The 57,671-nt window shown below is 47.0% G+C and carries 35 protein-coding genes (2 of these 35 running past the window's edge); 28 read left to right on the top strand and 7 right to left on the bottom strand.

The features are described from left to right. The 6 genes from N2K84_RS04000 to N2K84_RS03975 all read right to left on the bottom strand — a co-directional run. Positions 1 to 2, bottom strand: partial view of a pectate lyase gene (locus N2K84_RS04000; RefSeq protein WP_282590488.1) — a 2-nt sliver only. 1,615 nt of this gene lie to the left of the window's left edge; just 2 of its 1,617 coding nucleotides fall inside the window; its start codon straddles the left edge of the window (only 2 of its three bases are visible, at positions 1 to 2); the stop codon falls past the left edge of the window. A gap of 44 nt (positions 3 to 46) precedes the next feature. Next, positions 47 to 739, bottom strand: a complete 693-nt coding sequence (locus N2K84_RS03995) for a LamG domain-containing protein (protein WP_282590487.1) — start codon at positions 737 to 739, stop codon at positions 47 to 49. A gap of 170 nt (positions 740 to 909) precedes the next feature. Next, the gene (locus N2K84_RS03990; protein ID WP_282590486.1) at positions 910 to 2,973 is read right to left on the bottom strand and encodes a RagB/SusD family nutrient uptake outer membrane protein; all 2,064 of its coding nucleotides are present in this window, start codon (positions 2,971 to 2,973) and stop codon (positions 910 to 912) included. Between the two features lie 35 nt (positions 2,974 to 3,008). Then, the gene (locus tag N2K84_RS03985) at positions 3,009 to 6,593 is read right to left on the bottom strand and encodes a SusC/RagA family TonB-linked outer membrane protein (protein ID WP_282590485.1); all 3,585 of its coding nucleotides are present in this window, start codon (positions 6,591 to 6,593) and stop codon (positions 3,009 to 3,011) included. Between the two features lie 141 nt (positions 6,594 to 6,734). Then, positions 6,735 to 7,928 carry a FecR family protein gene (locus tag N2K84_RS03980; RefSeq protein ID WP_282590484.1) on the bottom strand — a complete coding sequence of 398 codons (1,194 nt, stop codon included), beginning with the start codon at positions 7,926 to 7,928 and terminating at the stop codon, positions 6,735 to 6,737. 51 nt (positions 7,929 to 7,979) lie between these two features. Continuing rightward, positions 7,980 to 8,594: an RNA polymerase sigma factor gene (locus tag N2K84_RS03975; RefSeq protein WP_282590483.1), complete on the bottom strand. Its 615-nt coding sequence runs from the start codon at positions 8,592 to 8,594 to the stop codon at positions 7,980 to 7,982. 153 nt (positions 8,595 to 8,747) lie between these two features. Between N2K84_RS03975 and N2K84_RS03970 the strand changes: the two genes are divergently transcribed. Then, the gene (locus tag N2K84_RS03970) at positions 8,748 to 9,167 is read left to right on the top strand and encodes a hypothetical protein (RefSeq protein ID WP_282590482.1); all 420 of its coding nucleotides are present in this window, start codon (positions 8,748 to 8,750) and stop codon (positions 9,165 to 9,167) included. On the opposite strand, the gene N2K84_RS03965 is transcribed toward N2K84_RS03970, so the two are convergent. Beyond that, a complete protein-coding gene (locus N2K84_RS03965) occupies positions 9,164 to 9,823 on the bottom strand; it encodes a YkgJ family cysteine cluster protein (protein ID WP_282590481.1) in 660 nt (219 codons plus the stop codon). The genes N2K84_RS03970 and N2K84_RS03965 overlap by 4 nt on opposite strands. Before the next feature lie 895 nt (positions 9,824 to 10,718). On the opposite strand from N2K84_RS03965, the gene N2K84_RS03960 reads away from it, so the two are divergent. The 27 genes from N2K84_RS03960 to N2K84_RS03830 all read left to right on the top strand — a co-directional run. Beyond that, positions 10,719 to 13,487: a glycoside hydrolase family 78 protein gene (locus N2K84_RS03960; protein WP_282590480.1), complete on the top strand. Its 2,769-nt coding sequence runs from the start codon at positions 10,719 to 10,721 to the stop codon at positions 13,485 to 13,487. A 62-nt stretch (positions 13,488 to 13,549) separates the two neighbouring features. Next, complete coding sequence (locus N2K84_RS03955) at positions 13,550 to 14,644, top strand: sialidase family protein (protein WP_282590479.1); 1,095 nt, start codon at positions 13,550 to 13,552, stop codon at positions 14,642 to 14,644. 45 nt (positions 14,645 to 14,689) lie between these two features. Further along, the gene (locus N2K84_RS03950; protein ID WP_282590478.1) at positions 14,690 to 15,616 is read left to right on the top strand and encodes a dihydrodipicolinate synthase family protein; all 927 of its coding nucleotides are present in this window, start codon (positions 14,690 to 14,692) and stop codon (positions 15,614 to 15,616) included. Positions 15,617 to 15,673: 57 nt separating this feature from the next. Continuing rightward, positions 15,674 to 17,152 (top strand): sodium:solute symporter family protein, encoded by a 1,479-nt coding sequence (locus N2K84_RS03945; RefSeq protein WP_282590477.1) that lies wholly within the window; start codon positions 15,674 to 15,676, stop codon positions 17,150 to 17,152. Between the two features lie 68 nt (positions 17,153 to 17,220). Then, positions 17,221 to 17,802 carry an RNA polymerase sigma factor gene (locus N2K84_RS03940; RefSeq protein WP_282590476.1) on the top strand — a complete coding sequence of 194 codons (582 nt, stop codon included), beginning with the start codon at positions 17,221 to 17,223 and terminating at the stop codon, positions 17,800 to 17,802. 65 nt (positions 17,803 to 17,867) lie between these two features. Continuing rightward, positions 17,868 to 18,878: a FecR family protein gene (locus N2K84_RS03935; protein WP_282590475.1), complete on the top strand. Its 1,011-nt coding sequence runs from the start codon at positions 17,868 to 17,870 to the stop codon at positions 18,876 to 18,878. Between the two features lie 162 nt (positions 18,879 to 19,040). Then, the gene (locus tag N2K84_RS03930) at positions 19,041 to 22,463 is read left to right on the top strand and encodes a TonB-dependent receptor (protein WP_282590474.1); all 3,423 of its coding nucleotides are present in this window, start codon (positions 19,041 to 19,043) and stop codon (positions 22,461 to 22,463) included. A 34-nt stretch (positions 22,464 to 22,497) separates the two neighbouring features. Continuing rightward, positions 22,498 to 23,907: a RagB/SusD family nutrient uptake outer membrane protein gene (locus N2K84_RS03925; RefSeq protein ID WP_282590473.1), complete on the top strand. Its 1,410-nt coding sequence runs from the start codon at positions 22,498 to 22,500 to the stop codon at positions 23,905 to 23,907. A gap of 213 nt (positions 23,908 to 24,120) precedes the next feature. After that, positions 24,121 to 25,503 (top strand): MGH1-like glycoside hydrolase domain-containing protein, encoded by a 1,383-nt coding sequence (locus N2K84_RS03920; protein WP_282590472.1) that lies wholly within the window; start codon positions 24,121 to 24,123, stop codon positions 25,501 to 25,503. A 21-nt stretch (positions 25,504 to 25,524) separates the two neighbouring features. Beyond that, on the top strand, positions 25,525 to 26,076 hold the full coding sequence (locus N2K84_RS03915) for an RNA polymerase sigma-70 factor (RefSeq protein ID WP_282590471.1): 552 nt from the start codon (positions 25,525 to 25,527) through the stop codon (positions 26,074 to 26,076). Positions 26,077 to 26,181: 105 nt separating this feature from the next. After that, entirely contained in the window at positions 26,182 to 27,168 is a 987-nt protein-coding gene (locus N2K84_RS03910) for a FecR family protein (protein ID WP_282590470.1), read from the top strand. A gap of 100 nt (positions 27,169 to 27,268) precedes the next feature. Further along, complete coding sequence (locus N2K84_RS03905; protein WP_282590469.1) at positions 27,269 to 30,667, top strand: TonB-dependent receptor; 3,399 nt, start codon at positions 27,269 to 27,271, stop codon at positions 30,665 to 30,667. A gap of 12 nt (positions 30,668 to 30,679) precedes the next feature. Further along, positions 30,680 to 32,236: a RagB/SusD family nutrient uptake outer membrane protein gene (locus tag N2K84_RS03900; protein WP_282590468.1), complete on the top strand. Its 1,557-nt coding sequence runs from the start codon at positions 30,680 to 30,682 to the stop codon at positions 32,234 to 32,236. A gap of 103 nt (positions 32,237 to 32,339) precedes the next feature. Further along, positions 32,340 to 33,308, top strand: a complete 969-nt coding sequence (locus N2K84_RS03895) for an alpha-L-fucosidase (RefSeq protein ID WP_282590467.1) — start codon at positions 32,340 to 32,342, stop codon at positions 33,306 to 33,308. 135 nt (positions 33,309 to 33,443) lie between these two features. Beyond that, positions 33,444 to 34,229: a GDSL-type esterase/lipase family protein gene (locus tag N2K84_RS03890; protein WP_282590466.1), complete on the top strand. Its 786-nt coding sequence runs from the start codon at positions 33,444 to 33,446 to the stop codon at positions 34,227 to 34,229. Between the two features lie 330 nt (positions 34,230 to 34,559). Continuing rightward, a complete protein-coding gene (locus N2K84_RS03885; protein ID WP_282590465.1) occupies positions 34,560 to 37,346 on the top strand; it encodes an alpha-L-rhamnosidase in 2,787 nt (928 codons plus the stop codon). Positions 37,347 to 37,376: 30 nt separating this feature from the next. Further along, positions 37,377 to 38,501 (top strand): glycoside hydrolase family protein, encoded by a 1,125-nt coding sequence (locus N2K84_RS03880; protein ID WP_282590464.1) that lies wholly within the window; start codon positions 37,377 to 37,379, stop codon positions 38,499 to 38,501. A 104-nt stretch (positions 38,502 to 38,605) separates the two neighbouring features. Continuing rightward, positions 38,606 to 41,026 carry a beta-galactosidase GalB gene (gene galB / locus N2K84_RS03875; RefSeq protein ID WP_282590463.1) on the top strand — a complete coding sequence of 807 codons (2,421 nt, stop codon included), beginning with the start codon at positions 38,606 to 38,608 and terminating at the stop codon, positions 41,024 to 41,026. 87 nt (positions 41,027 to 41,113) lie between these two features. Beyond that, a complete protein-coding gene (locus tag N2K84_RS03870) occupies positions 41,114 to 42,187 on the top strand; it encodes a mandelate racemase/muconate lactonizing enzyme family protein (RefSeq protein ID WP_282590462.1) in 1,074 nt (357 codons plus the stop codon). Between the two features lie 98 nt (positions 42,188 to 42,285). Further along, the gene (locus tag N2K84_RS03865) at positions 42,286 to 45,576 is read left to right on the top strand and encodes a glycoside hydrolase family 2 TIM barrel-domain containing protein (RefSeq protein WP_282590461.1); all 3,291 of its coding nucleotides are present in this window, start codon (positions 42,286 to 42,288) and stop codon (positions 45,574 to 45,576) included. 78 nt (positions 45,577 to 45,654) lie between these two features. Then, positions 45,655 to 49,110 (top strand): glycosyl hydrolase, encoded by a 3,456-nt coding sequence (locus tag N2K84_RS03860; protein WP_282590460.1) that lies wholly within the window; start codon positions 45,655 to 45,657, stop codon positions 49,108 to 49,110. Positions 49,111 to 49,638: 528 nt separating this feature from the next. Next, the gene (locus tag N2K84_RS03855) at positions 49,639 to 51,081 is read left to right on the top strand and encodes a sialate O-acetylesterase (RefSeq protein ID WP_282590459.1); all 1,443 of its coding nucleotides are present in this window, start codon (positions 49,639 to 49,641) and stop codon (positions 51,079 to 51,081) included. A 272-nt stretch (positions 51,082 to 51,353) separates the two neighbouring features. Beyond that, on the top strand, positions 51,354 to 53,675 hold the full coding sequence (locus tag N2K84_RS03850; RefSeq protein ID WP_282590458.1) for a DUF5703 domain-containing protein: 2,322 nt from the start codon (positions 51,354 to 51,356) through the stop codon (positions 53,673 to 53,675). Positions 53,676 to 53,716: 41 nt separating this feature from the next. Further along, a complete protein-coding gene (locus N2K84_RS03845) occupies positions 53,717 to 54,763 on the top strand; it encodes a uroporphyrinogen decarboxylase family protein (protein ID WP_282590457.1) in 1,047 nt (348 codons plus the stop codon). Then, a complete protein-coding gene (locus N2K84_RS03840; RefSeq protein WP_282590456.1) occupies positions 54,760 to 55,086 on the top strand; it encodes an L-rhamnose mutarotase in 327 nt (108 codons plus the stop codon). Before N2K84_RS03845 ends, N2K84_RS03840 begins: the two co-directional genes overlap by 4 nt. Before the next feature lie 108 nt (positions 55,087 to 55,194). Further along, entirely contained in the window at positions 55,195 to 56,250 is a 1,056-nt protein-coding gene (locus N2K84_RS03835) for an L-rhamnose/proton symporter RhaT (protein ID WP_282590455.1), read from the top strand. A 217-nt stretch (positions 56,251 to 56,467) separates the two neighbouring features. Then, positions 56,468 to 57,671: the 5' portion of a purine-cytosine permease family protein gene (locus N2K84_RS03830; protein WP_282590454.1), read on the top strand. 308 nt of this gene lie beyond the right edge of the window; 1,204 of the gene's 1,512 nt are visible here — the first part of the coding sequence; its start codon is at positions 56,468 to 56,470; the stop codon falls past the right edge of the window.

Below are 57,671 nucleotides of genomic sequence, written 5' to 3'. Positions count from 1 at the left end.
ATCTTGGTTTGTTTGATTGGTTTGTTCTCGGGTAGAAAGGTTTGTTTTACAGGTTCATGAAATCTTCGGGTTTTAGTGCCTGTGGACTAATTTTTACCTGATAAATGGCGCCTTTAAACCAGGACCGTTTATCCAGCCGGACCCCGAAAGAGGTTTGTCCGGTGTTGATCGGACTGCTATTGACCGAGCCTTCCAGTTCTTTTTCCTTGTTGATGTAGGTTCTCAGGCGGCCGTTATCCACCACAAAGGCGGCATGGTACCATTGGTCGAGCGGGTGGAGTAGGGTGGAGTCGATCAGCGCCACCTTTTCGGTCCCGCTTTGCAGGTAGGCATCAAAGTACCAATGGGTAGCCGTGCTGCGTGTTTCCAGCAGGACGCGGTCGGCATTTGCCTCGCCGCAGTGAAAAAAGCGTTGTTCGAAATTGCCGTGGCTTTCCGGTCGGAAAATGACTTCGATGGTAAATTGAGTCAGCCCTTTCAACGGCATTTCATCCAGAAAAATACCGTCATCCTGGCCATCGAAAGCAATGGCGGGGCCATATGGACTTTCCACTACCAGAGGGACGCCGCTCACGGAAACTTTCTCGGTTGTCGATCCCATCAGGTCGATGAGGTTCCACGATACAGCCTCGGGGCTGCCGGACTCGGTACTCGCTTTCTTGTTGATGTTACTGCAGGAATAAAAACTGATTAGGGCGATAACCATTAAGGGCAAGAATAGCTTCATAGTGGTTTTCATACGTAGGTTTTTTAGTATAAAATAGTAGGCATTTCTGAACCGGTTTGTTTGAATAGCAAAGAAAAGGCCATCCAGGTGGACGGCCTCTTTTTAATCTTTAAAACTGTAACTAATTTTTGAAAATTTTCAAGCTGTTTATACAGCTATATGTCAATAATCAAAAAATGTTTTTACTGATTCGGCAATCCGTAGCCATTCTTCACCTTACCCTTCGATTGGTCAATTACTGTCAGGGGCATCGCGTGAAAGTAACGAGGCGCGCTCGTTTCACGTCCGACTACACCGTCCAGAATGGCAGCATCCAACATCGCTTTCGCATTTGGGTCACTCCATACCCTGATACCCCAATTTACTTTTGTATATCCATCAGCTTCAAGGGCAGCAGCTTCTGCTCCGTTAGGATCAATGTAATTGTACAAGCCTTGAATAGCCAGGTTTTTGGCTGGGTATGCCGCATGAGCTTCTGCTCCCCATTCGTAAATGCCGCGCCAACCCGGGTATAATGCCGGATCATTTTCGTCGGGACTTTGTGTCACTACAGCGGTGCTACTTCCACTTACTTGAACGTATTTGGTCCAAACATAATTGGAAATGGTTCTGCCGCTTGGGAATGTGTAGTACCCGTTAGCTTCAAGGCCTGAAATCATAGCTGCCATTTCCTGGCGAACCGCAATGGCTCTCTCGTTGAACTTGCCTGAACGGATCATGTCCCAACGAATATCTCCTTCGCCCAATAATTCCAATTTGCGTTCATTGTAAATGGCATCCAATAATGCCTCGCCTGTGAGACCAGCAATGTTATGGCTTGCATCTCCAAAAGCCCGTTCGCGAATATCGTTTACCAATGCAACCGCACCGGCATCATCTGTTCCCAGGATTGCTTTGGCCTCAGCAAGCATCAGCATCGCATCAGCCATTCTCAACAATACGTAGTTGATGCCTGTAGCACGGAATGAAACATTCGGGTAGTCTGGTTCATCTCCTCTGTTTTTGTCCCATTTGTTAGTGGCCGGGCCGCCACCGCCGATACGGGTACCTACACCGAGCGGAACCAACGCTTCCCTTCCGGTTGCCGCGTCGCTTCCGGTTACCACCATACTTGCATCACGACGTTTGTCGCCGGGTTCGTAAGCATTGTAGAAAAAAGAAGGAATAATACGGATAGCCGCAAAGGTATTCAGGTAAGCCAAATTATTATGTCTGGCGCCTGCACGTCCCTGACTATATCCCATTTCAGCATTTCCCGTTCCGGGAACAGTACCAATTTCAAAAATCGATTCGGGACTGATGCGTCTGGAGTTGATTTCTTGCCAAACCTTTTGGAATGGATTGTTGGCTGCTCGGCTGTCTGATGTAACCAACGTTGCTGTTCCTTTGTGGGTATTCACAGCTGCGTTCAGATATTGTTCAGCTGTCCGGATATAATCCAAATAATCCGAACGTCGGGCATAAACGCAAGTCCCGTCGTTGGAACCCTTTTCCTCAAATTGCACAGCGCCGTACAAACCGGATTCATCGGTACGAATGGTTTGCCATGAACCTGCGTGAAGTGCAATTTCTCCAATTAGGGCATTGGCATACGTGCGGCTAATTCGTTCAGACGTAAGGCCACCTTCCCCTAATACATACATTTTGCTTTCAACGGCCTTGAGTTCGTTAATTATGGTATCCATAATCGCGAACCGTGATGTCAACTCATATTCTTCCACAATCTTGTTATCATAGCCAAAAGGGACATCGCCGAAGTGGCGCACCAGTTCCCAGGCACAATGTGCCCATAAAGTTTTAGCTTCTCCGTAAACTTGTGTCCAGGCGGTAGGCGCGTTACCTTCTGCGTCGGCCTGATATCCTGCCTGTTGTGATATTAAGTCGGCAATACGGGCCGTGCGTGCCACAACAACGTTCAAACTATTATACAGTCCCGCTGCGTTGTTAATAGCAGTTGCACCGGGTTGTAACCGGGCAATCACATTGTTTGCCGTTGGAAATTCGCTCATATATTCTGCATCCGATCCCAGAGGATCTTGCCAGTTGTAGTTTCCGCCGTGTACCGCATTTTGGCGATATTCAGCATAAGCCCACGATAGGGTTTTGAAGGCTTCATCAGGACTTGACATCACAAAGTCATCGTCGGATTGTCCTGCATTCGATACATCCAAATAGTCACTACTGCACCCCGTAAACATGAACGGCAATAGCGCTAAGCATATATATAGAACTATATTTTTCATCATCGTTATTCTTTAAAATTATTATCCAATTACACAATTTAGAAAGTTACATTTAATCCCAATACAAACTGACGGGCGCGGGGATAGGTTCCCCAGTCGAGTCCGGGAGTCGGATATCGGGCGTTGTTCATGTTGTCATTCGTATTTACCTCAGGGTCAAGTCCTGAATAACCGGACAGGGTAAATACATTGTAGATAGAGCCATATATACGGAGGTTATTTGCTTTAATTTTACTTTGCAATTGTTTGGGTAGCGTATAGCCTAAGGTCAGCGTATTGAGACGAAGGTATGAACCATCTTCAATACCGATGTCGGAAACATAGCCCTGTTGCAGATAGGTGGACGGCAAGCTTGCATTAGCGTTGGCCGCATTCAGTTGTTCAGGAGTTGTAAATTCTACAAGATTCCCATTCTGAATACCAAATAATGTATAAGAGTCATTCACGATATCCAATTTATTGCCATACAGACCACCACCTTTGTTACCGTTATAAAGCGATGCCAATTTATTGGCATTATAGATGTCGTTGCCATAGCTCCAGTTAAAGTTCATCCCAAGGTCGAATTGCTTATAAGTAACGTTGATGTTGAAACCACCCGTATGCGTAGGTGCCATGTTGCCGATTTCCACATAGTCTTTCACATCGATCACACCGTCTTCGAATGCATCGACAAATTTAGGCAAGCCCGGATAGGCCTGTTGACCTGCCGGGACCAAGCCTCCCTGGTAGGCGACAAATGCACTTGACAGGTCGGCAATACCATCTTTTAACGTGTACATTCCGGTTGCAGTGTCGAAGTTGAAATCGTCCGGAGTATAAAATCCTTTACCATCCATTTGGTAGCCCATAACGATACCAACGGGTTTACCTTTCTGCAGCGCATAGTCGGAATTCGGAATTCCCGATTGCAGGAATTGCGTTCCGTAAGCACTTTGAAGTCCTTCTGCAAGCTCGTCGATATTATTTTTGTTAAAGTTGATGTTAGCGCCTCCGGAAATATTCCAGTCCTGGTTTTTAAATAGCACGCCGTTAACAGAGATTTCAACACCCTTATTGCTGGTTTGTCCAATATTGGCGTAGCTGGTTGTAAATCCGGTGATCGAGGGGATGTCGGTCAGCATCAACAAATCTTTTGTCGTATTCTTGTAAACTTCAATAGAACCCCACAAACGATTGTTATAGAGCGTAAAGTCAAGACCGATATTACGTGTAATGGTGGTTTCCCATTTTAAATCGCGGTTTGCAAATTGACTGGAAGCCAGGTCATAAGAAGGCTGATGCAAATTATCTAAGCCCATTTGCCAGCGTGGCTCGGTTTCGGCTGCCCACAATTGCGACCATTGATCGGCACTGATGGCATCATTACCGACCTCACCGTAGGATACGCGAAGTTTCAGGTCATCGAGCCAGCTTCTCGTGTTTTCCATAAACGATTCCTGAGAAACCCGCCATGCAATAGAACCAGCAGGGAAGTACCCCCAACGATGCTCGGGAGAGAAGTTCGAAGAACCATCAGCACGGAAGGTGGCAGTAACCATGTATTTGTCTCGGAGCGAGTAGTTTGCCCGACCGAAATAAGATTGAATACGGCTTGGCGTAGAAACTCCCGAAGTAATTACGAGGTCTGACCCGTATTGCGAGATGCTGGCAAAAGCATTATCCCGGGTAAAATTGTTTGGAAACTTTCTGCCGGAGATACGCATGTTCTCGCCGCCCGAATCTGTTATTTCCTGACCGACCAACGCATTGATCCGGTGAATCTGGTTCAGCGTTATTTCATAACCCAGTGTATTGGTCCAGCGTACGCTCCAGCTGTCCTGTTTCCTGTAATCTGCATCGCCTGCATAGATGAAGGTTCCATCAGCATTCAGATAGCTTTCTTCGTTACCGCTGGCAGGTGTCGGACCTCTCCAGTTTTTAGTTGTTGTATAATCCCGCACCAGGGTCAATTCTGTGCGAGCATTCAATCCTTTTATAATTTCCCAGTTCAATCCGGCTGTACTACGAAGTGACTGCCTTAAGGTCAGGTTTTCCCGGTCTTTGATCACGTTGACAGGATTGTACATGTCGTCCATGACAAAATTCTCTTCGCCCAAAGAGGAATCATCAAAAATAGCCAGATCGCCTTTTATATCTTCCATCGCGATCGGACGGAAACGGTAGGATCCGGAGAGAGCTGAACCGTAACCGCTGGTTGTACCTTCATTACCCATGGTTTCCCGGTCGGTATAGCGCAAGTCCAGATTAAATTTCAGTTTTTCACCTATTTTTTGATCCAGTTTGAGCGATGCCGTAGCTCTTTTAGCATAAGAGTTCAACTTCATACCATCTTCGTCCAGGTAGTTAACGGTGAAAATAACCTTTGTCTTGTTTGTACCGCCCGTAACGGTCAGGTCGTGATTGTGTGAGAATGAGCTGTTGTACACATCCTTTTGCAGATTGTACCGCGACACATTTTTGTAGGCATCAATACCGGCAGAATTACTGCCCGTGTGGGCTCCAATTCCCCATAATTGTTGAAACGGAGTGGTATAAGTTTGTCCGAAATAGACATCAAGAAGTCCCCATTTCTGTTCTAAGTAATCGTATGGGGAAAGAGCGTCAAGATAGCCGGTTGGGGTATTGAACTTGGCATAACCGCTATAACTCACCGTAACGTCGCCTTCTTTACCCCGCTTGGTGGTAACAAGGATAACGCCGTTTGCTCCACGCGCACCGAAAATAGCAGTAGAGGAAGCATCTTTCAGTACGTCAATGTTTTCGACCATATCGGCAGGAATGTCGCTGATGTTGCCTGGTATTCCGTCAATTAAAATAAGCGGGTCGTTGCTTTGCGAGATGGAACCCCCGCCGCGTACGCGAATTGAAATCTCGGCATCAGGACGTCCGTCCTGAGAAGTTACATTCACCCCGGGAAGGCGTCCCTGGATTGCCTGTGCCACGTTGGAAACAGGGACGGCAGCGAGTTGCTCGCCGGAAACAGAAGCAACTGATCCGGTTACATCTTTTTTTCTCATGGTACCATAACCAATTGCGACTACTTCTTCCAGCCCAATGGTTTCTTCTTGCAGGGTAGCGTTGATTTGTGTACGTCCGCTAACCGGAATTTCCACCAGTTTCATCCCAACAAATGAGAATTGCAGGGTGGCATCGGCAGGTACGTTACCCAGGCTGTATTTCCCGTCGAAGTCGGTGATGGTTCCGTTGCTGGTGCCTTTCACCACCACAGTGGCCCCGGGAATCGGTTCGCCGTTTTCCCCACTTACCACACCCGTTACGGTAACGTTTTGCTGCATGGTTATTACCGTCCGGCTGCTATTGGCGTTGCCTTTTAAAATAATCTGCCGGTCTGTCACTTCATACGTAATACCCGCCTGTTCTGCGAATTGGTTCAAAATGTAATCCAACGATCCGCCTTCCGATTGAATCGTTACTTTTTGTCCTTTCTGAAATACTTCATCCTGATACAAAAAGAAAAAATCAGTTTCATCTTCAATGAATTGAATGAAGTCGCGAACCGGAACATCTTTGAGCTTCACATTCAGCGAAGTCATTTGGGAGTAGGAATTACCCCAGCTGGTTACGAAAACCAGGAACGAAAATAAAAACGTCAATTTCATTTTTCTTAGATTTAATCCATAATCCCTCCAAGCGGAAGGATCACCCATTCGTGATTTTTTCATAAGTTTGTCATGTTTTAATTATTATACAAGTAATTAACTGTGTTTGGCTGGTGGGTGCTCGCAACACCGGCCAGCCTTTTATTTAATGATATAGTTGTTTTCCTCTGTTTTTTGTATTTGTACGGTTGTGGTCGATGCTAATACGCGTAAAACGTCATCCTGGTTTTGCCGCAGGGCCAGCTTACCGGTAATTTTTTTCATTTCGAGCGATGGATTAGTGTAACTCACCTGAATGTCATAATAGCGTTCGAGCTTCTCCATCACCTTATGCAGCTCCACACTTTCGAAATTTAAAAAGCCATCGTGCCACGAGGTATAGTTTTCCACTTTCACTTGTTTCAAGTCGATATCAGCATTCTCTTTGTCGAAGCACAGAATATCATTGGGGTGCATGGTTTGCTTGTTTTTCAGTAGTTTAAACGAGTTTTCCGCCACATGGACTTTCCCCTCCACCAATACGACTTCGATTTTAGTATCCGAAGGATAAGCTGAAACGTTGAAGGTGGTGCCCACTGCTTCCACATGGATATCCGATGTTTTTACCAGAAAGGGGCGTTTGGGGTTGTGCCTGACTTCGAAGTAGCCTTCACCCACCAGGAATACTTCGCGGTTTTTCCCTTCAAACGCTTGCGGGAAAAGCAGGCGCGAGCCGGCGTTGATATAAGCTACTGTGCCGTCGGGCAAGGTAAGCGACGAGTTTTTGCCGTAAGGAACAATTAGTTGGTTGAGTCCGGCCTTGCTCAAATGGGACGGAACAGAAATCGTATCGGTGTGATTGATGATGATGGTCCCGTTTTCGCGGTATTGAATATTCGACTGTTTGTCGCGCAAAACAATGCTGTTCCCGTCTGACAGGATCAAGCGGGCATGGCGTCCGTTAAACACAGATACGTTGGCCATCTGGGCGCTTAGCTCGCGGAGGGTATCCTGGTATTTAACTTCCATGAAGCCAATGCCTGTAGCGAAAAACAGAACAGCGACAGCTGCATATTTTAGGGTATTTAAGGCGATCCGGCGCAGCTTGGGGGCTCTTCGCCCTTGGTTGATTTTGGTGTAAATGCCAGGTAACAGGGTGTTTAGTTCTTCTTGCTCAACCGGTTTGCCGCTTGACTTGAGTTGGGAAAGGACCAGCCTGGCAGCCTCAATCGCTTGACGCTCTTCAGGATGAGTTTTTAGGTAGTCGTCCCAATATTGTTGGGATTGTTCATCGGGTTCCCAAACCCAATGCACAAAACTTTTATTTTCGAAGTAGTTTAAATAGTTATCCATCATGAAGACCGTTACATAGCTATGGTCTCATTTTGGGAAAAGTATGGACAGTTTTTATTGACTTTTTTTAAGAAAAATTAACAGGAGGTTTGTAAGTGTCTTTTTGTCAATGATTTCGCGAAGTGTTTTTAATGCCCGGTATAGTTGTTTCCGGGCCGACTCCATGCTGATTCCCAATATGCGGGCAACCTCCGGGTAATCGAGCTCTTCTTCAAATTTCAGGTAAATAATTTCCTTTTGTCTGGGTGAAAGTCCGGCAATGGCTCGTTTGATCTTTTCCTGGATTTCTGCCGAAACCTCTTGTTCAACCAGCTGATCCTGGATGCTGTATTCGGTGGCAAATTCCAGTTCAGCCCCTTTGTCTTCCAGTAATTGAAACTGCCATTTTTTATTGCTGGCAATCTTTTTTAGCAGGTTGTTTTTTAAGGCGATAAACAGATACGCTTTAGGGTTTTTAATATTGATGCCCAGGCGGTCGCGTTTCAGATACAGATCCACGAAAACATCCTGAAGCGCATCGCCAACCAGTTCCCGGTCGATATTGAATTTCGATCCGTAAGCCATCATATTGCCGGCAACCTGCTGGTAAAGATTTGTAAACGAGCGGTCGTCGCCAGCTACAAAGGATTGCCAGTAGAAATCAATATGATATGAGCTTGCATGATCCATAAAACGAAAGATACATTTTTGTGCAAATATAGCAATCGGATTAATTCATGACGGGTTAGAAAAGGCGATTCTTGGTTTTTTTAGCTTTCTGTCGGGAAAACAGATTGGCAGATTGAGGGCTTTTTAATACATTTAAACACCAATAAAATTGTGATGGAACAGCGCGACTACCTTTTAAGACAGATCCAGGAAATGGGGTTATTTTTGGCCAAACTCATGCAACGGCTGCATAAGCGGGTGGAGCAGGACGAAGAAGACCAGCTGCTGGCCGAAGCGCGCGATGCTTTCTGTGTGCAATATGGTTGGGATTTGGAAGAGTTGCTGTTTCTGGACGATCGTAGCTTTATCGGGCTGATGGATGAAAGCTTGCTGGCCGACGAGCATTACGAAACGATGGCTTCGGTGTTTGAGTTGCTGGGCGATCATGCGCTGGAACACCAAACACTGCTCCGGAAAGAACTTTACCTGCATAAAGCCTTATTGCTGCTAACCTATGTGGAACGCAAAAGCCAAACCTTTTCGCTGTCCCGGCGCGACCGGATTGCCCGCTTGAATGTCAGGCTAAACGGTTAAAGATTGCTTCCCTGGGTCAGGATGGTCTCAAGGCCTTCTTCCAACCGGAATTCCGTAACCAAAATACCCGCTTCTTTTAAGGCCGCGATAAACCCTTCGTTAATCATTTTACCTGCTTGCAACGGAAAGTCAAACAACGCCGGAAAGTTATCCGGATGATCGGGGTGCTCGTAAAACTCGCGGCAGGTGGCCACATTCATCGATAAATAAATGCGGCAGGCCATAGGCCGGGCCTGGTAGGCCGAGCAGGCTCCGTCGATCAGCAGCGGGCACGGACTTTTATAGCTCAGTACTTCCTGCTCACTCATCGCTTTTGTGCGCCGGTTCTTCCCGCTTGCCCGTCGAATAATTTCCTCTTGTTCCGTGAGGCTGAAGTTTTTTTTCAGATAGTTGCCCAGGTAATGCACTTCGTAGGAGTTGGCGAAAACGGCCTGATGACAGCACCAGGCGCATCCTTTGTGGCAATCAACCGGTACCTGTTGCCTTTTGGCCATGGTCAGCAGCGAATCAATCAACGCATCAATGGCCTGGTACATGATGCCGATCTGCTCCAGAAAGACGGTTTCATGGTGGACTTCCTTCGCGGCTTTTTTGCCGAGTTGGTATCCGTCATGGTAAAACGCTTGCAATTGTTCGGGTAATTCGGTCGGGTTCATAGGGATTGATGTGAATTTCGTGGGCGCTAAGGTGTTGGTAGTGTTTGAAAAACAAGCTTTTGGTTGTCACTCGGGTTGTTGTATGCCGGTACACATTTAAATAACCCCGGATCTTTTATCGGGCCTAAATTTAACGGAATTTTTCATCCGTCCGATACTTGTTGCAACGATTGTATATCCGGTTCTCCCTCCGGACATGCCCCTACCTGAACCGTATATTACAGGAGTATGCCATGTATATGCAAGTTATATACTACGTTAATAAACGCAGAATATATACAGAATATATACAGAAGAAACGCAGAAGATTAGGAGTTGGTATAACGGAAAGACGAACTTGTTCGGAAAAAGCGGTTCGTTTACGGAGATTTGTTTCGGGTTTTATCGTGAGCGTAGGCAGAGGTATGCCGTGGCCGGGAGGAAGGTAACAACCCTGAAAGGGCAGTATCACATCCTTAATGAGAAAGAATGGCTTCCAGGTTTTTAACGGTGATTTCCCCGATATCCCAATCGACTGAATGTGCTTGTTGGCGAACGAAGCGTTGTGGTTTTTCAATTTTGGGAGAGTAAGGGATGAACGAAAGTTGGAAAAACAAGCGTCGGTTATTGGGATTATGTGGTGGGCTAAAAGCTAGTCGAAAAAACATTATTGGGAGCGATGAAAGAAAAATATATGAAAACGTTTTCATAATTCTGATCTTCTTTTTACCTTGGTCCCTGATTTTAGATGAATAGATTTGCATGCTGCTTATTTAGTTGATATGCAAAATAATGGTTGGTTATTTGATGTTTGATTACTAGATTGTATGTGAAAAAGTACTTATTCCAATTTATTGGATAAGTACTTTTTGTCTGTCAGAGATGTAAACATTTTCATAAATCCTAATTTAAAACCATGAGACTACGGAGTACCTTTACGCGGTTAATTTTTTCCGGAATTTTTTTGTTTACAGTTTTATTGGGACAAGCCCAGATTGTTCCGCACGGCCTTACCTGCGAGAAGCAGACCGAACCGGTGGGTATCGATGTAACGCAGCCTCGTTTCAGTTGGCTGTTGCAAAGTCAGCAACGGGGAGTTGTGCAATCGGCCTATCGTATTGTGGTGGCTTCGAGCCCGGAAAAGCTGGCTGCCAACGAGGGCGATTGGTGGGATTCCGGTAAAGTTTTGTCCGGCCAATCGGCCAACATCGTTTATGATGGGAAGCACTTGAAAAGCCGGGAGAATGCTTATTGGAAAGTGAAAGTCTGGCAAGGCGATCAGGAAAGCGAATGGAGCGAACCCGCCCGTTTCAGCATGGGACTGCTGTATTATAAAGACTGGTCGGGACGCTGGATTGGATTTGACCGGGCATTTGAGTGGGACAGGGAAGATAAATTTGCACGTCTGTCGGCACGCTATTTCCGCAAAGAGTTTCAGGTAAGCAAGGAGGTGCAGTCGGCAAACGTATATCTATTTGGATTGGGTTTATATGAGCTGTATTTCAACGGACAAAAAATCGGCGACCAGGTGCTGGCGCCAACACCTACGGATTACACCAAAAACGTAAAATACAATGTATTTGATGTTACGGATTACCTGAAGCCAGGTGATAACGCGGTGGGTACCATACTGGGCAATGGCCGTTACTATGCCATGCGCCAGAACGAGAAACCCTATAAGATCAAAACGTTCGGTTATCCCAAAATGCTGCTTCAGCTCGAAATTACGTACACCGACGGCACAAAAGACATCCTCAAAACAGACAACAGCTGGAAGGGGACGGCCGATGGCCCGATCCGCACCAACAATGAATACGATGGCGAAGAGTACGATGCCCGCAAGGAAATGCCGGGTTGGAACATGCCCGGTTTCGACGACAGCGCTTGGATACAGGCCGAGTACGTTCAGGAACCCCGCGGGGAGTTTGAGGCCCAGTTGAACCCGAACATGAAGGTGATGCACACCCTGAAGCCGGTTTCGCTGAAGGAAATCCGTCCCGGTGTGTTTGTGCTGGATCTGGGGCAGAACATGGTGGGCTGGTTACGCATGAAGGTACGCGGGGCGGAAGGCGACCAGGTGACTCTGCGTTTTGCGGAGATCCTGGATGAGCAGGGCGAACTGGCCCGTGCCAACCTGCGCGACGCCCAGGCTACTGATGTTTATACGCTGAAAGGTGAAGGCGAAGAAGTGTGGGAACCGTCCTTCGTGTATCACGGATTTCAGTACGTGGAAATTACCGGCTATCCCGGCAAGCCTTCGCTTGAAGATTTTGAGGGGCGGGTGGTGTACGACGATATGGCTACGATCGGAACGTTTGAAACATCGAATGCCCTGATCAATCAAATCTATAAAAATGCCTGGTGGGGCATCAACGGCAACTACAAAGGCATGCCGGTTGACTGTCCGCAGCGCAACGAGCGCCAACCCTGGCTGGGCGACCGCTCCACGGGGGCTTACGGCGAAAGCTTTGTGTTCGACAATGCCCTGCACTACGCCAAGTGGCTCGACGATATTCGCAATGCCCAACGGGCCGATGGTTCCATCCCCGATGTGGCGCCGGCTTTCTGGCGTTACTACAGCAACAACATGACCTGGGCGGGAACCTACCTGATGGTGGCCGATATGCTTCACCGACAGTTTGGCGATGTCGCCTCTGTTGCGAAGCACTATCCCAACATGAAGCGCTGGCTGAAATTTATGGAAGATCGTTACATGACCGACGATTTCATCATGACCAAAGACAGTTACGGCGACTGGTGTGTGCCGCCCGCCACCATTGAGGAAGGTCGCGGAAAGAATGCCAACGTAAAATACCCCAGCCAGTTGATTTCGACCGCTTATCATTATTATTACCTGCAACTGATGCAGAAATTTGCAACGCTTACAGGGAATGAAAGCGATATTCCCGTGTTTGCTGAAATGGCCGGACAGGTGAAAGCAGCGTTTAACCGCGAGTTTTACGATGCTGAAAAGGCGTCGTACGGTACCCACGTGTTGACCGATAACCTGCTGGCATATGCTTTCGGATTGGTTCCCGAGGCCGATAAGGACAGGCTGTTTAAAACCATTACTGATATTATTGAGGTGGACAACAAAGGTCATCTGAGTACCGGTTTGATCGGTACGCAATGGCTGATGCGCACGCTTACCGAAAATGGACGTGCCGACCTGGCCTATAGACTGGCAACCAACAAAACGTACCCCAGCTGGGGCTATATGGTCGAAAACGGGGCCACTACTATCTGGGAACTGTGGAACGGAAACACCGCAGCTCCCAATATGAATTCGTACAACCACGTGATGATGCTCGGCGACCTGATCATCTGGTTCTACGAAAACCTGGCCGGGATCAAAAGCAGTGAAGAAGCGCCGGGCTTCAAAAAAATTATCATGAAACCCGAACCGGTATCCGGTCTCGACTTTGTGAAAGCCTCTTATGAAACCATACACGGGCCGATTAAAAGTCACTGGCAGAAGAAGGGAAAAACGTTCAACTGGACTATTGCAGTTCCGGCCAATACCACCGCAACGGTTTACCTTCCGGCTTCCGCCGAAAAAGATATCAAGGAAAGCGGCAAGGCGCTGGCGGCTGCTCCGGGTTTACGCTTCGTAAAAATGGAAGGCGATCGCGCCGTGCTGGAAGTTGGCTCGGGTGAGTATCATTTTAGCTCAAAACTTTTTTAACGTTCGTTTGGCGCCGGATATTTATTCTGAGAAAATATGCCCCTCTTTAAACCAATAATATTATGATGCGATTAGCGAATGTATTCCTGTTGATTTTTGTTGCCGGCTGGCAATTGTTTCTTCAGTCTTGTACGGCTGAAAGGAACTGGAAAGAAGGGATTGTCTCTTCGGAATTTATATACGAGGAAGCGCCTTTCCCCTCGTGCCATGCCGCTACGATTGCCGAAACAACCGATGGTACTTTGGTTGCTTCCTGGTTTGGAGGCACGCACGAGCGTCATCCGGATGTGTGTATTTACGTCAGCCGGCTGGTTGACGGACAGTGGTCGGAACCGGTAAATGCAGCCGATGGAGTGCAGGACGACGGAAGCCGAATGCCCACCTGGAATCCCGTGCTTTATCAGGTTCCGGATGGCGAACTTCAGTTGTATTACAAAATCGGGCCAAACCCAAGAGAATGGCAAGGATGGATGAAAACATCGCCTGACGGTGGAAAAAGCTGGTCGGAAGCCATCATGCTGCCGGAAGGTTACATGGGGCCGGTTAAAAATAAGCCGGAATTGATTGGCGAAACCTTAATTTGTCCAACCAGTACGGAGCATGAAGGCTGGAAAGTACACTTTGAGATGACCCATGATTTTGGAAAGACTTGGGAGCGCACCGGCCCGATCAACGATGGTGTTGACATTCATGCCATCCAGCCCAGCATTTTGAAACATGGCGACGGCCGGTTACAGGTGCTTTGCCGGAGTAAAAACCGTGCTGTGTTGTCGTCGTGGTCGGATGACGATGGGAAAACCTGGTCGGAAATGGAAAAAACCTCGTTGCCCAATAATAACTCGGGAACCGATGCGGTGAGCCTGACTGATGGTACCCACCTGCTGGTGTACAACCATGTACTGCCTCCCGGCGATGCCTACAAAGGAGTGCGCACACCGCTCAATGTGGCTTTAACCAAAGACGGCACAAATTGGCTGGCCGCCCTGGTATTGGAAGATGCCCCGGATTCGGAGTTTTCCTATCCGGCTATCATTCAAACAAAAGATGGACTAATACACATAGTTTATACCTGGAACCGCACAAAAATAAAACATGTGGTGGTTGATCCGGAAAAGCTGAAATTGATAAAAATGGAGAATGGAGAATGGCCGCTTTAGGCAATTTCAATTCTTTACCAATAATGGATTTTAAAATAGTAAAATATGCAACCTAATTTTTCGATGCCCCTGAGGGGAATTGTTCCGCCGTTAGTGACCCCGTTGATCGATAACGAGACGTTGGATGTGGCCGGCCTGGAACGTTTGATTGAACATGTGATAGCGGGTGGGGTCCACGGAATTTTCTTACTGGGTACCACCGGCGAGTTTGCCAGTTTAAGCTATAAGCTTCGCGAAGAGCTGATCCGCCTGAGTTGCGGTTTTGTAAAAGGACGTGTGCCCGTGATGGTGGGCATTTCGGATTCGGCTTTCGCCGAAAGTTTGAACCTGGCCAGGAAAGCTGCCCAGTATGGCGCCGATGCAGTGGTAATTACGCCGCCGTATTATTTCGAGTCGGGCCAGCCGGAACTGCTGGAATACCTGAACCGGATTATGAAAGACATGCCGCTGCCGCTTTTCATTTACAACATGCCGGTGCACACCAAGGTGATGTTTGCCCCGGAAACGGTGCGTGCTGCTGCCGAAATTCCCGGCATCATCGGGATGAAGGACAGCTCGGCCAACCTGGCCTATTTCAATCAGGTGCGCTACTTGTTGCGCGAGCGCCCCGACTTCACCTTTATGGTCGGGCCCGAAGAAATTACCGCCGAGTTTGTGTTGATGGGCGGACATGGCGGCGTGAACGGCGGGGCCAACATGTTCCCCAAACTGTATGTCGATTTGTACAAGGCCGCTGCCGCCCGCGATTTCGACACCCTGTTGCCGCTACAGCAAAAAGTGATGCAGATCAGCACTGGCATTTACAAGGTGGGCAAATTCGGGTCCAGCTACCTGAAAGGACTGAAATGCGCCTTATCGGTGATGGGAATTTGCAGCGACTTTATGGCCGAGCCGTTCCATCGCTTCAACGATCCCGAGCGCAAACGGATTGAACAGGTGCTGGAGGAGTTGAACTACCAAGAACTGCTATAGAAAACCTGACCTGCAAACCAAACCAATTATAAGCAAAATCGACTAAACGAAATAGGAATGAGTACTGTTGACAGCGTAATTTTTATCGGATATCTCCTGGGAATTGTCTTGTTTGGAAGTTCATTTTACCGGAAAAACAAATCGGCGGAAGCGTTTACCCTGGGCAACCAGCAAATACCTTCCTGGGTGATATCCCTTTCCATTTTTGCCACCTTTGTCAGCAGTATCAGTTACCTGGCGTTGCCGGGACAGGCGTATCTGACCAACTGGAATGCCTTTGCTTTCAGCTTGTCCATCCCGTTTGCCACGTTGATGGCCGTTAAGTTTTTCGTACCTCTCTACCGGTCGGTGAACAGTCCGTCGGCCTACACCTATCTGGAAAAGAGGTTTGGCCCGTGGGCCAAGGTGTATGTGTCGGTGATGTACCTGCTTACCCAGCTTATGCGGGCCGGCACTATCCTGTTTTTGCTGGCCATCATGCTCAACGCGCTGCTCGATTGGGACATTGTCACCATCATCGTGGTAACGGGCTTCAGTGTGATGCTGTATTCGTTGCTGGGCGGTATCCAGGCGGTGGTGTGGACCGATGCCATCCAAGCCATCATCCTGATTGGCGGGGCGCTGGTTTGCATGGTCACCCTGTTGGTGGATATGCCCGAGGGGCCGGGACAGCTTTTTCAGATCGCGGCTGAAAACCAGAAGTTCAGCTTGGGCGACTTTGGTACCAGTCTTACCGGATCAACCTTCTGGGTAGTGCTGATATACGGTATTTTCATCAACCTGCAAAACTATGGTATCGACCAAAACTACATTCAACGGTACATGACTTCTTCTTCTGAAAAAGAAGCCAAAAAGTCTGCCTTGTTTGGAGGCTTGCTGTATGTGCCCGTTTCGGCCATGTTCCTGTTTATCGGTACGGCGCTCTTCAGCTATTACACGGCCAATCCCGGTTTGCTTCCGGCAGGTACTCCGGCCGACAAGGTTTTCCCGGAGTTTATCGTTCACCGCCTGCCCGTTGGTCTGACCGGCTTTTTGATTGCCTCGGTTTTTGCGGCCGGCATGAGTACTATTTCTACCAGTATCAACAGTTCGGCGACGGTTATCCTGACCGACTATTTTAAACTGTCGCCCGATAATCCGGGTAGCAACCGTAAGTCGATGCGCATCCTGTACCTGGCTTCGTTCCTGATCAGCGTGTTCAGCATGGGCATCGCTATTGCCATGATTAACGTGCAAAGTGCGCTGGATGCCTGGTGGAAACTGGCGTCTATCTTCAGTGGTGGTATGCTGGGCTTGTTTTTGCTGGGATTCCTCTCGAAGATGGTGAACAATGCGGCTGCTATCGTTGGGGTGGTTGCCGGGGTGCTTGTCATTGGCTGGATGAGCCTGTCTCCAATCTTTTTCCCGGGCACGGCGCTGGAACCTTATACCAGTCCGTTTCACAGCTACTTATCCATTGTGTTTGGCACAATCGCTATTTTTATCGTTGGATTTTTCCTGAGCAGCCTGGCTTATAAAACGATAAAAAAGGGCTAGGGGAATCGATCTCTTTTTATCGTGTCTAATTTGGCTATCTTTGAACAGCACGTTAACGGCCTGACTAGTTGACTAATTTAAAGCTCCATAGCGAACCTGAACTGATCAGAAGATTGCAGCAAGGTGATCAGTTTGCCTTTGAGGTCTTGTTTTACAAGTATAAAAACAAGCTCAAGGGTTTTGTTGCCAAATTGGCTCCGCCGCAGGTTGATCCGGAAGAAATTGTGCAAAAGGTATTCATCAAAATCTGGTTGCAGAAAGAGAAACTTGATCCGGAAAAGTCGTTTTCCTCCTTCCTGTACACCATTGCCAAAAATGAGCTGATTGATCAGCTGCGTTCCTCCATCAATAAAAAAACCTATCTGATGGGAGGCGAACTTCTGGCGGATCTGAACATCAGCGATCCTGCCGGGGTGTCGTTTCAGGAAGAAATGGAGCAGACCGTCACCATGCTAATCGGTAAATTACCGGAGCGCCGCCGACAAATCTTTGAACTTAGCCGCTATCAGGGTCTCAGCTATAAACAAATAGCCAGCGAGTTGGGAATATCGGAGAATACGGTGGATACCCAAATCCGGTTGGCACTCAATTTTATCCGTCAAGAAGTCCGCAAAGTCCGGTCGATCCTGTTATTTTTTATCTCCAGGTAAATTTTTTCATTTTCCCTTCACGGAAAAGCCATTTCTTCCCGTAATTAAAGCAAAACATCAAATTTATGGTTGTCCCGGCTTTTGCATTATTGAAAAAATTTATTGCTGGTGAACATCTGACAGCTCAGGAATTGAAGCAATTGCGGGACTGGATGGTGCGCCCTGAAAATATGGTTCGTTTGGATGAATGGATGCAGGAACTCTGGATGCAGGCGCCTGAATTGGAATCTGAAGTACATTTCGAAGAGATCATCGCACAGGTTAACAGCCAATATCAGTCACGCCGCGAGGAAAAAGGTTTCTGGGAATTACCTGTGGTTAAGCACTTTCAGCGGGCAGCAGCCATCCTCATCCTGCCTGTTATCCTGGTATCGGCCTATTACTTCCTGCATGTGACGGATACTACCGATCAGTACACCGAAGCCATCGTGCCGAACGGACAGAAGTCGGAAATAGTGTTGCCCGACGGCACGCATATCTGGCTCAACTCCGGCACCCGCTTGCGTTATCCCTCCAAATACGGAAGCGGAAACCGGGATGTTTTCCTGGAAGGAGAGGCCTACTTCGAGGTGACACCGAATAAACATGCCCCGTTTGTTGTAAACACCTCCAATGTTGCGGTGAACGTTTTAGGCACCAAATTTAACGTGAAAGCCTATCCCGATGAAACAGATGTTGAAACCGCCTTGCTTTCCGGGAAGATTAATTTGTTGCTCAAGCCCGGTTCCGGCAAAAACCAGTTGATTGAAATGAAACCGGGAGAAAAAGTAAACTACAATCTGCAGCAAAAAATTACCGCTACAAATGGCTTCGAGACCGACGAAATTGTGGGCTGGAAAAATAACCGCCTGGTGTTTCGCGACGACACCTTCGACAAGCTGGTGAAGAAAATTGAGCGTTGGTACGATGTGGAAGTTCTTTACGACGAAATGCTGCTCGACAGCCAGCGCCTGACCGTTGAACTAAACGAAGGCGAAAGCATTGACCGGCTGATGGAGATTATCGATAAAGTAATGCATGTTGAATCACAGATAGTTAACCGTAAAGTAATGATCAAACCAAAAATGAAAAGTTAATAATAGAAAAAAAGAAAAACGGGTAGTTCTGCGCCAACATACACTACCCGCCATCTTACGTGTAAACAAAAGTTTAACGAAAAACTAAGCAAATTTATGAAAAAAAGTAAAATCCACCGGGATTGGGATCGATATCTCCAATTCCAAAAGTTCGCAAGAGTTATGAAACTACTTATGATCCTGGTTTTTTCGGGACTGATGACCTTCGCGTCCCAGTCTTATTCGCAGATGACAAAAGTATCTGTGGACTTGAAGCAAGCTACTATTATGGATGTATTCAGTGCGATTGAAGATCAAACTGATTATCAAATTGCTTATAACAGCAATATCCTGGATGTTTCGAAGAAAATCGACTTGAGGGTCGAAAACAAGTCAATTTCGGAAGTGTTGGACCTGGTGTTGAAAAACTCCGCTGCTCAATATGAGTTTGTAGGTCGGTACGTGGTCATTTCCGATTCTAAAGGCAGTGACTTTGATGCGCGGACCAGTCAACAAACAAGGACGATAACGGGGAGGGTGACCAATAACGAAGGCATGCCCATTCCCGGTGCAACCATTGTTGTGAAAGGAACGACGATGGGAACAATTACCGATGTTAACGGAAATTTTGAGATCAATGATGTTCGGGCAGGGGCTGTCCTGTTGGTTTCGTTTGTTGGCATGAAAACCCAGGAGATTCCTACTGACGGGCAAAATGTGGTAAACGTATCCTTGCTGGAAGAAACCATCGGACTGGATGAAGTGGTGGCTATCGGTTACGGTACGGTTCGGAAAAGTGACTTGACGGGATCGGTAGTTTCGGTTGGCGCCGACAAACTGAAAGACCGGCCCTATACCAATGCTATGCAAACGCTGGCAGGACAAGTCTCCGGTGTGCAGATCACGCAAACACAGGGAGCACCGGGATTGGCCCCTACCGTAAAAGTACGAGGCGCTTCATCCATTAATGCCGGTACAACACCTTTGTATGTTATTGATGGTATTCCGTTGGAAGATAACACCACGAACTCAACGTCAACCGGCATCAGTTCGGGCAGCAACATGGATTTTAACCGAAATCCGCTGAACTTTATCAACCCGAATGATATCGAATCAATTGAAATATTAAAGGATGCCTCTTCGGCAGCTATTTACGGTTCCCGTGGCGCCAATGGTGTCGTCATTATTACTACCAAGCAGGGAAAAGCCGGAAAAACCAAGATTGAAGCCAATTATGAGTTTGGCCTTTCGAAAGTTTTGCGGGAAACGGAGATGATGAACGCTCAGGAATGGATGGAGTTCCAAACGGCAGCCAGAAATAACTCCTGGGCTACCATTGTTGCCGCCAATCCTTCGGCTACCAGAGGGCTGAATGTTACTGTACCGGTTGAGTTTTCAGATCCGGCATGGATTGCCCGTATCGGCAATGGCACCGACTGGCAGGATGTTTTATTGAGGACAGCCTTGTCGCACAATGTGCAGGTATCAGCATCCGGTGGTAATGAAAAAACACAGTTCATGGTGTCGGCCGGTTATCTGGACTCCGAGGGTGTTGTGGATCAAAATACCTACGACCGGATTAACCTTCGTTCGAACATCCGACATAAGTTTAGCGACAGGTTCCGCCTGGGCTTAAATATGGGTTTCAGTCGCGCACAGGAAGCTCCTCACGGTACATCGGGTAAATCGGATGTGGTGAGTTTGGCTTTGCAGAGCGACCCTATTTTCCCGCTTTATGTTGAAACAGGGAGCCTTGGCTTTAAAGATCCAACTTCCATCTGGAACACATTTGTGAAATACGGCCTTCAGTTATGGCATCCCTATTCGCTAACCCGGGAAGCCGAAAAAAAGAAAGTCATGAATGTGATGACGGCCAACTCTTACCTGGAGTGGGATGTTCTGAAAGATTTGACTTTCAAGACTGCTTTGAATTCAAATATCGAAAATACCTTTTACAATTTCTATTGGAATGAAGGTCAGAACTGGGGATATTCAGGCTGGGTTCCGGCAACGGCCGATTTCATCACGCTGCAATCCTATAACTGGGTTTGGGAAAATACGCTCAACTATAACAAAACGTTTAACGACATTCACGATTTGAGTGTGCTGGCTGGTTATACCGTACAGGAGCAACGTACGGATTACAGCAACATGCGGTCGGGTAGTTTCCCCAACGATTTGGTTCATACCCTCAATGCAGGGAAAGTAAGCAGTGGTAGTACTTCAGCGCAGGATTGGTCACTGATTTCTTACCTTGCCCGTGCCAACTATTCGCTTAAGAATAAATATTTGGTCACGGCAGCTATTCGTGCTGACGGATCTTCCCGTTTTGGCGCCAACAATCGCTGGGGGTACTTCCCGTCAGGGTCTGTTGCCTGGCGTATGTCTGAAGAGGCTTTCTTGCAAGATGTTGACTGGCTGGATAATTTGAAAGTGCGCTTGAGCTATGGTGAAACCGGGAACAACCAAATTCCCAACTATGGTGCAATCGGGATATTAGGATATACACCTTACGTGAATGGCGGCACTGTAGAGCAAGGTATTTATACGAATACCTTTGCCGACAAAAACCTAAAATGGGAAAAGACCGGACAAACAAACTTTGGGGTCGATTTTAGCATTCTGGATCAACGCGTGAATTTCTCTGGCGACATTTATTATTCAAAAACAAAAGATTTGTTGCTGAATGTTCCGATCCCCATCATCACCGGGTTTGGTTCTACGCTAACAAACATTGGTGAACTGCAAAACAAAGGGTTTGAAATCAACGTGAGTACGCGCAATATCGACCGGAAGTTAAAGTGGGTGACTGATTTAAATATTTTTGCCAACCGGAACAAGGTGTTGAAACTGGGAGAAAATGATGCCCCGATCGATATTAATGAATCCAGTATGACATCGCGTACAGCCGTAGGAAAACCTATCGGGATGTATTATGGCTATGTAATCGATGGGGTGATTATGTCGCAGGCCGAATTGGACAACAATGCGTATCCGGTATGGGCAGGCAGTGAGCCGGGTGACCCACGGGTGCGTGACGTAAACAAAGACGGTAAAATTAATTCAGACGACCGGACCTATATTGGTAATTACCAGCCCGATTTTCAATGGGGGATGACCAATACGTTATCCTATGCAGGAATTGAATTGTCGGTGATGTTACGCGGATCGCACGGCGCTGAAATTCTTAACCATAACGCCCGATTCCTGAAATCAGGTGTAGGTGGCGGTAACCGGAACATGTATTCGGAGGTATCCAATTTTTGGAGGTCTGAAGCTAATCCCGGCAACGGGATGATTCCCAAACCTCGTATGCTTCCAACCACTGTGCGTGACTTTGGATCTACCTATTGGGTTGAAGACGGTTCATTTGTTCGCATCCAAAATATTCGTATTGGCTACAATTTGCCGCAAAACCTGGTTAATAAGATGAATGTAGCTGGTGTGAAGCTCTACCTGAATATGGAAAATGTGTATGTTTTCTCTGACTATTTGGGATACGATCCGGAGGGCAGTACCTATCAAACCGGTGTATTGGTGGGCTTCGACTATGGTGCCTATCCAAATCCTTTTACCGCGACAGCAGGGGTAAACATTACTTTCTAAGAATTCTAATATAACCATTAAAAAACGTAGGAATATGAAAAAAATTAAATATATCCTGATTTTATTCAGTGCAATCTATTTTGGTTGTAGTGAAGATTTTTTGGACCGGTCACCCATTTCAAATCCCAATGAAGCGGATTTCTACCAAAGTAAAGATGATTTCGAGACGGCTATTTTGGCCGCCTACAATTCATTGTACAACCTTTATGGGCCCGAAAGTTTGCCATCCTTCTTTGGCGAATTAATGTCGGATAATGCCTATAGCGACAATGCTGCCGGTAGGATACAGGACTATGAGGGATTTGAAAATCATACCATGAGTGATGACAATGAACTGGTGCTGGGCTATTGGAACAGCTATTACAGGACATTGTATATCATCAATAACATCATAACACGTGCAGAAAATATTGATTTTGACACACAAACTGCCTTGATTGGAGAAGCAAAGTTTTTAAGAGCTTTGTATTATTTCGATATGGTTCGTGCATGGGGCGATATTCCACTGGTCACCAAACCACTCAGCATTGGTGAAGCGTATGCGCAAGGGCGTACCCCTAAGGCAGATGTCTATAATCAAATTGTCGAGGATTTGAAATTTGCTGCTGCTAATTTACCCGCCAAAGCCAATGAGCGGTTTGTTGGTGCGGCTAACAGCGATGCGGCCAACGCTCTCCTTGGAAAAGTTTATCTTACCATGGGCGACAAAACCAAAGCCTCTGAAACGCTGCTGAAGGTTTACGGTAAATTCTCTTTGGTATCTTACGCCGATTTATGGGATAAAACCAAGAAGAACGGCGCCGAATCAATCTTTGAAATCCAGTATAAAGGTGGAAAATCAAATCCTTACAGCCGGTACTGGGCCATGTTCTCTCCCCTTGATAACCGGGTGGTTACCGCTTGGGGAGCCGGGATGAACCAAGTCACACCGGATTTGTGGAATGCCTATGAAGCTGGTGATCCACGTCGCGATATTTCAATTCAGGATGGTTACACAACTGCTGCCGGAGCACCTGTTGATGTGAAATATCCGATTAAGTGGAAAGATGAAGAGGCTGAAGTCGATGGCTTGCGTGAAGCTTCCGACAACAATTTCATCATTCTTCGTTATGCGGATGTGTTGTTGATGCTTACCGAAGCGACCGGTGATGCCAAGTACCTGAACGAGGTGAGGAATCGTGTCGGATTACCCAGTTATGGCGCTGCCGGATATCCATCACAGTACAATACGGTTGCTTTGGCTGTCGAACACGAACGTCAGGTGGAGTTTGCCCTTGAATTCCATCGTTGGTTCGATTTGATCCGAACTGGTCGGGCTATTACTGTTATTAAAAACAGTAGCAAGAACATTACCTTGAGCGAAAACCAACTTGTGTTGCCAATACCCTTACAGGTTATCACCCAAAATTCGGGTGTGATTACGCAAAATGAAGCCTACAAATAGGAGTTGCATGGAAATTATTGTCCTTGTGTTGCTTGCTAAGTGCCTGATTTAAAGAGCAAATTCTTGAATATTGAACAGACTGCCGGTCCGGTATTTCCCGGGTTGGCAGTCTTTCTGTTTTGCATCGCGCCGGATTTAAAAATTATTATTTCAGGCGCGATTAATGGTGTGAGTATCGTAATTTTAAAACTGAATAAACTAATGCCCCGGGCTATGAAGAAAAATAGTGCACTTCGCCATTCTGGTTCTACTGCCATTCTTTTTTTGCTGTTTGTTTTGCAGTTATTCGGACAATCTGCTTCAAAATCAGCAAGTGAGTATGCATCGTTGATTAAATCCAATGTTTACAGAGATTTTAAACAAATGTACCGTCCGCCAAGCGGATCGTTGGTATTTCCGTTCCTGACGCCCGGTAGTAACCAGTATGCCAATGTGCTGTGGGACTGGGATTCGTGGTGGAGTAATATTGCACTTCGGCAAATTCTTTCCGATGTGGGGTCGGAAGCCGATTCGAAAGAGGCCATCAAATATGAACAAGGCTGTGTGCTCAATTTTCTGCACTACGGCGATTGGGACGGTTACCTGCCTGTTGTGATCTGGGAAGACTCGAACCCTCGGCAGCTCAACGGGCGTGATATTTATAAATCGAATATGCACAAGCCGGTATTGGCACAACATGCGGCGTTTTTGGTGAAACAACAAAACGGAGATGCCGAATGGCTACGTGAAAAGTTTTACCACTTGCAAGCATTTGTGAATAATTATAAAAATCATCATCGCGATAAAAATACTGGCTTGTATTACTGGCAGACCGATGTGGCCATCGGGGTGGACAATGATCCCTGTACTTTTTTTCGGCCCAACGGAAGTTCGGCCTCTATTTACCTCAATTGTTTGATGTATCGCGAACTGCTGGCCATGGTTTATCTGGCCGATTGCTTAAAAATACCCGAAGTAGGCAAAGAATTTGAGTTGGATGCCGCCATTTTGAAAGCCGCAGTGCAGGAGCATTGCTGGGACGAGCGCGATGGTTTCTTTTACAGTGTCGATTTGAATCTTCGTCCGGTGACCAACGCAACTGACAACTCGCTGGGCAAGGAATTTGTCATTCATGCCGGCTATCCGCGCGACTATGACTGTCTGATTCAGCGCATCGAAGTGTGGTCGGGCTTTTTGCCTTTGTGGGCCGGTATCGCCACATCCGAACAGGCCGAACGGGTGGTTCGCGAGCACTACGCTAACCCGAAGACTTTCAACTCTGCTTCGGGTGTCCGCACCTTATCGAAAATGGAAAAGATGTACAGTGTGAGGGCAAGTGCCAACCCTTCCAACTGGCGCGGTCCGATTTGGGGAATTTCCAACTACATGGTTTTTAGTGGTCTGGTGAGATATGGTTATGACAACGAAGCCCGCGAACTGGCCAACAAAACCGTCGCCCTGTTCGGTCGCGATTTTGCGCAAAACGGCGCCCTGCATGAATATTATGAACCGGAAACCGGTGAACCATTGCTGAATAAAGGCTTTCAGAACTGGAACTATTTGGTTGTTAACATGCTTGCCTGGTTGGAAGGACGCCCGGTAGTGGAAGAGTTTTAGGATCTACTTTATTGGTAATCGATGAAATTCAGGCAAAAGAAAACAGTCTTCAAAGATGATTTAAAACCGGAAGAAAAGTTTGAACTAATCTTCCGGAGATATTTTTTTCGCCTGTGTTGTTTTGCGAATCGATACACTAAAAATGTTGAGGAATCGAAAGAGATTGTTCAGGACGTTTTCTTGCAGGTTTGGAACAAGAGGAGCCAATTGTCTTTCGACGATGAAATCCAGTTTTACCTGTTTCGATCGGTTAAAAATTCATGTTTGAATTTACTCGAACATTGCCGGGTAGAGAATGACTATCATGCATCTTTGTATTTGCTGTATTCCGGGCATGATCCGGTAGGAGATCATTTCATGACGTTGGAATTGAAAGAATTAAATGAGCATATAGAACAAGCAATTGGATCATTGCCCGATGAATGCAGGCGGATTTTTCTCCTAAGCCGCGAAAAAGGCCTCAAATATGCTGAAATATCAAAAGAATTAAATATTTCAGTGAAAACAGTCGAAACTCAAATGGGCCGGGCCTTATCACGGCTTAGGGCACACTTGAAAAGCTATTTGTCTTGATTTTTAAATAATAAGGGTTGAGGTGTAAAATTTTTAAAAAAATTATTGCACCGTGTCAGGGTAAAACCATTTCCAGCTGTATTGCTTTTTGTAATTAAACTGGAAATGAATTCAACAATCAATAAAGAGCAACTTGTTCGTTTCATTAATCGTGAAACCTCACTTTCTGAAGACCACCAAATATTCAGATGGATAGCCGAAAGCGAGGGTAACCGGGAAGAGCTTCGGCAACTGTATGAAACAGATAGGCTTAGTCGGCAAAAAAATCTATCGGCACAAATTAATGTAGAAGATTCGTGGTCGGAATTCTCAGCCAAACGGCTGAATGTCTCAAGAAAAACCAGTAAGCCTCTGTTGAACTACTGGACAAGAATTGCTGCCTCCGTTTTGATTCTGGTTTCTGTCAGTGTGGGAAGCATAGAAGGATACAGACTTTTCACCGATTCAAACAACACGAAAACCTTGGTGCAACTTCATGTTCCTTCCGGTGAAAAGTCGATTATGATTTTGGCTGATGGAACAAAGGTTTGGTTAAATTCAGAGTCGAGTATAACCTATAATCCCCTTGAACCTCGATCTGTGAATTTGACAGGAGAGGCCTATTTCGAGGTTTCCGAAGATAAATCCCATCCGTTTATTGTACATACAGAATTGGGCCTAAACGTGCGCGTTTTGGGTACTGAGTTCAATTTACGGTGTTATCCGGATGAGGCAATTGTTGAAACCACATTGGATAAAGGCCGGATTGAATTATTTGGTAAAAATATTGAAAGACCAGTGGAAATACTTCCTGGACAACAAGCCGTGTTGTCTGAAAATTCTTTGAATATCAAAAATGTAAATGCTCAACTTTTTAGTGTTTGGCGCAATAATGAGCTGAAAATCCAGGATAGCAGTTTTGGTGAATTGGTTCCGCTGATTGAACGATGGTATGGTGTTAGTATTCATTTGGATGCAAGGCTTCGTGACCAAGGGCAATTTACGATGACGATAAAAACGGAAAGCATCCGGGAATTATTTATGATGATGCAATTAACTTCAAATTTTCAATATGAAATAAACGGTAGTGAAATTAGACTAAAGGCAAAATAAAAAAAGGAAAGTGTTGGAGCACTTCCCTTTTAAAAGTTACGGGTGCAACCGTAACCATTTATTTACTAATAAACAACACAAATTTATGAAAAAAAATCGTATGAAATTTCAGGTATGGCATCAACCACACCTGAAGCAAACTTTTCGCATTATGAAACTAACGAGCTTAATTCTTTTTCTGGCATTTTTCCAGGTTTCTGCGGGTGTTTTTTCACAAAACAATGCAAAAGTACAGATAAAGGCTTCCAATAAGTCTTTGGTTGATGTGCTAAAATTCATTGAGGATGAAACAGATTATTCATTTTTGTTTAACCGTGCCAATGTGGATGTGGATCAGAAAGTTAATGTGGATCTTGAATTTTCTGACATTGAGGAAGGATTGAAAGTACTCCTGGAAGGTACCAATATTCTGTACCGATCCTTCAATAATAACTTTGTGCTGTACACCAATGAAAGTGATCACATCAACCCGATCAGGCAACAGTCCGAACCTGTGAAGGGTAAGGTGTCGAGTTCGTCGGGAGAGCCAATTCCCGGGGCAACTGTCGTATTAAAAGGCAGTTCAATTGGGACCGTTACCGATGTAAATGGTAATTATACCTTGTCGAATGTTCCTGCCGATGCTACTTTGGTTTTCACATTCGTGGGGATGAGGACACAGGAGATATTTGTTGACAACCGCCAGATTGTTGATATTCAGCTGCAAGAAGACATGGTGGGAATCGACGAGGTTGTGGTTGTAGGCTATGGAATCCAAAAAAAGGCAAACTTAACAGGTTCGGTTGGAACCGTAGCTGGTAATATTCTCACGGAAAGGCCTGCAACAAACTCAGGGAACCTGCTACAAGGACGAATTTCAGGCTTACAGGTTATTCAGCCCAGTGCGGAACCGGGGCGAGATAATCCGTCGTTTCTGATTCGCGGACGTGGTTCATTTGGTGGCAGCAATGATCCGCTTATTTTGATTGATGGTGTTACCGGTTCATTAAACAACCTGTCACCGGACGACATTGAAAACATAACCCTGTTGAAAGATGCCGCATCAGCTTCGATTTATGGAGCCAGGGCTGCAAATGGTGTCATATTGGTGACCACGAAGAAAGGGGAAAAAGGTAAGACTGTTGTCAGCTACCGTGGAAATATTGCTGTCAACTCACCCACAAAACTTCCCGATTTTATTACCAACTCTGCTGAATACATGGAAATGTACAATAAAGCGGCTGCCCGCTCAGGTATCGCTTTCCGTTATGCAGAAGACGAAATTGCTAAGTATCGAAATGCAACTGACCGGGAACAGTATCCGAACTTTGATGCCGTTGACTATTGGTTTAAAAATGCGATAGTCACCAATCATAGTATCTCCCTGTCCGGGGGATCGGAAAAGAGTGCCTATAATGCATCTTTCAGTTATCTGGATCAGGAAGCGATGCTGCCGGGGTATAAATTCAAACGTTATAATGCGTTGCTGAGCTATACGAATGAAATCAGTAAGATACTTGATTTTGGAACCAAAATGATTCTGACCTATAAGGATCGTCAGGAACCACCGTTCACAAGTGCAAACATGGCATTATCAATTTATGCTACCGGTCCAACCTACGGGCCTTACTTGCCTGATGGCAGTGGCCGGATTGCGTCCAGGGCTTATCTGAACGAAGGTCGAAACCGAAACCCCAGCGAGTATTATGCAATGGGGAATCAGAAAACTAAAGATTACAACCTGAATGCACAGGCTTATATTGATTTAAAGCCGTTTAAAGGGTTTGTATGGACCACAAAAGTGGCCATAAATTATGATGATTCTTTTTATAAAATGCATCAGGTGCCTTACAAAGGCTATGTTCTTCAGGAGAAAGATACTAATACCGGAGATAACCTGGAATTTGCTTATGGCCCGGATATCCTGGGGGTAACAGATCAGTATTCAAAAGCCATCACACCAACAGTGTATTCGGTGATGTCGTATAATACCACGATCAACAATGATCATGATATTTCAGCTTTATTGGGATATGAACAAATAAGTTATAAGTACCAAACGTTACGGGCTCGCAGAATTAATTCGGTTTCTCCAATTCTGGATGAGTTAACGGGTTATTCCTCAGATAACCAATCCCTGTTTTTTACCCATCCACGTTTGCCGTCGTTGGCTGGTCCATCCGAGTGGGCGATGCAATCCATATTTGGACGAGCAAATTATTCATTTAAAGGAAAATATCTTGTTGAGGCAAACTTACGCTACGATGGTACATCAAAAGTATCTCCTGACTACCGATGGGGTCTGTTTCCATCGGCTTCAGCTGGCTGGCTTATGTCTGAAGAAAGCTTCATTAAAGACCAGGTTAGTTGGATCAATTATTTGAAATTGAGGGCATCCTATGGCGTTCTTGGGAACCAGGATGTTGGTACTTATCTGTATCAAAATAACTTAGTGATCAATAATGTCTATTACCCGTTTGAAGAGTCACTTTCTCAGGGGGCTGTCGTGAATGTATTTAAAGATCAAAGTTTAAAATGGGAATCGACCAGTATTCTTGACTTTGGATTTGACGTAAATATTTTCTCGGGCTTGTTGGGTGTAACTTTCGACTGGTTCAACAAAACGACTTATGATATTTTAGCAGCTCAGCCGGTTCCTGCCAGCTTGGGCCTTTCGTCTCCGACGTTGAATGACGGAAAAATGCGGAACAAGGGGATTGAACTGGAATTGAGCCATCAGAATAAAATTGGCGAGGTAAATTATGGCGCTAATTTCCAAATTTCGACAGCTAAAAATGAATTGGTACATATTCGTGTCCCCAGCAAAGGTACGACCATTAATGAAGTTGGGTTGCCGTATGGTTCGCATTTTCTGTATATCTGGGATGGAATTTTCCAGGAAGATGATATCGACAATCCGCTTACGCCAAAACATGTGCTAAATCCAAATCCACGGCCAGGTGATTTGAAAATGAAGGATATGGATGGTGATGGTGATGTGGATACCGATGACCGCAGGGTGGTAGGTGGCGCCTATGCTGATTTTCTGTATTCATTTGGTCTGAATATTGGCTATAAGAATTTCACACTTAGTGCTTTCTTCCAAGGAGTTGAAGGACGTAAAGCACGTGTCAACAACTGGGGGATTGATCCATTCATGCAAGGAACACCACCAACCACAAAATGGCGCGATGCCTGGACGCCTGAGAACCAAAGCAATACGCTGCCGGCAATTTATGTCGCTGGTTACTCGGGGGTGGCCAATTTCGGTGGATCAACTTATTATTTGCAGGATGCATCTTACTTGAGGTTGAAGAATGTTATGCTTTCGTATGATCTTCCAAAATCCTTAATCAGCAAAATCAGGGCGAAAGATTTAAGTGTTTATGTATCAGCAGATAACTTGCTCACATTCACGAAATATGAAGGTTCTGACCCGGAAAGGGCCAGTGTAACCGGGAACTACGCTGAATATCCTCAGGCTCGTATTTTCAATTTTGGATTGAATGTTAAATTCTAAAACGTAATTAAAATGAGAACAAAATTTCTATCATACCGATATTTATTAATAATTATCATGGCACTGTTCTTAACGGCGTGCAATGAAGATTTTTTAGATAAAAATCCCTTGAACAGTGTATCCGGTGAAATCTTCTGGGCAAATGAGGCAGATGCGACCACAGCACTTAATGGAGTCTATTCCAGGTTGCAACAAAACTTTCTTGGTTATGAGCGGGTTTATCTGGATGGCCTTTCTGACAATGCCTATCTTGATCCGGGTAACGGTAACCAACCAAATATGACGAACATGACAACGGGTAGCATTTCACCAGGACTTTCAGGTGCTATGGCAAATATGTACAGCAGTCCATATCGGGCAATCACCAGTTGTAATTATTTTCTGGACAACATTGGTAAGGTTCCGGATATGGCTGAATCGACAAAAGAAAAATACACGGCTGAGGTTCGTTTTATCAGGGCTCTATGTTATTTCGATTTGGTTCAAAGCTTTGGCGGGGTTATCATTTACAGAAATTTTCCAAAAACGTTGGAAGATGCTAAAATAGCTAAAAGTACCCAGGAGGAAGTTTATGCTTTTATCGAAGAAGACTTGAATTTTGCCATCTCCAGGTTACCCGACGAGAAATATACAGGGCATGCAGTAAAAGGTAGTGCGCAAGGTTTACTAGGACGGGTTTTGATTACTCAACAAAAATGGGCTGAAGCTGCCACTGTTTTGAAACAGATTATGGATTCCGGAAAATTTGGGTTGTCGAATAGCTATCAGGACATATTTCTTACCACCGGGCAGAAAAATTCGAATGTGAATAAGGAGATTATGTTCTCGACAAAATACCTGGCCCCAACAAATGTGCATCGTACAAGTCCAGGTTCCGCAGGGATGAATATCGAACTGGGATGGTGGTCATTAATGCAGCCTTATCCGGATTTAACGACAGCGTATCAAATGACTGACGGTTTGCCAACAAACGAATCTCCGTTGTTTGATCCAGAAAATCCTTATCTAAACAGGGATCCACGGATGGACATGACTATTAAAACACCCGGAGAAACCTGGTATAATTCAGTGGGTGCACCGTGGACAGGTAGCTATGAGTCTTATACTGGTTTTCTGGTCGAAAAGTATGTTGACCTCTCTCTTGCTCCGTTTTCTGCATCTACCGCTACATTGACTGATCAGGACTATGTACATTTGCGCTATGCTGATGTATTGCTGATGTATGCCGAAGCAACTAACGAAGCCACCGGCCCGGCAACTGCCGTGTACGATGCAATTGATGAAGTGAGAGGGCGTGACGGTGTTAATATGCCACGCGTAGATCGCACCCGGTATAATACTAAGGAAAGTCTCCGGGATTTTATTCGTAATGAAAGACGAGTTGAATTGGCCCTTGAAGGTCAACGTTACAATGATTTAAAGAGATGGCGTATTGCTCATGTTAAATTACCAACGTTGGAAACGCCTGCCGGAGATCCTCTTGTGTTTGAAGAAAAGAACTATATCTTACCCTTCCAGACATCAGAATTGGATAATAATCCGAATCTGATTCAAAACTCGGGTTATTAAAACATGAAAAAAGAGCCCCATGTTTCCGGGGGCTCTATTTTTCTCTGATTGATAGATCGGCTCACACATGTTTTTCCAGAACCTAACTTAAACATGATCTTGTATGACAACGTTATTGGATCGACGTAACTTTTTGAAAAAATCAACTATTCTTTCTGCGGTTGCCGGGATGGGCCTTAACAGCTGGGCCGACGGTAATTATCCTCTTTTGCGTGATAATTGTGATCAGAAAACCGGTACCCAGCGGTTGCCTGTTAATCTATTGACACAATGGAAGGAATTGGAGTATGGCATGTTTGTCCATTTTGGGATGAGTACGTTTTCTGGCGAAGAATTGGGTTCGGGAAAAGATTCCGGCTCGCTTTACAATCCCACTGGGCTGGACGTTGACCAATGGGTGCGGGTTGCCCGGGATGCGGGTATGAGGTACATTGTACTTACGGCCAAACATGTTTCCGGACATTGTCTTTGGCCCAGCAAATATACGGATTACCATGTTGGAAATTCCGGTAACCAAACCGATGTTATGGCAGCCTTTGTTGCAGCTTGCCATAAATATGGTATTTTGCCCGGATTCTATTATTGTTCCTGGGATAATCACCATTTGTTCGGATCTGCTACACCCTCCAATGTGCCATGGGAAAACAAGTTTACCACATCAGAATACTGCGAGTTTCAATTCAACCAAGTTGAGGAATTAATGACCCAATACGGTCCCTTTGTTGAAGTTTGGATTGATATTCCCGGAATGCTAAGTTATGAGAACCGGGTAAAACAATATCAGGCGATTTCACAATTGCAGCCTGACACCCTGGTGATGATGAATGGAGGTGTAGATAGGGATCATCAAATAAAAACCGATTATTCCTGGCCTACTGATTTGGTGTCGATGGAACGGGGATTACCGCCTTCTCGCGATGGATACAATCCTTGGTACGCCGTGAAAAATTACCTCGGGGAAGATGAAGATTATTTCATCCCGGGAGAAGTTTGTGATACCATTTGTTATACTTGTTTTGGAAAGGTGAAAATCAGATTCGGAGCGCCAACGAAATTACGGGTATGCGACTGATTTCTAAAGAAAGAGGGGCCAATTTCTTGCTCAATGTTCCCCCTGATCAAACTGGGCAGATTCCTCAAAAAATGGTTGATGTATTATTCGAGAGCAGGACGAAGTATGATTTGATACATTCAAAATAATTACGCTGTGGACAAATATCGATTCTCAAGAAGGAAATTCTTAAAAACTGCCGGAGTTGCGGGTGCGATGACCAGTCTATCTCCCATTGATACTTTGGCAAACGACGAGGTTCAAGTTCCTGATCAGTTTAAAGGTTTTACTTTTCTGTTTCAAGGAGATTCAATAACCGACGGTAAGTGGGGAAGAAATAATGATCCGAATCACATTCTCGGCCATGGTTATGTCTTTTCAGTTGCCAGTCGTATTGGGGCAGATTTTCCCCAGTCCGGTTTTTCATTTTATAACCGAGGGATTAGTGGAAATAAAGTCTCCGATCTGGACAAACGTTGGTCAACCGACACGCTTGCTTTGAAGCCGGATGTGCTTAGTCTCCTTATTGGTATCAATGATGTTGGTGCTTTGGTAGCGAATCAACCTGATGCCGGGGATTTGGAGGCATTTGGACGGGTTTATCGTAAGTTGTTGAAAACGTCCCTGGAAATAAATCCTGACCTCCTGCTCGTTCTGGGAATTCCTTTTGTGTTCCCGGTTGGCGCCCGAAAAGAAAAATGGGAATTGTGGCATGAGGCAACGCTCGCAAGGGCCCAGATTATAAGAATGATTGCTGAAGAGTTTGATGCTATACTGATCGATTTTGCCAGCCTGTTTGAACAAGCACAAAAATCTACACCGATTGACTATTGGATTTGGGATGGCGTTCATCCAACGGTTTTTGGACATGAATTAATGGCCAGAGAGTGGATCAAGCAGGTTGGTTCAAGATTGGCGTTCTTAAAGAGTTATCATTATTGATGAGGAATACACTATTTTGATTATATAAATTGAATTTGCAGGGTCAAGTTCATACAATCGAACTAATACGTTGCAGAAATTAGTTTTTTTTCAATAAACGTTTTCAAATTAAACCTGATTTTATTAATATTAAAACCCATAAATTCAGTCTAATACAAAATGTAAACGTTAACATTAATTTTCTAAAAATTAGAAACTTAATGTTGGATTGTGTTTTTAGGGCGCTTTGTTTTTTGTCGGTTGAAGGTGAAAAATAAGCGTTTGTCAGGCTGAAAAAACCAGGAACCGGGCCGCAGCCAGGTTCAAAAACCAATAAAATGAACGAATCTCATGAAGATAATTTGTCACCTGCTCTTTATCGCCTTGTTTGTCTTTTCCTGTTCATCACCCAAAATAAATATTCAGGTGAGCGAAAGCTCGGTAAATGGTTTTTCAACCGAAGTGCCGTTGCTGGACGCCAATCAGCTTCGTTTTAGCTGGAAATTGACATCCGATTTTGGCGGAACAAGCCAGTCAGCCTGGCAAATTGTTGTTGGTGACAGTTCCGAAGGCGCCCAAAACGGAAACGTGTGGAACTCCGGTAAGGTGGAGTCGGCACAATCGCTGCTGGTTTCGTATGCCGGACCAGAACTGAAAAGCGCCACCCGCTATTATTGGCGTGTGAAAGTTTGGGACGAACAGGGCAACGAGTCAGAGTGGAGCAAGTTGTCCGCTTTTCAAACCGGCTTGCGCGACTCGGCTGACTGGGCCGGAGCACAGTGGATTGGCTACGAGCAGCTGCCCTCCGATAAGCGACTGGTATGCGGCGTGACCGGCTACGGAGACCTTTCTCTTGACAAAGTGGAGCAGCGAGCAGTGGTTCCGATGTTTCGCAAAGCTTTTCAAACCAAATCGAAACTGACTTCGGCCACCCTTTACATTAGCGGGTTGGGGCAGTACGAAGCTTCGCTGAACGGCCAAAAAATTGGCAACGATTTTCTGACTCCGGGCTGGACAGAATACGATAAAACCGTTTTCTACAATGCTTACGATGTGACCAAATTGGTAACCACCGGCGACAATGCGCTGGGTGTGCTGGTTGGTAATGGTTTTCACTACAATAACCGCGAGCGCTACCGCAAGCTGATTATCGCCTATGGTTTTCCGCGAATGATTTGCCGCCTGCAGCTGAATTATGCCGATGGCACCTCGGAGTCGCTGGTGTCGGACGAAAGCTGGAGAACAACTCCCTCAGCCATTACCTATTCGGGTATTTTTGGCGGCGAGGATTATGATGCTCAACTGGAACAACCCGGTTGGAATACCGCCGCTTTTGATGATTCGGCCTGGAAACAAGCAGTGAACGTTGAGGCTCCAGCAGGCCAATTGAAAGCCGATATGAACTACCCGGTTCGCGTGATGGAACAGTTTGATCCGGTTTCGGTAAAGCAGCTCAATGACAGTTCGTTCGTTTACGATTTCGGGCAAAATGTCTCCGGAATTGTCGCTGTAAAATTGAAGGGCGAAAAAGGGAAGAGGGTGAAACTGATTCCCGGCGAAGCTTTGAGGGAAGACGGTTCGGTGAGCCAGCGCGGCTCGGGCGGCCCGTATTATTTTAGTTATACCTTGAAGGGCGACGGCGGAGAAAGCTGGCAACCACAGTTTTCGTACGTGGGCTTTCGCTACGTGCAGGTTGAAAATGCACGGCCCGACTCGGTTCAATCTGCTTTGCCGGTTTTGCTGAGCATTCGCTCGCTGCATACCCGCAATGCCATGCCCGCAACGGGAACCTTCGAATGCTCGAACCCGCTGTTCAACCAAATTTTTACGCTCATCAATTGGGGCATCAAAAGCAACCTGCAGTCGGTGATGACCGACTGCCCAACCCGCGAAAAGCTAGGATGGATTGAGCAAACCCATCTGATGGGTACGAGTGTCCATTTCAATTTCAACCTGTATAAATTATACGAGAAACTACTTGCCGATATGCAGGATGCGCAGACTGAAAAAGGACTGGTGCCGAATATCGTTCCCGAATACATCAACTTTGAATATTATGACGCGGCTTTCCGCGGTTCGCCCGAATGGGGCAGTGCCTCTATTATTTTGCCCTGGCTGATTTACAAATGGTATGGTGATGCCGACATCATGGCAGAAACCTGGCCAATGATGCTGCACTACATGAGCTACCTGGAAAGTAAAGCAGATAACAATATTCTGTCGCATGGATTAGGCGATTGGTATGATGTTGGTCCCGGCGAGCCTGGATATGCACAACTCACGCCGGTTCCGCTGGTCGCAACGGCAACTTATTTCTACGATGCGCAACTGATGGCTAAAGTAGCTTCCAGATTGGGTAACGATGACGAAGCAAAACATTTTGAGGATTTGGCCGAAAGAATCAGGGAATCGTTCAATTCGGAATTCTACAAACCCGATTTGGCTATTTATGCAACCGGCAGTCAGACATCGTTGGCGATGCCATTGAGCCTTGGCTTAGTTGATGAAGAGAACCAACCCAAAGTGCTGCATAATCTCATCAAACAAATTGAAGCTGATGGCAAAGCGATTACTGCGGGCGATGTTGGTTTTCACTATTTGGTTGATGCGCTGACCCGATTCGGCAAGTCTGAATTACTATATGAAATGAATAACCGAGACGATGTTCCCGGATACGGTTATCAACTAAAAACGGGTGCCACTTCGCTGGCAGAGTCATGGCAGGCACTGCCCTCAAAGTCACTTAATCATCTGATGCTGGGTCACCTGATGGAGTGGTTTTACCAAGGACTGGGCGGTATCCGGCAAACTGAAAACTCGGTGGCTTATGAGTCGATTGTCATTCAACCCGAGGTAGTTAAAGATCTGACTTACGCCAATGTGTCATTCGACTCGCCTTACGGGAAGATTGTGAGTAACTGGCAAAAGAAAGACGACTCATTTATTCTCCGTGTTGAAATTCCGGTGAATACCACCGCAAAAATAATTATGCCTTTTGAGGGGGATATACAAACCAGGGCTTTGCAGTCTTCTGATCAAAACAAAGAACTGATCACGCTACTGGACAAACAGGATGGAAAGCCGCGTTGCGAAATTCAATCCGGTGGTTATGAATTCGAACTGAAAATCAAACAATAAACCGGTCGACGACCGCTATGAAATAAACCGATGAAAAGAACATTTTTCGCACTAACAATGGCAGCCATCGCAGTGGTGGCCTGTACTCCTAAAAAGAAAGAATTACCGGAAACTGTGTCTCAGCAGAAGATGGAGGAGATTTATAACGAGGTAAAAACACCATACAAATACGGGCTGGTGATGGTGCCCGACAGCAGTTCGCAGATGATGGATTGCCCCACCATTTTCCGCCACAACGATAAGTGGGTGATGACTTACATCGTGTTTGACGGTCGCGGTTACGAAACCCACCTGGCTTGGAGCCAGGATTTGATTAACTGGGACGAACAGGGCTGCATCATGCAATTTTCGGATACCACCGATTGGGATGTGAACCAAAAAGCCGGCTATCCGTCGCTCATTGACTATGACTGGGGCGGTGCTTACGGCATCAATTCCTACGACGGAAAATACTGGATGAGCTATTTCGGCGGAAACTCAACCGGTTACGAAAAAGGCTTGCTATCGGTTGGAATGGCTTTTACTGAAGAAGATCCGGCAACTTTACACCAGTGGAACCGCTTGAGAGAACCGGTGATGATGTCGACCGACCCGGATGCGCGTTGGTACGATAACAGTACAATGTATAAGAACTTCGTTATTGAAGATCAAGAAAAACTGACCGGCCATCCATTTGTCATGTACTACAATGCCCGGGGTGACAGTATTAACCCCGATCGCGGTGCTGAGCGCATTAGTATGGCGGTTTCGGACGATATGATTAACTGGACGCGCTTTGGAGATCAACCGGTTTTGAATCATCACAAGGGGATCACCGGCGATGCAGTCATTCAGAAAATCGGCGATGTCTATGTCCTGTTCTTCTTCCGCGCCTACTGGCCCGAAGGTAAAACGGTGGTGTACAACAGCTTTGCGGCTTCGTACGACTTGCTGCACTGGACCGAGTGGGACGGACCGCACCTGATTGAACCGTCTGAAAACTACGATAACATGTTTGCGCATAAAGCATATGTCATTAAAGTTGACGGGGTGGTGTACCACTATTACAATGCAGTGGATACGTTGGGCAACCGGGGAATTGCGCTGGCCACATCGACGGATATAGGCAAAAGCGAATTGGTATTCAAGTCGGCTACCGAGTCGGAAGTGAAGTAAAAAGAAGTGTTCAGTCGCAGTCGCCGTTCGCAGAAATTAGTTGAACCCGACTTTGCGGCCTTTGCGGTATCCTTTGTGTTCTTTGCGTTTAAAAGATTAAGAAGATGAAACGAAAACAACAAATAAACTTTTTCTTGCTGGCGATGGTGCTTGCGCTGCTTGGTTGCGACCAAAATCACCAGTTGGCGGAAAGCCAAAATTTTGACAAGGATTGGAAATTCATGTTAGGCGATGATTCGCTTGCTTTTCAACCTTCCTATAAAGATAGTAACTGGCGAGCGCTGAACCTTCCACACGACTGGAGCATCGAAGGTGAATTTAGTGCTGATGCCCCGGCAACAACCGAAGGTGGTGCGCTGCCTACTGGCATCGGATGGTATCGGAAGACCTTCCAACTTGAAAAGCCGGAAACTGAAAAACAATTCTATATCGATTTTGATGGTGTTTTTTGTAACAGCGAGGTTTGGATTAACGGTCATCATATAGGCAAGCGCCCCTTTGGCTACATCGGCTTTCGCTACGAGTTGACTCCCTATCTGCATTTCGGCGAGGAAGCCAATACACTGGCTGTGCGGGTCGATAATTCGGCTCAGCCTGCTTCGCGCTGGTATACCGGATCCGGCATTTATCGCCATGTGTGGCTGGTTGAAAAGAATCCGGTTCATGTGGCGCATTGGGGAATTTTTGTTACCACTCCCGAAGTTTCAGCTGAGCTGGCGAAAGTGAAATTGGATATTCAACTCGAAAATAGAAAAGAAACGAATTTGTCGGTGGTTGTGAAATCGACCATCACTGATGCAGATGGACAAGCGGTCGCAGAAGCGCAAAATAAACTTGACCTGACTGTCGGACTTTCAACATTGACTCAGAATTTTGAGCTGAAAACCCCGGCTTTGTGGTCTCCTGAAAATCCAAATTTATATACGATTTCGACTGAGGTTCTCAGTTCCGGGAAATTAGTCGATCTATATGAAACGCCACTTGGTGTCCGTTTTTTCGAATTTACAGCTGATCAGGGTTTTTTCCTGAACGGTACACAGTACAAGCTTCACGGTGTCAATCAACATCATGATTTGGGCGCTTTAGGTGCTGCGGTGAATACCCGCGCCATGGAACGGCAACTGGAGATTTTAAAAGATATGGGTGTGAATGCCATTCGAATGGCCCACAATCCTCCGGCACCGGAATTATTGAAGTTATGTGATAAAATGGGCTTTCTGGTAATCGATGAGTCATTTGATGAGTGGAAAAAAACCAAGGCCAAGAAGGGCTATCACTTGTATTGGGATGAATGGCACAAGCGTGATCTGGAAGATATGATTAGGCGCGACCGCAACCACCCGTCCATTTTTGTGTGGAGTATTGGCAACGAAATTCCCGAGCAGTTTGATACGACCGGGGTTCAAATTACCCGCGAGCTGGTTGATATTGTGAAAGCATTAGATACGACTCGTCCGGTGACTGCTGCTTTAACGGAAACTGATCCGGAGAAAAACAACCTCTATAAATCGGGAGCGCTTGATCTGCTGAGCTTCAATTATAAGCATAAAGAATACCTGAAATTCCCGGACCGCTACCCGGGCGAGTGCATGCTGGCCTCCGAAAATATGTCGGCGCTTTCTACTCGCGGGCATTATGATATGCCGTCAGACAGTGTGCGTATCTGGCCGCCAGCCTATAAGGCGCCATTTGATGGAAACTCCGATTTTACAGCATCGTCGTACGACAATGCTATTGCCTACTGGGGAGCAACGCACGAGGACACCTGGGCGGTGGTGAAGAACAACGACTTTATTCCGGGCATGTTCATCTGGTCTGGCTTCGACTATATTGGTGAGCCACTACCATACCCGTATCCCGCGCGAAGCAGCTATTTGGGAATTATCGACCTGTGTGGTTTCCCCAAAGACGTGTACTACATGTATCAAAGCGAGTGGTCGGATAAAACGGTGTTGCACTTGTTCCCGCACTGGAATTGGACTGAAGGACAAATCATCGATTTGTGGGCTTACTACAACAATGCTGACGAGGTAGAGCTGTTTGTGAATGGCGTTTCGCAAGGCCGGAAATCAAAAGAAAAGGACCAGTTCCATGTGATGTGGCGGGTTCCATTCCAGCCCGGAAGCATTAAAGCCATCAGTTATAAAGACGGGCAACAGGTACTTGAGCAGGAAATTAAGACAGCTGGTCCGGCAGCCAAAATTGAATTGATAGCAGATCGAAGCAAAATAAACGCTGACGGAACTGATCTCTCTTTCATCACGGTGAAAGTGACCGACAAAGACGGGAATATGGTTCCCGATGCAGCCAATCTGATCAATTTTAAAGTGGAGGGTGAAGGATTCGTAGCCGGTGTGGATAATGGTTATCAGGCCAGCGTCGAGCCGTTCAAAGCCAATTACCGAAAAGCATTCAATGGCATGTGTCTGCTGATTGTGCAAAGCACCGAAAAAGCCGGAACAATAAATGTCACAGCCAGCAGCGACGGGCTGGATACGAGCAGCCTTCTGCTCACGAGTAACTGATGAGCCGAAGTCTTCTTTGCGTTCTTTGTGAAGAACTTTGCGCTCTTTGCAGTAAAAAAAAGATAAACACAAAACTTTAAAACGAAAATGACCACGATAAAAAACTTCAACCTGTACTCGGCAAAGGCGGCACTGAAAAAGCCTATCGCAGATTCAACGCATACATTGACCGAGATTTCGTTTCTGGTATTGCGTATCGCAACCAAAAATGGAATTGTTGGCGAATCGTACTTACTCAGTTTTCAGTATAGTCCGAAGGCAATTGCCGGAGCGATTCGTGATGTTGGTCAGCTGGTCTTGGGCGAGGAGGTTTTCAGTACGTTGAAGGTGTTCGAAAAAATTAACCACGCCAACGAGTACTTTGGGCTGGAAGGGGTGAACCGTTGGGCGCAAGCTGCTTTCAACATCGCCATGTGGGATGCCTGGTGTAAAACCTTGGGACAACCAATTTGGAAAGTGCTCGGAACCTCACGAACCGAAGTGCCTATCTACGGTAGCGGAGGCTGGCTGTCGTATTCGGTTGACGAACTGATTGATGAGGTGAGCGGGTACAAAGCGCGTGGTTTTCAGGCTGTGAAAATTAAGGTTGGTAAGCCCGACTGGCGGGAAGACCTTGAGCGCCTGCGCCTGGTGCGTGAGGCTGTCGGCAACGACATCAACATCATGATGGACGCCAACCAAGGCATGGATGTCCCTTCTGCTTTGGCATTGGCCCGCGCCGCCCGCGATTTGCAAATTACCTGGTTCGAAGAGCCAATCAATCATAGCGATTTTCAGGGATTCGAACTGCTGAAAAATCAGGCCGGTATTTCACTGGCCATGGGCGAACGCGAATATTCAAGCCTGCCTTTACGGGAGTTGTTGCAACGCAATGCCATCGATATTTGGCAACCCGATATTCTGCGTCTGGGCGGGGTTGAAGCCTGGCGCGACAGCGCAGCGCTGGCCGGAGCTTTCAACATTCCGGTGTTGCCGCACTATTATAAAGATTACGATATTCCGCTGTTGTGTACCATTCCGAACGGCGCAGGAGCTGAATCGTTCGATTGGATTGATCCGCTGATCGATCACCCGCTCAAAATTGTGAATGGCGTTGCCCGTCCGCACGATCGGGCCGGCTGGGGATTCAATTTTAAAGATGAATGTTTGACTGAAATTTAAGAGGAGCCAAAGACATAAGTGATGAGATAAGAGTATTAATATTCAAAACCCAATACTCAAGTCTCAAGTCTCACGACTCACAATAAAATTTACGGATAATGATGAGATTTTCAATTTTCGCGCTTGGCTTGGTTCTTGGCTGTTGGGGAAATGCTTCTGCACAACGGTTGGTTGAATTGCCTGAAGGTATTCCACCGGTTCCGCATGTTTATGACACGGAACCATGGGAAGATCCCCAGATTACCGAACTGAACCGGGAACCGGCCCGTGCAACTGCCTATTCGTTTAAAACAGAAGAAGAAGCACTGGTTGGCGATCGGGATAAAAGCGGCCGCTGCCTGAGTTTGAATGGCGAATGGGATTTCTATTTCGCGATGAAACCCGCCGATGCGCCGACTGATTTTTATAAAACCCGTGTTCAGGGGTGGGATAAAATTGAAGTGCCATCCAACTGGGAAATGAAAGGCTATGACATTCCTATTTATAAAAGTGCCGTCTATCCGTTTCGACCGATTAACCCTCCCTACGTGCCGCGAGATTACAATGCGGTAGGTTCATATCAACGAACATTTTCAGTCCCCGCAGATTGGACTGAAATGAATGTGACCCTCCACTTCGGCGCGGTCAGTTCGGCTTTCAAGGTTTGGGTGAATGGCCAGTTTTTGGGTTATGGCGAAGATAGCTACCTGCCCTCCGAATTCAATATTACCGGATATTTACAAAAAGGTGAAAACACGTTATCGGTTCAGGTGATCCGCTGGAGCGATGGTTCATATCTCGAGGATCAGGACCATTGGCGGATGAGCGGCATCCAGCGCGAAGTGCTGTTGCTTGCCGAGCCCCGGCTGCGCATTGCCGATTTTCATTATCAAACCGATTTGGATGATGAATACAACGATGCGGTGTTGAGCATCCGTCCGCGCCTGCAAAACCTGACGGGTGATCCGGCGAAAGGTTACAACCTGGAAGCCCAGCTATACGACCCGAACAACCAAAAAGTATTGGAGCAACCGTTGATTAGAAGCGCCGAATCCATTCTTACGGAAGCTTGGCCGCGCCTCGATAACGTGAAGTTTGGTTTGCTGGAAGCCAAAGTTGCCAATCCGTTGAAATGGAGCGCAGAAGAGCCCAATTTATATACCTTGGTTCTTTCTTTAAAAGACAGCATAGGGCACGTGTTGGAAACAAAAAGCTGCAAGGTAGGTTTTCGTGAAATTGAATTTGCAAATGACGACAGCAAACTGCTGGTCAATGGCAAGGTCACTTACCTTTACGGGGTGAACCGGCACGATCATCATCCAGTCCGCGGGAAAGCGCTTACCCGGGAGGATATCCGTAAAGACATTGAGCAAATTAAGCGCTTCAATTTTAACTGTGTACGCACGGCCCACTACCCGAACGACCCGTATCTCTACGATTTATGCGACGAATACGGGCTTTATGTGATTGATGAGGCCAATTTCGAGACCCACGGTTTGGGTGGTAAACTCGCCAACGACCCGAAATGGCTGAACGCTCATTTGCAGCGTGTAGTACGCATGGTGGAGCGCGACAAAAATCACCCGTCAGTTATTATTTGGAGCCTGGGCAACGAGGCTGGCCGGGGTCCGGCAACGGCTGTTATGGCCGCATACTGTCATGATTTTGATATCACTCGTCCGGTGCATTACGAACCGGCCATGGGCGACCACAAAGTAAAAGGTTACCTGCCGTATGGTAGTCCCGGCTACCCGAAGGACCACTCGCGCCGGATACAAACACCGCTTGACCAGTCGTACATCGACATTGTGAGCCGGATGTATCCCGACCTCCAAACCGGGCCGCTCTTGATTGGTCAGGACAATGGCGACAAACGCCCGATTTTCTGGTGTGAATATTCACATTCCATGGGCAACTCAACCGGGAATATAAAAGAATGGTGGGACCAGATTCGCTCGCTTCCGCGTTTGATTGGCGGTTGCATTTGGGATTACAAAGACCAGGGCTTGCTGAAAACCGATAAAAACGGCACCGAATTTTATGCTTACGGTGGCGATTTTGGCGAAACTTTGCACGACGGAAACTTTTGCATCAATGGTATTGTTGCTTCCGATGGTCGGCCGAAAGCTGCGATGTACGAGTGCAAATGGGTTTTCCAACCGGTAGCTTGCGAATTACTCGATGCCGGCGAATTCCGTGTGAAAATCATTAACCGGCACGCGGTGTTGAATTTGAACAGCTACGTACCAGTCCTCGAATTCCTCGAAAACGGGAAGCTGATAAAAACAGTGACCATTCCTTTGGTTTCGCTCGAAGCCGGAAAAGATACCGTCATCAGCCTGAAACAATATCAGCCGAAAATGAAGCCGGGGGCCGAGTATCTCGCTTCGATTTCATTCAAGCTAAAGGAAAAAACAACTTGGGCTGATGCCGGATTTGAAGTGGCCCGCGACCAGTTTATCCTAACCGGATTAAGCACCCAACGCGCAGCTGTAAAAGGAAACGCTGCACAGTTGGCTGAAACGGATGACGCGTTTGTATTGAGCGGAAAGAACTTCAACCTAAAAATTGACAAGGCAAACGGTGCGCTGAGCAGCTATCAGTGGAACGGCGAAGAGCAACTATTTGAACCGCTGTTGCCACACTTTACCCGACCGTTGACCGATAACGACGAGCGTGGCTGGAAGCCCCAAAAAAAACTGAAAGTTTGGTACGATGCGAACCCGAAATTGACGAATGTGTCGACTGAAATAATGGCAGATGGACTGGTGCAAGTCCGCAGCCAGTACGATATTGTCTCCGATAGTGCTACCTGCACCGTTGTTTATACCCTGCGGGGCAATGGCGCCCTGAAAGTTGAATACGAACTGAAGGTGTCAGCAGAATTGCCGAATATCCCCAAAGTGGGCATGCAGTGCGGTATTTTCGATGGGTACAGACAAATCAGCTGGTACGGCAAAGGGCCGCTCGAAAATTACATCGACCGGAATCACGGTTTCGAGGCAGGAATCTTTAGTTTGCCTATTGACCAGTTTATCGAACCCTATGTAATGCCGCAGGAAAACGGTAACCGGACCGATGTTCGCTGGATGTATTTGTCGAATGAGCAAAAAACGAAAGGCTTGCTGGTGGTGGCGGACAGCCTGCTGAGCATGAGTGCCTGGCCTTGGACGGAAGCAAACATCAACGAGGCTAGGCATACGAATGAATTGAAAGAATCAGGATACCTGACTTTAAATATTGATCTGAAACAAATGGGGGTAGGCGGTAACGACAGCTGGTCGGATGTGGCCCAGCCGGAGTTGCAATACCAAATTAAGGCAGGCGATTTCCGGTATGCTTTCTACCTGATGCCCATGAGTGCCGGGAAGAAAGATTTGAGTGAGGAAGCTTGCAAAGTGAAATTTTAGATGGGCTGCAACCTACAAGCAGTAGTTAAGACTTGAAGCTTGCAGCTAGTGTCTTGTGGCTTTTTTAAACCAAAAACAATGAAACAAAACCGACAAAACAGAACACTTCTGATATTGATTGGCATGTTGCTGGTCATTTTTAGCGCATGCAGCCGCCAGTCGGAATCGCAGTTTAAAGCAATTGTGCCAACCGAAAAGGATGCCGCTACCTGGAATTTTTGGTACTGGATGCACGGGGCTGTCAGCAAAGAAGGCCTGACCGCCGACTTGGAAGCCATGAAACAGGCCGGCTTTGGTGGTACTTACATTTTTGCCATTCGCGACACGGTGCCGGGCTTGTATCCCGACAAAGTAGTGACCATGAGCCCCGAGTGGTGGGCTTTGGTAAAACATGCGGTGAGCGAGGCAAACCGCCTGGGCCTTGAAATCGGGTTTAATTCCTGCGACGGGTTTACCTGCGCCGGCGGTCCGTGGATTACACCCGAAATGTCAATGCAAAAAGTGGTTTGGGCCGATACCGTTGTAACCGGAGGACAAGCATTTTCCGGCAAATTGCCGCAGCCCGAAATGGTGAAGGGCTACTATGCCGACATCGCCACTTTTGCTTATCCCGCTCACGAGGGTGCGGGTCAAAACTCGTGGGTGAAGCCGCCCAAAGTGACTTCGAGTTTTGGTATAGAAGATCTAAAATATTTGGCTGAAAAAGGCAACCAAAAGCAATTTTCGACCAAGGAAACAGGCTGGATTCAGTATGATTTTGACGAGCCGTTTACCTGCCGGTCCGTTCAAATCACAACCGGTTGGAACAATTACCAGTCGAACCGGCTCATTATTGAAACCAGCGACGACGGCGTGAATTTCACGACACATACTCGCCTGGTGCCGCCGCGCTCGGGATGGCTCGATTTGGACCAGCCCAACACGCAACTGATTAGGCCCGTAACAGCACGCTATTTCCGTTTTGTTTTCGCCCCGACGGGTTCGGAGCCTGGAGCCGAAGATCTGGATGATGCCAAATGGACTCCCACCTTACGGGTGAAGGGAATCGCGCTTTCGTCGGAAGCCCGGATTCATCAGTACGAAGGCAAAAACGGCTCTATCTGGCGGATTGCAGACTGGTCGGACGAGCAGGCATTGCCTTCAAAAGATTGTATTGATCCGAAGAAACTTCAAAATATAACGTCATATGTGGCGGCCGATGGTACGCTGAATTGGCAGGTACCGGCCGGAAAATGGGTGATTTTGCGCATGGGGCACACCAGCACCGGCCACGAAAATTACATCGGCGGTGGCGGTAAAGGATTGGAGTGCGACAAGTTTAACCCGGAAGTCGTTCGCTTTCAGTTTGACCAGTGGTTTGGCGAAGCGTTTCGTCAGGTGGGCGAGGAGCTGGCCGGGAAAACCATTACCCGTTTCCACGTGGACAGCTGGGAGTGCGGAAATCAAAACTGGTCGACAGTTTTTTCGGCTGAATTTTTGAAACGCCGCGGTTACGATTTGATGCCGTATTTGCCTGTGATGGCCGGCGTTCCTGTTGGCGATGCCGAAACCTCGGAACGGGTTTTGAAAGATGTTCGCGAAACCATTACCGAGCTTTTTGCCGATAATTTTTACGGCACGCTGCACGACGAGTCGCAGAAAAAGGGTGTGCTTTTTTCGGCAGAGAGTACTGCTCCGGTTGGGGTAGGCGACGGTCTGCTTCACTTTAAAAACGTGGATTTGCCGATGGGTGAGTTTTGGTTTCGTAGTCCATCGCACGACAAACCCAACGATATTCTCGATGCCATTTCGGGCGCGCACATTTACGGACATCCGATTGTGCAGGCTGAAAGTTTCACTGAAATCCGTCTCGACTGGGACGAAACGCCTGCGATGCTGAAACCGCTGGCCGACCGCAATTTTGTCTTGGGCATCAACCGTGTGGTGACGCATGTGTTCACCCATAATCCCTGGCCCGACCGGAAACCCGGAATGACACTGGACAAAGTCGGTACTTACCTGCAACGTGACCAAACCTGGTGGCCGCAGAGTCATGCTTTTTGGAGCTATCTGCGTAACTGCCAGCAGTTGTTGCAGCAAGGCGTGCCGGTGGTTGATGTGGCTGTTTTCAACGGCGAAGAAGCGCCTCGCCGCGCGGTATTGCCCGATCGCCTGGTTGAATTTTTGCCTGGCCCGATGGGCGCCGACCGGGTGAAATCGGAAAAAGTACGCCTGCAAAACGAAGGTATTCGTAAGCGGTCGATGCCGCAAGGGGTGACCACCCAAGCCAATATGGCTGACCCTGATAAATGGATTGATCCGCTGAATGGTTATGCTTATGACTCGTTCAACAAAGACGTGTTGCTGAATCGAGCCAACGTTGAAAACGGGCGGGTGGTGTTGCCGGGTGGCGCGAGCTATGCCGTGCTGGTTATTCCTGGAAACCGGAAGATGTCGCCGCGCGGGGGCGAGCAGATGAGCCTTTTGGTTGCGCGGAAACTGGTCGATTTAATTGAGCAGGGCGCTACTGTTTTATGGATGCAGCAGCCAATTCAAACCATCGGTTTGAATGGCCAGGAAGACGTTCAACTGAAAAAGCTGATGGGAAAACTGAGCAACGGCAAAAAGATCAATTTTAAAGATGAGAAAGGGAGTTTATTCGAAGGGATACAATTCGGAAAAGGCCGGCTTTTGTTCGGAGCCTATAAATCAAGCTCATTTCAGCCGCTCGGGTTGGAGGAAGATTTTGTTGCCGCCACCGAATTTGGCCGCCTGAAAGGAACCTTGGCCTGGAACCACCGGAAAGCCGGCGAAAAGGAAATTTATTTCATTTCAAACCAAAGTGCCGAAAAGCTGCCGGTTGAAATGAGTTTCCGGGTGGAAGGAAAAGTTCCGCTGTTGTACGATGCGGTTCTCGACCGCAGACTTTCATGCAATAGCTGGGATTCAAAAAACGGACGTACTACGCTGAGCTACGAGTTCGAACCAGATGAATCGCTGTTTGTAATTTTCAGTCCATCCAACCCGGATGAGCGCGATGGAGGTGCAAATGCAATTCAATTGGAAGCGATAAAAACTATTGAAGGTTCCTGGACCGTCAGTTTCGACCCGAAACTGAGTGGTCCTGCTGAAGCTCAAAAATGGGACAAATTGAGCGACTGGAGCCAAAATGTGCTGGATGGCATTCGTTATTATTCGGGCAAAGCCACTTATAAAACCAGCTTCGACTGGCAAGCAGCGGACGGGGAACAAGATTACTGGATTGACTTGGGCGATTTTTCAGATGTTGCCGAAGTGCGGCTGAATGGCCAGTCGCTGGGCGTGTTGTGGACAAAACCCTTCCGGCTCCCGGTAAATGGAACTTTGAAAAACGGAACCAACGAAGTGGAAATCGACATCGTGAATACCTGGCACAACCGCCTGATTGGTGACCATGCTTTGCCCGAAGAGCAGCGCACTACCTGGACGACGGCTCCCTACCGGTTGGACGGAAGGCCATTGTTGCGGGCAGGCCTGTTCGGGCCGGTCAGTTTGCAAAGGCAGAAGGAAGATTAGAATGGTAGAATGATGAATATTAGAATATTGGAATGGTGAAGATTGGGGTGATTGGATGACAGAGTTGGAGTTGTGAAAGAAATCTGCCGGGCTGCAGGCCCGGAATCCTGGTAGCCCGGGGCAGCGCCCCGGGAATGTAACGAAGAAGAAATTATCGTCCGCGGAGAAAAGCCGGGCAATGAGCCGGAGTTCCCGTCGGACGAAACAGCGATTGGGAAGGTTGGAAGTGGTGAGTGATGAATGTTAGAATGGTGAAGGTTGGGGTGATTGGATGACAGAGTTGGAGTTGTGAAAGAAATCTGCCGGGCTGTAGGCCCGGAATCATGGTAGCCCGGGGCAACGCCCCGGGGAACGAAACGATGAAAAGATTATCGTCCGCGTGGAAAAGTTGGGCAATGAGCCGGAGTTCCCGTCGGACGAAAGAGAGATGGGGAATATTAGAATGACAAATGCAAGACAGAATCGGGAGCTAGGACAACTTGACTGCTTCGAGTCTTCGTGTTTGAAATGAATAAATTATTATACGATATGAAAATGAGAAACTTGAAAAAACTGTTGGCTTTGTTGTTGCTCGTTTGGAGCTTCGGTGCTTCGGCTACCGTGAAAATGCCGGCTTTGTTTGCCGACAACGGTGTTTTGCAACGACAAACGAATGTCGCCATTTGGGGCTGGGCCGATGCCAAAGCCAAGGTCACTGTTATTCCTTCGTGGAACAGCAAAAGCTACGAAACCAAAGCCGACCGCGACGGCAAATGGAAACTGACCGTGGAAACCCCTGAAGCTGGCGGTCCTTACGAAATCCGCATCAGCGACGGAACCGAGTTGGTCCTGAAAAATATTCTGATTGGCGAAGTGTGGCTTTGTGCCGGGCAGTCGAACATGGAAATGCCGATGAAAGGCTTTCCGGGGCAGCCGGTTGTTGGCTCCAATATCGATATTTTGAAATCGGACAACCATAACATCCGGGTAATTACTGTTCCGCGCAGCTCGAAAACTGTTCCGCAAAATGATTTCACCGCCAAATGGAAGGTGGCCGATCCGGCAGCCATCCGTAATTTCAGCGCTACCGGCTACTACTTTGGCCGCATGTTGAACGAACTGCTCGATATTCCGGTTGGTTTAATCGAAGTGGCTTACGGAGGCTCGTGTATTCAAGCCTGGATGAGCCCCAAAACTTCTGTGCCTTTCGAGGACAAGCAGGTGCCGGCTCCGGGCGACAGCATTCCGGTTGTCAACCGCACCCCGACGGTCTTGTTTAATGGCATGCTCAATCCGGTAATCGGCTACGGCATCAAAGGCTGCATCTGGTACCAGGGCGAAACCAACTACATCGAGCCCGACCGTTACCTGGATTTGTTCCCGACCATGGTGGCAGAGTGGCGCTCTTTGTGGGGCATTGGCGAGTTTCCCTTCTTCTACGCGCAAATTGCGCCGTTCGACTATTCGGTTTTCACTCCGAAAGAATTTCACGAAAAATATAACTCGGCTTATCTGCGTGAAGCCCAGCTGAAGGCCCTCGACAAAATTCCGAGTTCGGGAATGGCTGTGTTGATGGATGTAGGCGAAAAGGAAAGCATTCACCCCATGCATAAACAGCAGGGGGGTGAACGTCTGGCTTTGTGGGCCTTGGCGCAATGCTATGGTTTCCGCGATTTCAGCTTTAAAAGCCCGTCGTATAAGGCCATGGAGGTAAAAGGAAGTCAGGTTATTGTGTCGTTTAACGATGCTTCGAATGGCCTGACCAGCTTTGGCAAAGAATTGACCGGATTTGAAATTGCCGGCGAGAATAAAGTGTTTTACCCGGCGGATGCATTCCTGCGCGCCAAATCGGTGGTGGTATCGTCGCCGCGGGTTGAAAAGCCGGTTGCCGTGCGCTACGCGTTCAAAGACTTCGTGGTGGGCACACTCTACGGAACCGATGGCTTGCCCGTTTCGTCGTTCCGGACGGATGAATGGCCGGTGGAAGATTAGAATGGTAGAGTCTTGAATATTAGAATGATGAATAATGGGATGATTGGATGACGGAGTTGTGGACGAAATTCTTCGGGCTGTAGGCCCGGAATCTTGGTAGCCAGGGGCAACACCCTGGGGAACGAGGTGCAGAGAAAAATCGTCCGCGAAAAAAGGTCAAGAAAAGGGAAGGAACTCCTGTCGGACGAAACATCGAATGAGAAGATTGGAATGGCAGAATCTTGAGGGATTAGAATGTGAAGCCTGAAAGGCTTCCTAAATTCAATGAAAAAATGAAACGAAACATTCAACTGATACTTGCACTGCTGACTTTATTTATCGGCAAAAGCTGGGCACAACCGGCCGGGCTTGACGACTACAATCTGGTTTGGACCAGCCAGAGCGTTAACTCGTCAGAGTCGATGCCCTGCGGTGGCGGCGATATTGGCCTGAATGTTTGGGTTGAAAATGGCGACGTGCTTTTTTACATCGCGCAAAGCGGCACCTTCGACGAGAATAATGCCCTACCCAAATTGGGGCGTGTACGCCTGCAACTTCAACCCAACCCTTTTGCCGGCAAATTTTTCAAGCAGGAGTTGAGGTTGAAGGACGGTTCGGTCATTATTTCCGGCGAAAATGAAGAGGTAAAAGCCGTACTGACATTGTGGGTTGATGTGTTTCAGCCACTTATTCATGTTGAAATTGAGGCCAGCAAAGCACTGAATGCAGTTGCCGCTTATGAAAGCTGGCGCACGGAAGAGCGACCGCTGCGAAAGCTCGAAAGCTTTGCCAATTCTTACAAATGGGCTGCTCCCGAAGGACTGACAACGAAGGCTGATTCGGTGAATTTTGCGGGTAATGGTGTCCTGTTTTATCACCGCAATTCCGGCGAAACGATGTTCGACGTGGTGGTACGCCAGCAGCAACTGGACTCGGTGAAGGACAAGCTTTTCAACCCGCTGAGAAATTTGACCTGGGGCGGGGTGATGTACGGGCTTAATTTTGTTCCCGCCGGAATCAGATCGGGCAACTATGTTGACACCGATTTCAAAGCTTTTCGGCTGAAAACGAAGACAGCGTCGAAAAGAATTCAGCTTCAATTGGCCTTGCACAAAGCGCAAACGGAATCGCTGGCCGATTGGAGAAATGAATTGACAAAGCTTCAAAAAGCGGCTGTCGGAAATTCGAAAGCAAATCATACGAAAAACCACCAGTGGTGGGCTGATTTTTGGAACAGGAGTTTCGTTTTTATTCAACCCGAAACCAAAAACGAAAATAACGAAAGCTGGCAGGCGGGTCGAAATTACCAGTTGTTCCGCTACATGCTGGCTTGCAACGCTTATGGCGATTACCCGACCAAATTCAACGGTGGCTTGTTTACGGTCGATCCGGTTTTCACCGATTCAACTCGGGCATTCACGCCCGATTTCCGTAATTGGGGAGGAGGAACCTTCACGGCACAAAATCAGCGGTTGGTGTATTTCCCCATGTTGAAAAGCGGCGACTTAGACCTGATGCCGTCTCAATTCGATTTTTACAAACGAATTTTGGGGAATGCCGAATGGCGCAGTCGGGTGTACTGGAATCACGGCGGTGCCTGCTTTACCGAACAGATGGAGAATTTTGGCTTGCCCAATCCCAGCGAATATGGCTGGAAAAGGCCCGAAGGCTATGATCCGGGCATGGAATACAATGCCTGGCTGGAGTACCAATGGGACACGGCCCTGGAGTTTTGTTACATGATCCTGGAAGATCAGCGTTACAGTGGCGCTGATATTTCAGGTTATATACCAATGATTACAAGTACCCTGCGCTTTTTCGACGAGCATTACCGCTACCTGGCCGAACGGCGCGGGGCAAAGGAGCTGAATGGCGACGGCCAATTGGTGTTTTATCCCGGTTCGGCCTGCGAAACTTATAAAATGGCTTACAACGCCAACTCAACCATCGCGGCGTTGCAAACGGTAACCCAACAACTGCTTGATTTGCCGGAAGGTTATTCAACCCAAATTGATCGGGCTTATTTTGACGCGCTGTTGAAGCGGATTCCGCTGATCAGTTTTCGGGAAATTGACGGACACCAGACCATTGCTCCGGCCGCGTTGTGGGAGCGGATCAATAATGTGGAATTGCCGCAATTGTACCCGGTTTTTCCCTGGGGAATGTACGGCGTTGGCCTGTCCGATTTGGAGGTGGCCCGTAATACCTGGAATTACGACCCTGATGCGAAGAAATTCCGTAGTCACATTGGCTGGAAACAGGACGCCATTTTTGCGGCCCGTCTGGGATTGACCGAGCAGGCAGACTCGCTGATGTTGCTGAAATTGAAAGACTCGGGACGGCGATTTCCCGCATTTTGGGGCCCGGGTTTCGATTGGACGCCCGATCACAACTGGGGCGGCTCGGGCATGATTGCTCTGCAGGAAATGCTGCTACAAACCGTTGGCGATAAAATCTATCTGTTTCCGGCTTGGCCCAGGGAACGCGATGTGCATTTCAAACTGCATGCACCAAATAAAACCATCATTGAGGCAGAACTGAAAAATGGAAAAGTCCTTTCACTGAGGGTTTCACCGGAATCCCGAAGGAAAGATATCATCAATTGTTTTGACTGAATAACCAAGTCTGACAACATAACTATCAAACCTAAAACTACATGAAACTAACTCACAAAGAACGCTTTTATGCCACAATTAACTACGAGGAGGTTGACCGTCCCGCTTCGTGGCTGGGGCTTCCTGTGCCCGAGGCAGAAAATGCGTTGTGTAAGCATTTTGGCGTATCGTCTATTCACCGGCTAAAACAAGTGATTGATGATGATATTTACCCGGTTGAAGTTCCTTACAATTATCCGCCATCCAATCATATTGCCTGCGCGTTTAAGTTTGCCAAGATGGACCACTTGGACAAGCCGGATGAACGTACCCTGACCGCGCCCGGTTTTTTCGAAGATTATTCCGCCCCGGCCGATGTGGACAAGTTCGACTGGCCCGATCCTGAAAAATACCTCGATCGGGAAGAGTCGCTTCGCCGGGTGAAGAGCATCGGTGATGATTACGTTCGTATGGGAATCCTGTGGAGCGCCCATTTTCAGGATGCCTGCTCGGCTTTTGGGATGGAACAGGCGCTGATGACCATGCTGATGAACCCGGAGATGTTTCGGGCAGTGATTGACCGGATCACGGATTTTTACCTGAAAGCCAATGAATTGTTTTATGAAGCCACTAAAGGACATTTGGACGCCATCCTGATCGGAAACGACTTTGGCAGCCAAACCGGTTTGATGGTGGATCCGGATCTGTTGCGGGATTTGGTTTTCCCCGGAACAAAAAAACTGATTGACCAGGCAAAAAGTTACGGGCTGACGGTGATGCACCATTCCTGTGGCTCGATTTTTCCGATTATTGATGATCTAGTCGACTTGGGAGTTGATGTGATCCACCCTATTCAAGCACTGGCTGCCGACATGAGTGCGGCCCACCTGAAAGAGCATTTCTACGGTAAGGCGGCTTTTTGCGGGGGAGTGGATGCCCAGTATCTGCTGGTAAAGGGCAGTGCTGATGATGTGGCGAAAAAGGTAGGTGAATTGAAAGTACTTTTCCCCACGGGATTGATTATTTCGCCGAGTCACGAGGCCATTTTGCCGGATATTCCGCCGGCCAACATTCAGGCAATGTTTAACACGCTAAACCAATTGAAATGAAACGAAGATTTGGACAAATGATCCGCCTGAAACCGGAAGGAGCTGATGAATACATTCGTCAGCATGCTGCCGTGTGGCCCGCCGTTTTGGAGATGATTAAAAGCTGTAACATACAGAATTACTCCATCTATATTAAGGATAATTACTTGTTTGCTTATTTCGAATACGCAGGGCCTGACTTTGACAAGGATATGGCAAGAATGGCTGCCGATCCGGAAACTCAGCGTTGGTGGGATGTGGTAAAACCGTTGATGGAGCCTTTGGAAAGTCGCGGACCGGGAGAGTTTTGGAGCAATATGCAGGAGATTTTTCATCTGGAATGAGGTTGCTGTTAGTTTTCAGTTGCCAGTTTTTAGTTTCAAATAACAAGTTCCAGGCTGTAAACCGCAATTATCCAATAACCAATTTACTAATCATCTAATTCATCATCTATGTCGAGTCCAATTATCGGAACCGTTTTACATGCCATAGGCGGCGTTTCCGCTTCTTCCTGTTATGTGCCTTTTCATCGTACCAAAAGCTGGTCGTGGGGAAGTTTCTGGCTGGTCCAGGGGCTGTTTGCCTGGATTTTAATGCCTTTGTTCATCGGACTGCTTACTGTGCCTGAATTCTTTTTTGTTTTGCGGAATGCTCCGTCCAACGCCCTGTGGGGGGCATTTCTGTTGGGCGCTGTTTACGGTTTTGGGAGCATGTCGTTTGGCGTTTCAATCCGCTATATTGGTTACTCAATGACTTATACTCTGGCAATCGGAATCTCGGCAATCGTTGGTACTGTGTTGCCCCTGATGATTTTTGGCGGCCTGCAAACCTACTTTTCCAATCCTGGTGGCGACATTGTTTTGGCAGGTATGGTCGTATCGGTGGTGGGTGTTGCCTTGTGCGGATGGGCCGGTTTTCGCCGCGAACGCGAATTGGTTCCGGCTAACGAAGGCCTGAAAAAATCCCGCATGTTCATTGGGCTGGTGTTGTCGCTTATTGCCGGAATCCTTTCCGGGGTGTTCAACATTTCGCTGGAATTTGGCCAACCTATTTCCGATTTGGCGGCGGAATACGGCGCCGGACAGTTTGAAGGAAATGCCAAATTAATCGTGTCCACGACGGGTTGCTGGCTGGTGAATGTGATTTGGTTTACTGTCGCCGGGATCAAAAATCAAACCCTGACTGACTTTACAAAATCAGGCGGGGTTCCGGCCGCGATCCGCTGGCGTAATTTTATTTGGTCGGGGCTGGCCGGATCGTTGTGGTTCTTGCAGTTCTTCTTTTATGGGCTTGGCCATGTGAATATGGGAAATTTTCAGTTTGCCAGTTGGGTGTTGCACATGTCCATGCTGATCTTTTTTAGCTACATCATCGGTGTGCTGATGAAAGAGTGGAAGCAGGTAAGTAAACGTACTTATCTGGTATTGCTTTTTGCTTTGTTTGTGCTCATTCTTTCGTTTTGCATCATTGCCTACGGAAGCGTGTTGGGTGAAGCTGTAAGCCATTGATTCAGGGCAGGATGTCAGTTGTCAGTGTGTTTTTAAAATCTTTTCCCGGAATATAAAATCTTTATAATAAGTGTTAAAAGCGAAACAAACGAAAGAAAAACGAAAATAAAGATAAAGAATATTCCTTGAAATTCTGTAAATTGGCCCTCGGTTCAATTTTACCGAAAGAAATAGAAAATAATTAAGCCTTTGTGATCTAACTAATTTTAAGTGATTTATGCAGACTAATCAACCACTTGCCCCACAGGGGGCTGGTTCAACTTTAATCGACCGGCTCGATGCCTTGTACGAATACGACCGGGAGCCGGTGTCCGAAAAAAAACTTCACGGGTGGAAAACCTTCATTGCCATGTTTGCCGGCGAGCATGTGGCCGGCACCGAATTTGTGCTGGGGCCGCTCATGGTGATGCATGGCGTATCGGCCAAGGATTTCTTTCTGGGTTTGCTGGTAGGTAATATCTTGGCTGTCTTAAGTTGGGCGTTTATCACAGCTCCCATCGCTGTAAAAACTCGCCTGACAATCTATTGGCAATTAAAGAAAATCGTTGGTCCATATCTTACGATAACTTACAGTGTTTTTTATGCCTTTATTTTATGTCTGTTATCCGGGGCTATGGTTACCGTTGCAGTTACCTCTATTTCCATTCCGTTCGGAATTCCAAATCCCAACTACGTTGCCGGAGATGTATTGCCTACGATTCCATGGGTGCTAATCGCTGTGGTTGTGGGAACAGTTATCGCAGCTCTTGCCGTTTTGGGTTTTGAGAAGATTGCTACATTCTCGAAAATATGCGCACCATGGATGATACTTGTTTTCTTTGCCGCTGCATTAGCCGTTTTAGGAAAACTTGGAGCGACCAATTTTAGCGATTTCTGGGATGTGGCCAGTAATAAAATTTTTACAGGAGTGCCAATTGGCGATAACTCAAAATACACCTTCTGGCATGTCGCCGGGTTTGCCTGGTTGTGCAATGCGCCTCAGCATTTAGGGATGTCAGATGTGACAATTTTTAGGTATGCTAAAAGTTGGAAGCAAGGATTTGCCTCTGCTGTTGGTATGTTTATAGGCCATTTTGGAGCTTGGATTGCTTCAGGTATTTTGTGTGCTGCCTTTCTTGCCGATGGTTTTGTTAATCCACAGCCGGGAAATATTGCACTTTATGGAGCAGGTATCGCCGGAGCGGTGTGTGTCGTAATTGCAGGATGGACAACAGCTAACCCCGGATTATACAGGGCAGGATTAGCAATTCAGGTGGCCACACCAAACTGGAAACGTTGGAAAGTGACTTTTGCAGCCGGTGTATTCATGATTATTACAGCTTGTATTCCGGCTATCAATGCCAATCTCGACCGTATTGTTGCCTATAATGCCTTGTTTTTTGTACCCTTGGGTGCTTTTGTTCTTGTCGATGTATGGCTGT

Origin of the sequence: Gaoshiqia sediminis (genome assembly GCF_025907915.1) — a bacterium.
In the GTDB taxonomy this organism is placed as follows: Bacteria; Bacteroidota; Bacteroidia; order Bacteroidales; family Prolixibacteraceae; genus Gaoshiqia; species Gaoshiqia sediminis.
The sequence above is the reverse complement of the archived record's forward strand: the minus strand, read 5'-3'. Positions and strand labels throughout refer to the sequence as shown.

Bases quoted from the DNA above. Each gene is read 5' to 3' on its own strand.
- N2K84_RS03995 (WP_282590487.1), bottom strand. From the start codon at position 739: ATGAAAACCACTATGAAGCTATTCTTGCCCTTAATGGTTATCGCCCTA.
- N2K84_RS03990 (WP_282590486.1), bottom strand. From the start codon at position 2,973: ATGATGAAAAATATAGTTCTATATATATGCTTAGCGCTATTGCCGTTC.
- N2K84_RS03985 (WP_282590485.1), bottom strand. From the start codon at position 6,593: ATGAAATTGACGTTTTTATTTTCGTTCCTGGTTTTCGTAACCAGCTGG.
- N2K84_RS03980 (WP_282590484.1), bottom strand. From the start codon at position 7,928: ATGATGGATAACTATTTAAACTACTTCGAAAATAAAAGTTTTGTGCAT.
- N2K84_RS03975 (WP_282590483.1), bottom strand. From the start codon at position 8,594: ATGGATCATGCAAGCTCATATCATATTGATTTCTACTGGCAATCCTTT.
- N2K84_RS03970 (WP_282590482.1), top strand. From the start codon at position 8,748: ATGGAACAGCGCGACTACCTTTTAAGACAGATCCAGGAAATGGGGTTA.
- N2K84_RS03965 (WP_282590481.1), bottom strand. From the start codon at position 9,823: ATGAACCCGACCGAATTACCCGAACAATTGCAAGCGTTTTACCATGAC.
- N2K84_RS03960 (WP_282590480.1), top strand. From the start codon at position 10,719: ATGAGACTACGGAGTACCTTTACGCGGTTAATTTTTTCCGGAATTTTT.
- N2K84_RS03955 (WP_282590479.1), top strand. From the start codon at position 13,550: ATGATGCGATTAGCGAATGTATTCCTGTTGATTTTTGTTGCCGGCTGG.
- N2K84_RS03950 (WP_282590478.1), top strand. From the start codon at position 14,690: ATGCAACCTAATTTTTCGATGCCCCTGAGGGGAATTGTTCCGCCGTTA.
- N2K84_RS03945 (WP_282590477.1), top strand. From the start codon at position 15,674: ATGAGTACTGTTGACAGCGTAATTTTTATCGGATATCTCCTGGGAATT.
- N2K84_RS03935 (WP_282590475.1), top strand. From the start codon at position 17,868: ATGGTTGTCCCGGCTTTTGCATTATTGAAAAAATTTATTGCTGGTGAA.
- N2K84_RS03930 (WP_282590474.1), top strand. From the start codon at position 19,041: ATGAAACTACTTATGATCCTGGTTTTTTCGGGACTGATGACCTTCGCG.
- N2K84_RS03925 (WP_282590473.1), top strand. From the start codon at position 22,498: ATGAAAAAAATTAAATATATCCTGATTTTATTCAGTGCAATCTATTTT.
- N2K84_RS03920 (WP_282590472.1), top strand. From the start codon at position 24,121: ATGAAGAAAAATAGTGCACTTCGCCATTCTGGTTCTACTGCCATTCTT.
- N2K84_RS03915 (WP_282590471.1), top strand. From the start codon at position 25,525: ATGAAATTCAGGCAAAAGAAAACAGTCTTCAAAGATGATTTAAAACCG.
- N2K84_RS03910 (WP_282590470.1), top strand. From the start codon at position 26,182: ATGAATTCAACAATCAATAAAGAGCAACTTGTTCGTTTCATTAATCGT.
- N2K84_RS03905 (WP_282590469.1), top strand. From the start codon at position 27,269: ATGAAATTTCAGGTATGGCATCAACCACACCTGAAGCAAACTTTTCGC.
- N2K84_RS03900 (WP_282590468.1), top strand. From the start codon at position 30,680: ATGAGAACAAAATTTCTATCATACCGATATTTATTAATAATTATCATG.
- N2K84_RS03895 (WP_282590467.1), top strand. From the start codon at position 32,340: ATGACAACGTTATTGGATCGACGTAACTTTTTGAAAAAATCAACTATT.
- N2K84_RS03885 (WP_282590465.1), top strand. From the start codon at position 34,560: ATGAAGATAATTTGTCACCTGCTCTTTATCGCCTTGTTTGTCTTTTCC.
- N2K84_RS03880 (WP_282590464.1), top strand. From the start codon at position 37,377: ATGAAAAGAACATTTTTCGCACTAACAATGGCAGCCATCGCAGTGGTG.
- galB (WP_282590463.1), top strand. From the start codon at position 38,606: ATGAAACGAAAACAACAAATAAACTTTTTCTTGCTGGCGATGGTGCTT.
- N2K84_RS03870 (WP_282590462.1), top strand. From the start codon at position 41,114: ATGACCACGATAAAAAACTTCAACCTGTACTCGGCAAAGGCGGCACTG.
- N2K84_RS03865 (WP_282590461.1), top strand. From the start codon at position 42,286: ATGATGAGATTTTCAATTTTCGCGCTTGGCTTGGTTCTTGGCTGTTGG.
- N2K84_RS03860 (WP_282590460.1), top strand. From the start codon at position 45,655: ATGAAACAAAACCGACAAAACAGAACACTTCTGATATTGATTGGCATG.
- N2K84_RS03855 (WP_282590459.1), top strand. From the start codon at position 49,639: ATGAAAATGAGAAACTTGAAAAAACTGTTGGCTTTGTTGTTGCTCGTT.
- N2K84_RS03850 (WP_282590458.1), top strand. From the start codon at position 51,354: ATGAAACGAAACATTCAACTGATACTTGCACTGCTGACTTTATTTATC.
- N2K84_RS03845 (WP_282590457.1), top strand. From the start codon at position 53,717: ATGAAACTAACTCACAAAGAACGCTTTTATGCCACAATTAACTACGAG.
- N2K84_RS03840 (WP_282590456.1), top strand. From the start codon at position 54,760: ATGAAACGAAGATTTGGACAAATGATCCGCCTGAAACCGGAAGGAGCT.
- N2K84_RS03835 (WP_282590455.1), top strand. From the start codon at position 55,195: ATGTCGAGTCCAATTATCGGAACCGTTTTACATGCCATAGGCGGCGTT.